Source organism: Streptomyces sp. NPDC058751, from assembly GCF_042746485.1.
Classification (GTDB): domain Bacteria; phylum Actinomycetota; class Actinomycetes; order Streptomycetales; family Streptomycetaceae; genus Streptomyces.
The window spans coordinates 54552-112222 of record NZ_JBHYPZ010000014.1 but is presented as its reverse complement, the minus strand read 5'-3'; the positions used below and the strand labels follow the sequence as shown (position 1 = coordinate 112222).

The following is a 57671-nucleotide window of genomic DNA, read 5'->3' as shown; positions in this document are numbered from 1 at the left end:
TGAGTTCGCGCAGCTGCAGCACGTAGGTCTGCAGGGTGGTGCGCGCGCTGCGCGGCGGCCGGCCCGACCACAGTTCCTCGACGAGCGAGCCGACCGGCACCACCCGGTCGGCGTGCAGCGCCAGCAGCGCCAGCAGCTGGCGGGGCTTGGGCGCCGTGGGGGTGATGGACACCCCGTTCTCCCTCACGTCCAGTGCACCCAGTACGTCGATGTCCACGCCGTCTCCTCAGTCCACGTGTGCTCCTGGCACTTCACGAGTTAAAAACAGCGCGCGCGGTATGTCAATATGAAACCGAGCGTCCTGCTTTTCTCATCCTCGAGCGGGAGCGCGACAGGCCTCGAAGGTGACCGTCCGCCTGCCGGTTTCCTTGCCCTGTGGCCGCCCTGACGGCCCGTCCGCCCTCCGTGGAGGGCGGAACGCCGCTTTGGCGCGGGGAGCGGGCACCCGCGAGGGAACCGACCGCCGCCCCTTGATGACCCCTTCAAACAGACCTCTCGGTCTTGTTTTTGGGTTGCCGAGGGGGCGGGAGGGCGGTGTTCGCCGCTCACCGCCGGCCGTGTGGTCCCTGGGGCTCCCCCGGCCGCTGCCACCAGCGCGGTACGGCCGTACGCCGTGGCCGTACGACGCCGGCCGCGCTCCGGCCCCGGCGGGCCAGCAGCACGAGGACGAGCGCGGCCAGTTCTTCCTGGCTCGCCGTGCCGCGCTCGACCCGCAGAACCGGTTCCGCGCGGTGGGTGCCGCCCATGGCGCCTCCTTCGTTCCGATCACGCTCGGCCATGGCGCTCAAGGGGTGCTCTCGGCCCGCTGGAGGAGAGGCGGCCGGGCACCGGCGCAGGGCGCGGTGGCCGGTCAGACGCCGGGTGCCCGCACCGCTCGCAGGGCACGGGACAACGCCCTCGCGCTCTGGGCGTCACCGCCGGTCCCGGTCATGACCACGGCCGGGGCGGCGCCCGTGCGTGCCGCCGCACGACGGGCGATCTCATGGGCGGCCGGGGCGGCCGGGCCGGCCCCGCACAGGATCAGCCGCCGCCCGCCGTCGAGCAGTTCACGCCTGAAGCCGGGCGGCACCTGCCGGTCCGTCGTCCTGAGCAGCACCATGCGTTCGGGTCCCTCGTGCCCGTGCGCGAACATGTCGTACGCCCCGGGGGTGACGCCGGGGACCTGGACCAGGCACACCAGGTCCGCCCCGTCCCGCCCGGGGCGCAGGACGGTGAGCGCCGGGGCGGGTCCGGGGGGCGGGGGCGGTGCCACGGCGGGCACCTCGAAGGAGTCCAGCAGGCCCAGGGCGTCGCCGACGCTGAGGGCCTGCCCCGGGTGCCCGGGCAGGGTGCGCAGCAGGTGCAGGCACTGGGCGAGGAGGCCGAAGACGGCGGTGCCGGTGAACCTGGCCCGGTCGTGGAGGGCGCTGAGCGCGAGGGCGCCGCCGTCGTCGCAGTGCGCGCTCAGGGTGAGGGGCGGACTCGTGTCACCTCCGGCACCGTGCGGCTCACCCGCCCCGATGCCCTGCGCCGCCAGTTCGGCCCGCAGGCTCTCGGGCAGCCGGGGGTGGCGGTCGAAGCGGACGGCGGTCTCGGTGGGGGCCGGCGGGCCGGCCCCTGCGCTCCCTTCGCGGATCCGCCCGCCGCAGGCCCAGGCGTGGGGGGTCAGGTCCAGGACGGCGTCGCGTGCCTGCAGCAGCAGCCGGTCCAGCGGTGCGGCGGGGTCCACGGTGAGCGTCACCGGCAGCGGGCCGCCCAGCAGTCCGGGCAGGTCGGCCGCGGCCCGCAGCGCCATGTCCCGCCCCGACACGTGCACGCCGAAGGCCACCGGCAGCCGTCCGCCCGTCCCGGCCGCCCGGTACAGCAGCAGGGCCCACACCGCGTGCAGGACGCTGCTCTCCCCCACCCCCCGGGCCGCGGCCCAGCAGCGCAGCCGGGAGGTGCGGGCGGGGCCCAGACGGGCCCGGACCCTGCCCGCTCCCCTGGCGGTGCGCGCCGCCCCGCCGGGGCGGCCCGGGCTGAGGGCGGCGCCGGCGGGCGGTGCGGCGAGAGCCCAGTACGCCCGGGCCGCGGCGGCGTCCTGGCGCTCCAGCCAGTGGGCGTAGTCCCGGATGTCGGGCCGCCGGTCCCCGCCCGGCAGCACACCGCCGGCCAGGTAGGCGCGGTAGAACTGCCGTGCCAGCAGACGCGCCCCGCGCTCGTCGAGCAGCGCCCGGTGGTAGGTCATCAGCACCCGGGCGGGCGGACGGCGAACGCCGCCCCGCCCCGGTGTCCCCTCGACCAGGCAGACGCGCAGCAGGCCGGGCCGGTAGGGCTCGAAGCCGCGGGCCCGCTCCCGGCGGAGCAGCCCGCTCCAGTCCGCGCCGGCGGGAGTGCGGCGTACGACCTCCACCACCGCGTGGTCGTGGAGCACCAGGCGGGCGGCGCCGGAGGGGTCGAGGCACGCGCGCAGCACCGCCTCCCGCTCGGCCAGGGACTGCCAGGCGGCGGCGAAGCGGCCGAAGTCCACCGGGCCCGTCCAGTCCCAGAAGATCTGCTCCACATACCGGCCGGGTCCCTCGCGCCCGCTCACCGCCGCCCCGAGCAGCGCCCGCTGGTGCCCGCTCACCGCGATCGCGGCCGTCGCGGGCGGCGCCAGCAGATCGGCCAGCAGGTCCTCGCCGGGCAGGGCGCCCTCGCCGGCCGGGGTGCGGGGGGTGAGGCGCAGCAGATGCCGGCCAGGACGCCCGGCACCCGCGGCACCGGCGTCCGCCGTGGCACCGGTGCCCGCGGCGCCGGCGGTGTCGGCGTCCACGGCGCCTGCGTCTGCGTCTGCGGCCAGTTCGACGTCGTAGGCGCGGTGGTGCTGGGCGATGCGGGCGGCGACCGCCTCGGCGTGCGTGCGGGAGAGTCCGCACAGCTCGAAGACGAGCGGTGAGCGGGCCCGTGTGCCGGGCGGTTCGTGCACCACGGCGAATACGGCGCCGTCGGGCCGGTGCTGACTGCTCATGCGCTGCCCAAGGTGCCCGGCACCTGTGCCCCCGCAGCCGTGTCCAACACCCGGCCTCCTTTTCGAATCGTTTCTGCACGGTTCTTCCGGCCGCGCCCGCAGTGCCGGCGAACGCGTTCGCTCACCGCGGTCCGGGATCCCGGCGCCTGCCGGGGAATTCGATGACCCGGGCGGTGTGCGGCGGCTGCACCGGCCCGTCCGCGGGGGGCGGGAGCGGTGACGGGACCGGTGACGGGGCCGGTGACGGGGCCGGTGTGCCCTGCGGCACGGCCGGCGCGGCGTCCTGCCGGTGCGCCTGGCTCACCAGGAAGCGTCCCTGGACGAGATGGGTGACGAAGGACCACTGCCCGCGGGGGTGCCCGGCGAGCCGGACACCTCCCGCCTCGTCCCGCTCGAAGCCGACCGCCGAGAACCTGCGCCGCATCCCGTGGCCGAGCGCCTTGGTGTAGGCCTCCTTCAGCGTCCACAGCCGCAGGAGCCCTTCGGTGCGCTCCCGCTCGGGCAGGGCCGCGAGCTGTTCGGCCTCCCGGGCGGTGCACACGTGCTCGCGCATCGCCTCGAAGGAGATCCGGCGCCCGGCGGGCTCGGCGTCCACCCCGATGGGCCCGGTGCGGCTGACCCCGGCCACGATCAGCTCGTCGGTGTGGCTGAGGCTGATCCGCAGGTCCGCGCCGAGCCCGCGCAGCACGGGCCGCCCGCCGGGCAGGGCGGCCAGGTCCAGCCGCTGGGCGGGGACGCCGAGGGCCGCCGCGGCCGTGTGCTTGAGCACCGCCCGGGACACGGCGATGCCCAGCCGGCCCTCGGGGGAGGGGTGCTGCCGGTAGCGGGGCCAGTCGCGGCCCAGCAGGGTGCGCAGCGCGGGATCGAGCAGGACCGGGGTCAGCCACTGGCCCCAGGTGGTGTGCACCACCGCCCGGCCCGTGCTCTCGATCCGCTCCTGGACCTGCTCCCAGGGGCCGTCCGGGCCGGGGACGTGGCACGGCGGCAGGAACGGGTCCGCCGGCACGCGGCCGTGTGCCGTGCCCGTCCCGCTCACCACGACAGCCCCGTCGCGTACAGGTCGCAGTCCACCGCGTCCGCCGCGCGCCGGGCCAGTTCGTCCCACACGCCCGGCTGCGCGTCGGGCATGTGGTCGGGCAGCGCCGCCCCGAGCCGCCCGGTGATCCTGGCGAGCGCCAGCAGCGCCCAGCCGGCCTCGCCGAGGAAGGGCAGGCGCGATGCGGCCGCCGCTTCTTGCACGCCCGTCGTCGCGGCGGCCAGCAGCAGCAGGGCCCGGCGGTCCGCCAGCGCACGCGCCGCGGGGTCGGCGGGCTCGTGCGCGGCGGCGGCCGCGCAGGCCACGCGCAGCGCCCGCTGCTCGGCGGCCAGTCTGCGCCCGAGCCGGGCGAGCGCCGCGGTGCCGTCTTCGCCGTCCCCGGCCCGCGGTGCCACGGCGGGACCGGCGAAGGCCGCGGGGCCGGCGGGGCCGGCGGTGGTCCAGAACAGTGCCGTGCACCGGGTGACGTCGTCCGGCCACGAGCCGCCCGCCGTGTCCAGTGCCCGCACGAGGCGGGTCTGGGCGGCACCGGCGGCCCTCTGGTCGCCCCCGACCAGGGACCGGTCCCGCAGGATCCTGGCCAGGGTGTGCCGTTCGGGGGTGTCGCCGCCGAAACCGCATTCCTCCAGTACCAGTTCGAGATCGTTCAGCAGGTCGCCGGCCAGCTGGGGCACGAGGTAGCCCGCCGCGGCGGCAAGCAGTTCCCCGGGCTGCGGGGGCGGGCCCCCGGCGTGTGTGCCGGGGCCGTCCGCCGACGTCCTCGGGTCCTTGGGGCAGGAGCTCAGGGCCACCGCCGTCAGGCTCTCGCAGGCCAGCAGGTCCGCGAAGACCGAGGCCAGGACCGGCCGCCACTGCCCGGCGGCGGGTTCGTGACGGCTCAGGCCGTCCACCACGCGGGTCACGGCGCGCAGGAGAGCGCCCACCCCCGCCAGCAGCGCCGCCGGGCCGAGCAGGGCGGCCGCCGGGTGCGGCACCGGTGCGCTCGGCAGCGGGCGCAGGATCCAGGCGTGGGCGAGGGCGAGATCCCGGCGAAAGAGCGGGCGCAGGGCGCGGGCGAGCCGGCCGGCGTCCGCCAGGTCCCCGGCGCCGGGCAGGCCGGCGGGCGGGGCGGGCAGGGCGCCTGGCGCCGCGGCCCACACCGCCGGGCGGCCGTAGGGGTTGGCGGGCTCGCGGGGGTCACCGAGCAGCGCTTCGAGGTGCGCCGCGTGCTGTGCCGCGTCCCGGGGCGGCGGGGTGCGGTGGCGGGGTGCGGTGCGGGTCGCCGGGGGCCGCCCGGCGGCCCGGTGCGGCCAGGTGGGGGCCATCGCGGGTCTCCTCGTCGTCGTGGTGCCGGCCGCCGCGGAGCTCTTGCCGGGCGTTCTCATCGCAGCCGGCGCACGGCGCTTTCGGCGTGCCACCGCGCCAGGTCCAGGATCTCGGTGCTTGAGCGGCCCAGCTGCTCGCGCACGTGCCGGCGGGCGTCCACGAGACGGGCGCCCGCGCCCAGGACGGCCTCCACCGCGCTCTCCTCGATCATCACCTGGTGGGCGCGGACCACCAGCACCCCGTTCTCGTCGGGCTCCAGGTACCACTCCCCGCAGTGCGCGGCCAGGGGCTGCGGCACCGCGGTCTGCTTGTGGACGATCCGTCCGGCGGCCGGGAAGCACAGCCGCACCGCCCGGGACACGGACGTGCGCCCCGTGTCCGGGGCGCAGGTGTGCACGATCGCCTCCTGCACGCCCGGCTGGTGCTCGGTGGCCTCGGCGTGTTCGACGTGGGGGACCAGGCCGGCCCAGTCCTCGATGCGGTAGAGGAAGTCGTAGGCGAGTTCGGGGGGGCCGGCGACGTAGGCGCTGTCCTCGAAGGACAGCAGCAGTTCGTCCAGCCGGTCCCAGCGTTCGGCCGCCTCGCGCAGCGCGGCCAGTTCGGCCCGCACCTCCTCGTGCAGGGTCTCGGGCCCCTGGCCGGAAACGGGCGGGCGGTCTTGCCGCAGGGTCAGCAGGCACCGGCCCGCGCCGTCGGGCTCCACGCTCCAGGTGCCGCACGCCGGGCCCAAAAAAGCCGGGGCATCGCCTCGGGTGCCGGACGCCGGTGCCCCGGGCGGCGGGGCGTCCTGCCGCCAAAACTCGATGCGGCGCTCGCCCGCCCGCAGCACCCGGCGGACGAGGCGGGAGCGCACCCGGCCATGCCCGAGGTCCCACAGGCGCAGGTTCTCCTCGGTGCCGTCAAAGTCGATGCGTTCGACGTGGACGCAGGAGGGCAGCAGGAGCGGCCAGCGGGGGGCGTCGGCGAGCAGGCCGTAGACGACACCGGCGGGTGCGGCGACCTCGACGGTGTGCCGGGCGCGGTGCGCTGGCTGCGACGACATGCTGGGCCCCTCCTCCCGGTGTGATCAACGCTGCACGGCGGAACCTGGACGGTGCTCGATTCCCGCTGGAGGGCGGCGGGAGAGGGGGTCAGGCCACCGGGAGGGCGGGGATTGCCGGGCGCACGGGCGGGGCGCCGGGGTTCGAGGCCAGGATGGAGCGCTGCAGCTTGCCCAGCGCCGGGGAGGGTTCAAGACCCATGGTGCGCACCAGGGTGGAGCGCAGCCGCCGGTAGGCCTCCAGCGCCTCGCCGCGGCGCCCGGAGCGGTAGAGCGCCAGCATGAACTGGCCGCACAGGCTCTCGTGCGTGGGGTACTGGTTGACCAGCACGGTCAGTTCGGCCAGCAGCTCACGGTGCCGGCCCAGCCGCAGGTCCGCCTCCACCCGCTGGTCCAGGGCGCACAGCCGGCTCTCCTCCAGCCGCCTCACCTCGGTTTGCAGGTGGAAGCCGGTGTGGACGTCGGCGAGCGCGGGGCCGGTCCACAGGTCGAGCGCCTGGCGCAGCAGGCGGGCGGCCTGGGGGTGGTCCTCGGCGTCCATGGCCCGGTACCCGACGCCGGCGAGCCTCTCGAACTCCCTGACGTCGCTGGTGCCGCCGTCGGCCTTGAGCAGATAGCCGCCGGGGACGGTCAGCAGCAGGTCCTTGGCCGTGCGGCGGGGCCCGGGAGCGGTCCGCGTGCCGCCGGGGCCGCCGTCCAGGGCGGCGGTGATCAGTTCACGCAGCTGCAGGATGTAGGTCTGCAAGGTGGCGCGGGCGCTGCGCGGGGGCGTGGCCCCCCATAACTCCTCGGTCAGGACGCCCACCGGGACCACCTGGCCCGCGCGCAGCGCCAGCAGGGCGAGCACCTGGCGCGGCTTGGGCGCCGTCGGCGTGATGGACCCGCCGTCGTGCCGTACGGCGAGTGCGCCCAGTACATCGATGTCCACGCCGTCTCCCCCTGCTCCCGGTGCGGTGTCCGGCTTTGACCAGTAAAAAACAGCACGCACAGTCTGTCAATATCAAACCGCTTGAGCTGTTTTATTTTCCTCCGCCGGTCCGGCGCCCGGAGCGAACCCGGCTCCGGCCGGCCGTCCGGGCGGGAGAGGCGGCCGGACTTTTGCCCCCCCGGCCGGGGAGAACGGCCCGGCTTCCGCCCGGGGCGCCGCGGCGAAAGGGCCGCCCCGGGCGGCAGAACCCCGGGGGGGCTTCCGCCGGGAGCCACCCGGTCGGGGCCCGCCGGCAGACCGCTTGTGCTGTTTATGTGCGGCCGGGCGCGGCGGCCGGTGTGCCGGCGGACACCAGCCGGCCGAAACCGTCGGCCGCCGCCAGCCGGGGCAGCAGCAGGTCCCAGAACTGCACGATGGTGTCCGGGGACGTCCACGTCCGGTCGTCCGCGCCGAGCAGTTCGAAGCCCACCGTCGCCGCCACCACGGTGACCGACACGTCGGCCGCGGACACGCCCTCGGCGAGCTCCCCCTCGCGCTCCGCGTCCCTGAGCACCTCCTCGACCCAGCCCTGCCACTGTCCGCGCAGGTCCACGGCGCCGTCCCGGCGCGGCAGGCCGCCCGCCAGCTCGAAGCCGGCCCGGACCACGACGTCCCGGTCCAGCCGCCCCATCAGGGCGTGGGTGGCGTCGATGAGCCGCTGCAGCGGATTGGGCGCGCCGCCCGCGGCCGGGGCGGCGATGGCGCGCACCACGGCGGCCGCCTCGTCCTCCACGGCGCGGGCCAGGGCCTGCTTGCTCTCGAAGTGGAAGTGCAGCGCGCCGTTGCTCACCCCGGCCCTCCTGCTGATGGAGTTGAGCGACGCCAGAACGAAACCGTCCTGGGCGAACACCTCGGCGGCCGCTTGCACCAAAGCCTGCCGCGTGCGCGCGGCACGCTCCTGCTTCACCATGACGGTTCTCCTGACTGGGGCGGGCCGATGACGCCACCGGCCCGCCCCCGGGCTCGTTCCCTATACGGCGGCTTGCTGTGTGCGGGCACCGGGCCCTTGGCCGGGCGGCGAAACGGCACGCCCGGCGCGGGGCACCGCGGAAAACGGCCGGCCCCCGGGCACCCGCCGGCGTTTGGCGCCGGACGCCGGCGGCGGGGCCCCTCGGGCCGCGCCCGCGAAAACGGGGAGCGGACGACACCGGCGCCGCCCGAAGCGCCCGCGGCGCCCTGCCTCCCGGCCCGCGCCCCCGCGCCGCCCGGGCCGGCGGCACCCGCCGCGGCACCCGCACCCGGCCGCCCGGCCCCGCGGGCACACCGGCCGGCCCCGGGCGAAGGCCCCCGGACCCCGCCCGGCGCGGCCCCGCGCCCGCACCGGCCGGCACCGGCCCGGCCGGTGCCGGGGCAGCCGCCGTCGCCATCGCCACGCCCCTTCCCGGGACAGGGCCCAGAACACCCGGCCCAGCCCACGACGAACATCGTAACAAACCGCTTAGGCGGTTTATGTAAAGATCCATGAAGGTCCCGGCACCGGACCGGCGGCGCGGGCGGTGCGGGCATCCGCCCTCCCGGCTCCGGGCCGGGGACGGGAGGGCGGCCGGGCCACCCCGGAACGGCGGCAAAACGCCCGGGAATACGGGGCGAACCGGGCACCGGGCACCCCGCCGGAGGGCCCGGGGGTGCGGGGCCGGGGCGGCCGCGCCGCGCCCCGGAAGGAGGGACTCCCCTTGCCGTCCGGGCCGGTTGCCGCATTCCTTCTAGAAATTAAACCGGGTGGTATGTATCTTTGCGGTGCCGGGGAGCTCCCCCCGGCACCAGGCCAACATGGCTCAGGGGGAGACCATGTCTGTGAGCACACTGCACGCCGGTCACGCGATACCCGGCGCGACGAGCGCGACGAGCACGCCCGCCGGGGCGGGGGCCCTGCTCCCGCGGCCTCTGACCACCACCGTTCCGAAGGAACTGGTCCACCGCGCGAGCCTGGCCGAGGTGATGCTCACCGGCTGGGAGCCGGCGGGCGGGCACCGCTTCGCCGTGAGCGCCCAGTGGCCCCGCGGGCACCGTCTCTTCGCCGCGGACGGCCGCTACCACCCGCTCATCGCCGCCGAGACGATCCGTCAGGCCGGGATCCTGCTGGCCCACACCGAGTACGGCGTCCCGCTCGACCGGCAGCTGCTGGTGAGGGATCTTCGCGTGCACGTCCGCCCGGAGCACCTGGGCATCGGCTGGACGCCCGCCACGCTCGAACTGCGCGTCGACGCCACGCCGGTGGCGCGGCACGGCAGCACCCCGGCGGGGCTCCGCGTCGAGGTGGAGATCCACCGCGAGGGCCGCCCGGCGGCGACCGGCGGGGCCACGCTCGCCTGGGCCGCCCCGCCGGCGCACCCGCCCCTGCCGCCCGGGCGGGGCCGGCCCCGGGTCATCGCGCTGACCGCCCCCGTCCCCCCGCACAGCGCCGGACGCCTCTCGCCCGCGGACGTCGTCCTGTCCGCCACCGGGCAGGAGGACCGGTGGCGGCTGCGCGTGGACATCGAACACCCCGCCTTCTTCGACCGCCCCGTCGGCCACGTGCCGGCCATGATGCTGCTCGAGGCCGTCTGCCAGAGCACGGCCGCGCTGCTGGGGCGCCCCTGCGTGCCGCTGGGCATCACGACCGAGTTCCTCCGGGAGACCGCACTGAGCAGCCACTGCGTGATCGAGGCGTGCCGCGTCCCCGGCACCGGCGCCGCGGAGTCGGTGCTCGTCAGCGGCCACCAGGACGCAAAGCCGGTCTTCCGCTCCACGGTGAGCGTGGCCGCCCGGTGAACGCGCGGCGCGGCCGCCGGGCGGGCGGCCCGGCCCGGCGGCCCGCTCAGCCCGCCGCCGCCGGCTCCCCGGCCACCGGCTCGCCGTCCGGCCCGTCCGCGGGCCCCTCGGCCAGGGCCTGCCGTTCCCGTTCCCGGCTCCTGGCGCCCAGTTCCGCCGCCCGCTCGGTGGTGTTCTCCAGGCTCGCCAGGACACCCGGGACCGCGATGCCGGGCAGCAGGTGCCCGAAGAGCGACACCACCCGCGCCTCGAGGTCCTCCCGCTGCGACAGGATGTGCGAATAGACCTGCACGCCGGTCCAGGCCGCCGCGAACAGCCAGGCGGTCTCCGAGGGCACCACGTGCGGGAGGAGCTCGCCCTGCTTCTTGGCCTCGGTCAGCAGATAGTTGGTGGCATCGATCCACTGGGTGAGGGCCGCGGTGCCGAACTGGGCCCGCACGTCCTGCTCCAGGCTCAGCCTCGCCACCGCGCTCACCAGCGGGTCCCTGCGCATGTGATAGGCCACCGTGAGACCGGTGTCCACCAGTTCCTGCAGCTTGGAGGCGCTCGGCTCCACCGAGACCAGGCTGAACTGCTGACTGAGCACACCCTCGGCCAGGGCGGCCTTGGACGGGAAATGGAAGTAGAGCGCCCCCTTGGTCACCCCGGCCCTGGAGAGGATCTCGCCGATGGTGGCGCGCTCGTATCCGTACTCGTCGAAGACCGAGGCGGCCGCCGTCACGATCGCCACCCTCGTCCGGATCGCGCGCTCCTGCCGCGCCATGAAGGCCTCCCTGGTTGTCGCTGGGTACGGCACCAGGTGCCCGCTCACTACCAGAACAAAACCAGGTAGTCCGTATTTTCACAAGCCGATGACGACGCACTCCCGTTTTTCCGGCGCCCCGCGCCCGGCATCCCAAGGAGCCGCACATGTTGAAAAACGTACTGGTCACCGGGGCAAGAGGCTTCATCGGACGCCATGTGGTCCGCGCCCTGCTGACAAAACCGCCCGCGCGGGTTCGGCTGATGCACCGCGGCCCCTACGCTCCCCCCGCGCGAAAGGGCACCGAGACCGTGCGCGCGGACCTCACCGACCCCGCCTCGCTGAAGGACCTGTGCAAGGACATCGACGCCCTCGTGCACTGCGCCTGCCTCGTGGAGGGCGACGAACAGGATCTGCACCGGGTCAACGACCTGGGCACCCGGGCCCTGGTCGAGGAGGCGCTGCGCCACCGGGTGCGCCGCATCGTGTACGTCAGCACCGCCGCCGTCTACGGACGCGGCCCCTTCCGCGACGCCGCACCCGCCCGCCTGGCACAGGCCCCCGCCTCCGCCGCCAGCCGCACCCGCGCACGAGCCGAGCACCACGTCCTGGCCGCCGGCGGCACGGTACTGCGCCCGCACCTCGTCTACGGCACCGGCGACCGGTGGATGCTTCCCGGACTGGCCTCGCTCCTGCGCTTCCTGGGCGCGGGCGTGGCGTGCCCCTCGGTGCACTCCGCCGTCGACGTGGGCGCACTGGCCCAGGCCGCCGCCGCGGCCGCCCTCGAAGAACACCGCCTGCCACCGGTCCTCCACGTCAACCACCCCCGCCCGGTACCCGCCTCGGCCCTGATCGGCCTCGTGACACGGCACCTGGACCTGCCCCCGGGCGAACTGCTGCCACTGGAGCGGGCCCGGCAACTGGCCGACCGCTCCCCCACCGCCCGGCACCACCTCGAGATGCTCGCCACCGACCACTGGTTCAGCAGCGCCCGCACCTGGCGGGAACTGGACCGCGACCCCGGCCCGGCCCCCGCCCAGGGCCTCACCGCCCACCTGCACTGGTACCGCCCGCTGCTGCGCAGCACCACCACAACCCGCCCCCGGCCCACCACACAGCCGGCACCCACCACCCCACGGACATGACGACACCCCCGGCCCCCGACAGCACACCCGCCCGAGAACAACGGCACACCCCCCGCACACCACCCCACCGGACAGACACGGCCCAAAACAGCAAAAAACCCCCGGCCCCGGCCCCGACACCCACCCACCCACCCGCCGCAAAACGGCGCCCGGCACCCCCTCGGAACACCCCCGCCCGAAGAGCCCAGGACCCGGGAACCGGACCCAGAAACCGAAGGCGCCGGGACCGGGGACCGGACGCCGGGACCGGACGCCGGGGCCGGACGCCGGGCGGGGACCGGACCGGATGCCAGGGACCGGATACCGGGTGCCGGGACCGGATGCCAGGAACCGGACCGGATGCCAGGAACCGGACCGGATGCCGGGGCGGGTGCCGGGGGCCGGGGCGGGGCGGGTGCCGGGGGCCGGGGCGGGTGCCGGGGGCCGGGGGCCGGGAGCCCCCCTCCCGGGCGCACCCGGGTTCTGGACCGCTACGGCGAGAAAACGTGCCGGGCACCGCGACGGACAGACACCACCCGGTGCGGCACCCGGCAAAAACCGCCCCGCCCTCCCCGCAGGACACGCAACAACAACCACCCCGGCCCCCCGGCCCCTTGGGCAGAAGACACACACCGCGCTGCCGGCCCGCCCGGGCACACCCGGGACAAGGACGGCCCCCGCCGCCCCCCTGCCGCCCCCGCCGCCCCCGCCGCCCCGCGTCCGGCACCGCGCGGCCCCGCGTCCAGCACCGTGCGCCGCCTCTTGTGACACCACGGGGCCCAGAGCCCCTCAGGAATGCGCCAGGACCACAGCCAACGGCCGCTGCCCCGCCACGGCAAAAGGCCCGAGCAGCACGGGCAGTCCACGGTGCCCCCCGGAGACGAACGACTCCAGCGGACACAGGCTCTGCACCGGCACGGCAAGGGCCACCACGGGAAACCCCGCGAACAGAGCACTCGGCGCGAACACCGCCCCCAGCCGCGCCGGCGGGGCACCGAGACAAAAATGCGGTCCGCCACCGAAGAAAAGACCCTCCCGGCAGCCCGCACCGATGCCCCCGAACAGGCCGGCCCGCACACCACACACCACACACCACGCACCACGCACCACACACCACGCACCACACACCACGCACCACGCACCACGCACCACGCACCACGCACCACGCACCAAAGGATCACGCACCAAAGGATCACGCCCCGCGGCGATGCAGGAGATGACCGCCGGATCCCCTCCCCCTCCCCGGGGGCCACCGCCCCGCCGGCCCCCACCGCACAACGCAAGATCCCGTTCGCGCCAAGGGCCTGCACCCGCCAGGTCTCCCCCACCCCGCCCCGCCCCGCCCGCGGGAGCGCGAGCCGCCCGGGACGGGCCGGCAGCAGGGCGACCGCGTCGTCCAGCGGGTCCACCGTGCTCTCGCCGCCCGCCGTGCACAGCAGGACGAGACCCTCCAGCAGCCCCTTCTCCCCCAGCCGGGCACCGCCCCCGTCCCGCAGCGCGATCAGCACGCCGGCCGGCTCCCCGGCAAGAACCCCACACCCAGGGGCGAGCAGCCCGTTCATCATCGGGCACAGACCCGCACCGCCCCGCCGGGCCTCCTCCGGCAAGGCGGAGGAGGCCCGAAAGAAACCCGCGACGGCCCGGCCCGGCCGGCCCCGGCACCCCCCGGGGACACCGAACCGGCCCGGACCGGCCCGGACCGGCCCGGACCGGCCCGGCGGGCACCCGCGCGGGCAGCGAAGCGGCGAACTCCCGCCGCACCCCCACCAAACGACCCCACACCATCCAACCGGCCCGGCAGACCCCGCGCGATCCGCCCGGCACCGGCCCGGCCGGACAACACCGCCAGCGGTGAACACGGCCGCGACCAGCCCGCCCAGACGCCCGCGGCCCTCCCCGCAGACAATGACCACCCTCCGCACCGGCACCCGGACCGCCCGCGGCCACTCCCGCACGACCACCCCGCCACCACACCGGCCGGCACCGCCAGACCTCCCCGCAGACCCGCAAACCGGCCGCCAGCCCCCGATCCCGCAGACCCGCAAACCGGCCGCCAGCCCCGATCCCGCACCGACCCGTCACCGCCCGCACCCGCCCCCCGGCAGGACCACCCGGGCCGCCGGCCCGTGCTCCCCGACCCGGACGGCCCCACCGCGCAGACCCCCTCCCGGGAAAACGAACCTGCACGGGCACCGCCGCCGGCCGGGCACCAGCCCCCGGCGGGAAGACCGGCCCGCCCCCGGACCCCCACGATCAGCAAAACCGTACGCGCGGTATGCCCAGACGAAAATCCTGCGGACCCGCACCGAGGGAATCACCCCGTAACGGAAGACTTGCCACCGCTTACCCCCGGCCCCGGCACCCGGACCGCGGCCCCGGCATACGGAATCAGGCTTGAAAACAAAACCGGTTAGTCCGTATCTTATGAGGCCTGTCAGTTCTTCCCATCTGCCCGACCAGCATGGAGAGAGGCGGAGAGCGCGTGACCGCTCTGACGACCCGCACGACAGCACCCGCCACCGCATCCCCCCCACCCGCGGCACCCCCCGCACCCGGCCCGGACCACCCCGACCACCCGCACGGCCCGGCCGGACAGACCGGCCTGCAGGCGATGCCCCGGCTGACCACCACCGTCCCGCGCCAGTACGTGCACCGCGCCTGCCACGCGGAGGTCTTCCTGACCGGATGCGAGAAAACCGGCGACGACCGCTACACCCTCACCGGCGAATGGCCGCGCATGCACTCCTTCTTCACCAGCACCGACGGCCGCCGCCACGAGATCCTGCAGGCCGCCGAGACCATCCGCCAGACCGGGCTCTTCCTCGCCCACGCCGAGTACGACGTCCCCCTGGACCACCACTTCCTGCTCTCACACCTGCACGTGAACACCCACACCGAGAACATGCTCATCCAGCACGGCCCCAGCGAACTCACCCTGACCGCCACCTGCACCGACACCGTCCGCAAAGGCCGACGGCTCGCCCAGTTCACCATGCACATCACCATCGAACGCAACGGCCGCCCCTGCGCCACCGGCGGCGGCCGCTTCACCTGCATCTCCCCCGCCGCCTACCACCGCATACGCGGCACCACCCCCACCCCCACCCCCCACACCCGCACCCACCCCCACCACACCCTGCCCCCCACAACCGTCGGCAAGAACACCCCCACCGACGTCGTCCTCGCCACCGACCCCACCACCCACCACCCCGGCCACTGGCTCCTGGACCCCGACCCCCGCCACCCCACCCTCTTCGACCACACCGGCGACCACTACCCCGGCATGGTCCTCCTCGAAGCAGCCCACCAGGCCACCACCGCCCTCACCACCCCCACCCACCCCACCCACACATCCATCAACGCACACTTCCACCACTACGCAGAACTCACCACCCCCCTCCACATCCACGCCACCCCCCACCCCCACGCCACCCCCCACACCACCACCCACACCACCACCCACACCACCACCCACATCACCGGCCACCAACAGAACAACACCATCTTCACCGCCACCATCACCACCACACCCCAATAACCCCCCACCCCTTGAATTCCCTGCACGGTCCCGGCCTGTTCCGGAACCGGGACTTCTCGCTGCTGCTGAGCGGCCAACTGGTCTCCGCCATCGGCGACCAGGCTCATTTCATGGCCCTGCCGCTGATCGTGCTGGCCCTCACCGGGTCGGCCGCCCAAGCCGGGTTCGTACTCGGCCTCGGCACCCTTTCCTTCCTGGTGTTCGGCCTGATCGCCGGCGCCCTGGCCGACCGGTGGGACCGCAAGGCCACCATGATCTGGTGTGAACTCGGCCGGGCCGTACTCACCGCCGGCGTCGCCGTCGCACTGTGGCTGGACAGGCTCACCATGCCCCAGCTGTACACGACAGCGGTACTTGCCGGGATCCTGACCACGCTCTTCCAGGCGGCGAACACAGCCGCGCTGCCCAACGTGGTCGATCCGCGACAACTGTCCACCGCGCTCGGCTACTCACAGTCCGCCGCCGGCGCGGTGGGCGTCTTCGGGGCCCCACTCGCCGGCGCCCTCTACGCCGTCGGCCGGACCGTGCCGTTCGCCGTCAACGCGCTCTCCTTCGCGGTGTCCGCGGCGTCACTGCGTCTGATGCGTGCCCGCTTCCAAGCAGACCGGCAGGACGTTCGGACGACACCCCGCCTCACCACCGAGATCCGCGAGGGGCTCGGCTGGCTCTGGCGCCAGCCGGTCATCCGCTTCCTCACCTTGGTCTCGGCCGCGGACAAGGTGCGTTACGGCGCCGGCTACCTGCTGATCATCACCCTCGCCCAGCAGGTGGGCGCCTCTCCGCTGTGGATCGGCGTCATCTTCAGCGGCGCGGCGGTCGGCGCCATGGCGGGGGCGCTGGTCTCGGGCAGGGCCACGCGCCGCTTTCCGCTGGGTCGGATCGCCGTGGTGATGCTGTGGCTGGAGGCACTGATGTTCCCGCTGTACGCTCTCGCGCCCAACCCGCTGGTGCTGGCAGTGGTCGCGGCCGCGGAGTCGTTGGTGGCTCCGGTCTACACGGTGGCCATGACCACGCACCAACTGGCCATCACCCCCGACGGGCTCCGGGGCCGGGCGACGAGCGCGGTCTCCACGCTCACCACGGGATCCCTGTCGATCGGCACGCTCGCAGGCGGCGCGCTGATCACCATGCTGGGCGCCGAACCGCTGGTCTGGCTCTGCGGAGCATGGCTCCTCACCCTGGCCCTGCTCACCACGGCCAACCGGGCCGTGCGGCAGGCCCCGCCAGCAGGCACGCTTCCACGGCAACACACCACCAGCACGGCCGAAACCGCCGACACACCCGGCTGACACCCAAGGCCGCGACCACCGCTGACCGTCAATGAGCAAAAGGACACCAACGACTCAGCGGCGGCCGCCGGCCACATCACCGGCCCACTCTTCCACCGACACCGGCGACACCCCGGGGTCCGTCTTCAAACGGATCCCGCCCGCAGCGGATCGGAGTGTCGACACCGTCCCTGGCATCCCGGCTGCCGCCGGGTGCCGCCCTTCGTGCGGCACGACCGCAGCGATGACATCGAGCGTCCCCCGGAGACCGACGGTCCGCCTCTGCCTCTGCCTCTGCCTCTGCCAAGCGAACTCACCAGCCGCGACGGCATTGTCATCGCGCTTGTTCGGTCTTGTGGCAAGATCGCGGGATGCTACGACTAACCGACTTCATCATCGACTGCCCGGACACGATGAAGCTGGCAGCCTTCTACTCCGAGGTGACGGGACTCCCGGTCAAGGAGAGCAGCAACGAGAACTGGGCCGGCATCCAGTTCGGCGAGATCGAACTGGCCTTCATCCAGGTGGAGGACTACCGCGCCCCACGGTGGCCCGACAGCGAGCACCCCAAGCAGTTCCACCTCGACTTCGAAGTCGACGACATCGAGGCCGAACAGCACCGTGTCCTGGCCCTCGGCGCGACCCTGCAACGGGACTGCACCGGCCCCGACGGCTACGGTTTCCGCGTCTACACCGACCCCATCGGCCACCCCTTCTGCCTCTGCCGCAACAAGGGTGTCATCTGGACCGATCACGGCCCCACCTGGCCCGAGCGCGACCAGTAGACCGTGTTTCGAGGCAGGCGGAGCAATTCGTCGACGGCGGTGATGTGGACGGTGGCCGGGTAGCGGACGGCGGGCCTGTCGAACCGGGGGCTGCCGCCCGGTTGCGTCCGAGGCGGCTGATGCCGCACTCCACGGCATGCCGGCCACGGCAGTCGACGATCGTCCCCTCGGCGGTGTCCGGCCCTCTCACCGGTGTGCCGACAGGACGTCATGGAGAGCAAGAGGAGAGCGGCCGGTCAGCCGGGTGTAGTCGTCCCTGACCCGATCCCAGCGCTGTTCGCGCACAGAGGCGAACATCGACGAAAAGGCGTAGAGCCACCAGGGATCCAGGCCGGTCGCCGCCGTCTCGGCACAGTACGTGTCGACCGGGACGTCCACGTAGGCGACGGGCGTCTCCCACGCCTTCGCGGTGATCGAGGCGATGCCCGCCAGGTCCACCGACTCGGGCCCCGTGATGTCATGGTGACGGCCCGTCGGCCCACCCACCGCGAGTGCGGCGAGGGCGCGGGCCACGTCGTCGCGCGCCACCAGGGAGACCCGGCCATCCGCTGCCGGAAGCCTCAGCAGCCCGGTCGCACGCGCCTTCGTGAGCCAGCCCTGGAAGAACTCGATGTACAGCGAAGCCCTGGCGAACGAGCACGGGACGCCGGAAGCCAGAAACAGATCCTCGGTGAGCCGGTTGACCACGGCGTAGCAGAACGGGGATGCCGTGTCGGCGTCGACGCTGCTCAGCGCCGCGACGTGGCCGACGCGCTCAGCGGCCACGGCGGCGGCGACGTTGCGATGGTGCAGCAGCACCTGTGCGTCGGGCCCGTCGCTGGAGACGAAGACCAGGGTGTCCACGCCCTTCAACGCCGCGCGCAGAGCGGGCTGATCGGCGTAGTCGGCAACGGCGACCTCCACCTGCGGCGGAAACGTCCCGGCAGGCAGCCTCCGCCTGGTCATCGCTACGACGTCCACGTCAGCCCGGTCCGCGAGCAACCGCACCACTCGTCCGCCCAGACCGCCCGCCGCTCCCGTCACCGCGATGCGCATCGTCGCCCCCTGTCGCCTTGTCACCAGCCGTACAACCGTGGACAGTCAAGTGTGACAGCGGCTCAGAAAAGGCGAGACAGGCGGGTCTGTCGAACGAGTGGTGGACTGCGGTGGTCGAGGGTTACTACACCCGCTCTCGGTACACCCTGATCCCGGTCGGCTCGAGTCCGTGGATCGCTGTCCAGGCCGCCCGCTCGGTCAGCTCTTGGGCCCACGCTTCGAGATCGTCTCCGGCGTCGTGGAAGAACCACGAGTCAAAGCTTCCCAGCGCCTCAAGAGCGGGCGTGAGTCCGTATCGAAGCTCGCAGTGGACCTGCACGTAGTGGTCGTGATCACCATCGCTGTCGGAGACCTCGAACTGCCGGACGAGGTCGAGTGTGAACATCGGAGGACCGTCGAACGCGTGGATGCCGTACTGGAACAGAAGACCGTCGGCATCCGGTGTGTCCGGGACGTGGAACCGTCGTCGGCCGAAACGGAGGAAGGCGAGCCAGAGGTCTTCCGTGACCGGAGCAGCAGGTGGCCGGGGCCCGAGCTCGCCCTCGAGCAGTCCAACGGCCTCGTCCATCGACGGTCTCGGCGTCATGCCCGCCCTCCTCGTCCGACACGCTCAGGCCGAGCGTGCTCAACCCGGTGAACCTTAACTGCACGACTTCGGGCTCGTCCTGCACGGCCGGCGAGCATTCACCAAGCCCGGCCCCGCGACCTCACCGCGAACCTACAGGCGTACTCCTGCCCCCAGGAGGTGTCCGGCGGACCAGCCGGATCCGAGGCCGGACACCGGCCGTGACCGGTCCTCGTCCGCGTAGCCCGTCCGTTGCCGGCAGTCGCCGTCGGTGGCGGCGGTCAGAGGAAGAGCAGTGGTACGTCCTTCTCGACGCAGAGACGCAGAACGGTAGCCAGCCGGCGGCCTTTCTCGGTGTGCTCGTGAAGGAGCGTGCCGTCACCGTCCTTCGCCCATTGATCGATGACGGTCTCCAGGCGGGGCAGGATCGCGGCGCAATCGGCGGGCGAGAGGTCGTCACCGCCGACGTCCGGGTGGTCGAGCAGGGGCTCCAGCACGGTGGACACCTCGCTCCACGGCAGCTCGCCGCCGAAGCCCCGCATCCCGGAGAGGGTCAACCCCTCGGCCCGAGCCAGGCGCCGCCGGAAGGCGGCAAAGCCGCCGTAGGACCAGGAGACATCAGGACTGGTCGTATCTCCGTCGCCCGGGAAAAGAATCAGCCCCATACGCCCTCCCCGCTCTGTGTGTTGAGCACACAGGATCGACGGGGTGGGGCGGGACCGGCAACTGAAATGGTCTTCGTGTGGCTGCTGTGATCACTGCGTCGGAGCCGTCTTGGACAGCCCCGCCCACCGGGCCGAGCCCGCAGCGGTTCGGCAGGCTGGCCACCGTAATGCGGCGCGAGGGAACGGTCCCCAGCTGACGCAGTCAGCCGAGGAGGAAGCTCCTGAGCTTCCGGTCAGCTCCCGCCGACGAACCCGTTCGAGACGAAACCGAGGTCGACGGGCGTCGCCGGTGCACCGTCTTTCCCCACGTCGGCGAGCAGTTCGGGCAGCTGCGGCGGCCACAACGGCTCACGACCACCGACCAGATCAGCCGGTGACCACCATCGCCACCGCAGGATCTTGTCCGCGACATGCGCAGCAACAAGGTCGCCGACCGGATCCCGGCGGGGGCCATGCGCGAGGAAGATGTGCTCGTGCTGGCGAACCGGCACTCCAGCCCTGGTGAAGTCGTGTTCCCAAAGGCACAGCAAGGTGCCGTCGATCTCGATGTCAGCCCATCCGGTCTCCTCGCGCAGCTCGCGCTCAGCGGCCTGCAGCGGCGATTCATCCGGATCCAGCCCACCACCGGGCATCGCCCAGTGGACGCCGACTTCCTCGTTGTCATACCGGAACAGGAAGACCGATCCCGCCGGGTCCAAAACCGCGACTCTGGCTGCTTGTCTGGGTATCCGCATCGGGCCAGCCTGCCAGCGCCGAACACCACTGTCGATCACGCCTATGGTCGATCAACCAGAGAGTTCCCCAGCCCTGGCCCGCCATCCCCCCATCCGCCCAGCCGAGACCATCGAGGCCCACCGCACCTTCCTCGCCCACCGCAGGGTCACCCGGCTCAGCATGACCGAAGGAAATGTGATGCTCTAGAAGGCCCTAACAGAAGCTGTTGGTCATGTGACCTTCGGCTGGGGTGGCCGCTGGTCCGGCCGTGGGAACACGTCAGTCGCGGCCGTGGATCGTGTCGGATGAACCGTGGTCGCTGATCGAGCCGTTGCTGCCCGAACCGGCACCGAAGCTGGCCGAGGGCAGGCCGCGGGTCCCGGACCGGCAGGCTCTGTGCGGGATCCTGTTCGTGCTGCACACCGGCATCCAGCGGGAGTACCTGCCCCAGGAACTGGGCTTCGGCTCGGGCATGACCTGCCGGCGACGTCTGGCCGCGTGGAACGAGACCGGCGTCTGGGACGAACCCCACCTGGTGCTGCTGAGGAAGCTGCGGGCCGCGAAGAAGCTGGACCAGTCACGGGCTGTGACCGACTCCTCACCACGTGCGGGCCGCCCGGCGCGGCCCGGAAGCGGACCCAGCCCGGTCGACTTTTGGTGGTGTACGGATGCTGATCCCTGCGGTGATGGGCTGGGGCCGGGTCTTGTCGGACCCGGGTGGCCCGTGTCCGGCATCCGGGGTCGAAGCCCTCTCCGTCAGCCCCCTCCCATCAACCTGCGATCGCCCGCAGGATCGGCTGGCCGAGTGCGCCGAGCCAGCCCGCGAGCGCTCCGAGCGGCCCGATCAGCCCGGTGCCGGCCGTGGCCAGCGCACCCGCCGAGGACAGCAGCCGGGTGATCCGGCCGAGCCGGCCCGCCACTGTCTCCCGGTCCGGTTCCGGCCGGGCGACCTCCTCGTCCAGCGAGTCCAGCTCGGCCCGTACCTCGGGCTCGATCGCCGGCGGCAGCGCCGTCCGCTCGATCGACTCCCTCAGTTCCCGGACCAGGCCGCGCACCTCCTGCCCGCCCGCCGTGAAGGCGGCCGACTGGCCACCGTGAACGGTCTGGTTCCCGGCGACGTTGTTGACCACGCCGCCCTGCTGGTTGCCGATGTTGAAGGCCATGGCTCCCCGTCTCCTCAGCGCTGCCGCCAGGACGCCTGCCGCTCGGCGTCCTCGAAGCGGCGGCGCCGGGACGTCGTCACGATGTGCAGAACGATCCCGATGACCGTCAGAACCGTCCCGACAGCCGCCATCGCGAACCCGACCGCCCCTGCCGGCACCCCGGCCACCTTCGGTCCGAGCAGTTCCGGGGAGGAGCCGAAGTCCGAAGTCCCCGACGAAATATCGTCGTTAGTCCTGATAATGAATCGAATGATCACCCAGCCGAAGATGCCGCCCCCGACCAGATAAAACAGAAAACCGAGCATGATCAGGTGTCGCGCCCTGGTGCGGGTCGCGGCGATCTCCTTGAAAAAGCTCTCGCGCTGCGCCTGCTGAACGTAGTTGTACTGGTCCCCGGCGACATTGCTCAGCCGGTCGGCCTGCTGCTCCCCGATGTCGAACCGCCGCTCGCCGCCGGGCGGCGTACGGCCGGCCCCGCGCGGTGGCGGGCGACCCGGAGGGCCGGAGGGCGGCGGCCCTGCGGCGGGAGCGCCGTGAGGCGTGGGCCCGTGCCCGGGGGCGGGGCCCCAGCCCGGCATGGTGTCCGAGGTACCGCCCGGGGGGCCGCCGGCTCCGGGTTTGGGGGTCTGAACGGTCCGGGCGGCGGAGCGCAGCTCTTCGTAATGCACCTCTAAGGGCCCGAAATCCAGCACGTCGCCCGAGTGCAGCACCTGCTGCCCGTGCACCAGGTGGCCGTTCAGCATGGTGCCGTTGGTAGAGGCGAGATCCTCGACGGTGGTCCGGCCCGAGGCCCGCCACACCACCGCGTGCCGTCGGCTGACGCCCGGATCACCCACCTGGATCTGGCAGTCGGAGTCCCGACCGACCAGCATCGGCTGGTCGTCGAGGACGAAGACCCGGCCGCGCAGCCGGTCCGGGCGGTCGACCACGAGGTGCGGTAGGTCGCGCTCTCGCAGAGGCTGGTCCATGGCACGACCTCCTGCCTTGGCGAAGCGTCCAGCGTCGGGCGACACGATTCGGTCGCCCGTTCCGGTGATCCTCACCTTCCAGTAAAGGCCGATCGGCCCCGTCCTGCCACAGCGTCCCGGCCGACCGGCACTCGGCAGTGCGTTCGGCCGCCGTCCCCTCGCTCCGCGGCCCTCCGATCCCGACGGGCCGGTCTCCAGCTCACGGATCCGCCGCCGTGCTGTAGGCAGTTCCGCGGACTCCTCCGAGACCCTGCCAGGACGCCGGCCGTTGTCGATGTCGTCCTGGCGCAACCACTTCGACAACGTGACCGGATGGATGCCGAGGTCAACGGCGGTCTGCTTCTGCTCTTTTCCTGCCTGCACCAACGCGACGGCGCGGGCGCGGAACTCAGCGGGGTAAGCGCGGGGCATGTCCGGCAGCCTTTCGTGAAGGCCGTCAATTAGCCAGCAGAACTGGAACCTGAGAGGTGGGGCAGGTCAAGATGTCACCCGATCGTGCGGCAGATCCCCGCCGGGGTGCCACTCCATGCCGAGACTTTTCTCGCCAGCCCAAAGGCACCACGATCCTCCGGCTTGGCTTGAGGTGCGAGATGGCCGCTATGTGAACATAATAAGGAAAGGCGTCTGGAATCCGGAGATGCCAGCCCGGGCCGAGGCGTCCAATCCCGTCCGGAGCGATGACGGGCGACCCGCGGGTCTACAAGCGACTCGGCCGCCTCACCACATAGGGCGCCGCCAAAAGCACCCTCCGCGGATGGCCTGCCGCCCTGGGCCTGGGGTACGGAAACAGGCAATCCCCGGACCTTTATTCTTGGCCGCCCTCGTGAACGGCCATACATTGCGGAGCGCTCCCTGCACGATGCTGAAAGAGCAGCGTCTCGCTGACATCATTCACGCCGCAAACCTCCCCCAGCGAGCGGCGCCAGTCGCAAGAGGGGAACCTGATGACGAACGTCAAATTCTCAGATGTATTCGCCCAGTTCCTCGAACAGGCGGAGGAGCCGATCGTACTCCGAGTCGACGGTGAGAAGATCTTCGAGGACAGGGTCGAAAGCAACGAGACCGCCGCGATAGAGCCGAAGGTGCCGATTCAGACGACTCTGACGATCGAGCTGGGCACCGAGGACCCGTTCCAGCCCTTCCTTTATCAGAAGCTGGACCCCGGTGGGAACTTCGTGGTCGAGGAACTCGAAGCCTTGGAAATTGGCATCACCCACGATAGCCCTAACTTCCAAGACGCACTCTTCCGCAGCAAGATCCCACACCACCACGGAAAATTCACACTCAGCTACAGGTTGCCGAGCTGAACCCAGCATGCCCGTCGCGGGCCTGCCGACCAGCTTCAACGCCCCCCACACAGCCGGCGATCATGAGTATGAGACGGGGTGACCTGACGGATGCCGTATGACAGGCCGCGGACTCCGCAAAACCCGGCGGGGCTCGCTTCGCATCACTGTGCACCTATGCGCTGGTCCATGCTCCCGTGCCTCTGAACGGACCGCCGCAGTCATTGCGCCGTGTGTGAAATGTGCCTTTCAATGGCCGAGAGGGGCGCAGGGGGACGTGGTGAACGACGCGGGAACCATGAAGATCAGAGACGCGGTCCTGGTCGTACCAGGAATCATGGGCAGTGAACTGATCGACGACGAAAGCGGCGCGATGCTGTGGGGGCTGAGGGATCCGCGCTGGTACGTATCCACCTGGACGACCGGACGCGGGCTTCGTCGGCTCGCTTTGACCGATGATGAACTGTCCGGCAGGACCGGCCGCGTCCGGCCCGGCAAATTGTTGAGCGCACCTGCGTACGCACCAGTGCTGCGCGGGGCCGAACCGTACACGGCCCTGGTGCGAAAGCTTCAGGCAGCCTGCGTTCATCCGTGCGCGGTCGCGGAATTCCCGTACGACTGGAGGCTTCCGGTACGCCACACCGCACAACTCCTCGCAGATGCGGCCGAACGCCATCTTCGCTCCTGGCGCAAGTTCGGCGAGGGACACAGTGACGCAAAGCTGATCATCGTCGCGCACTCGATGGGCGGCCTGCTCGCCCGGCACTTCGTCGAAGACCTCGGCGGGGCAGCCGAAGTCCGGAAGCTGACCACTTTCGGCACTCCGTACTTCGGCGCGGTCAAGGCGGCCGTCATCCTCAACCTCGGCCGGGGCGCACCGGTTCCGCTGCCGAGGAAGCACCTGCGTACGCTGGCGGCGACACTCCCCGGAGTGTACGACCTGCTGCCCCGCTATCGCTGTGTCGATGAGGACGGCGGGCCCCGTCTCTTCACCGAAGCCGACACCGTGGCGATCGGCGGGAATGCGGACCTGGCGGCTTTGAGTCTGGGACACCGCTGGTCGGACACGCCACCCCCGCAGCTCCGGACCGTCGTCGGGCTCAACCAGCCGACGGCTCAGAGCATGACGATCGAAGCGGGCAAGGTGAATCCGAAGAACTTCCTGCGCAAGGCCGACGGCGGCTGCGAGGACCACAGTGGTGACGGCACCGTCTTCCGCCTCTCCGCGACCGGGTTCGCCGATCGCCCCGGTTACCTCTCCCAGCAGCACGCGGCCCTCGCCAAGGCACCGGAGAGCCTGGACCTGGCCCACGCCATCCTCACCGAGCAAGCCCTCGGTCCAGCACTGGGGGCGCAGGGCATCGGCGTCGACGCCCCGGACCTCGTTGCGGTGGGGCAGTCGTTCACCGTGCGTGTGGTCGGAAGCGGGGATGCCGCCGGCCTCGGTTGCCGCATCCTTTCGGCTGAGAGTCACGAGCAGGTCGCACGTCCGGTCTTCCGACGGCAGGGTGCAGAGATCACGGCCCGGGCTCTCATATCGACCCCGGGCGTCTACCGGATCGATGTGAAACAGACCGGCGCCTCTCCTGTGAGCTGCCTTCTGATGGCCGCACCCGGCGATGAGCTGAGCCTCTGGGAGGAATGACGTCCGAACAACCCGTCTTCGACGTAGTCACCATGCCCATCGGCGTGTACGACCACTTCGACGATGTCCAGGGGGCGGCCACGTGTGCCGAGCGTGCCGCAGAGCTTCTCGCAGAGCTCGGTGGTCGGCACGTGCCCTGGTTCGGACGGCCTGAGCGGGTGACCCGGACCGAGGCCACGGCGCGTCTGGGTGCTTGGGCATCACCGCCCGCTCCACGCAGTTCGGCCCTGCTGTGGATGGGCCACGGTCACTCCGACGGTGATGCCGCCGCCCTTGCCTACGCCGAGACACCCGGCGCCTGGACCGATGCGGAAACACCCCTGGACCTGGCACGGCGGATCAGAGCCGAATGGACCCACCGTGCGCAGGCGCCTGGGAACTGGGCGATGGTCGTCATCGAGTCATGTGACGCGCCCGCCTTCGTGAACGGCCTCATGTCCGCGGTGCACGGCTTCCCTTCTGACGCCGTCCCCGGTGAACTGGTTCTGGTCGCCGCGGGGAGTGAGGGCACCACACACCTGGGCGCCTTCAACGAAGCCCTCACCGCGACGGTGGCCTCCCTGCGGATGGACGGGCCGGAATTCGAAGTCAGCGAACTGGTCCGCCGTCTCGACAACCGGCTGAGGCACAGCACTACGGGCGGCTTCGCCGTCCCCTACAAGGTGACTGCACGCCTACGCTTGCGCGATGCCCCCGCCACCGGCATCACAGCGACCGCCGACGACATAAAGCGGCTGCGGGAATTCCTCGCCGCCCGCCCTCAGGCACTGCGCCACTTCGACGACAAGGCACGCGGCGGTGACCTCAGCGAGCAGGCCTGGTTCTTCACCGGTCGCCACAGCGAGACCCGCGAGATCGCCGGGTGGCTGCGCGCGACGGACGCCGGGATGCTCGTGGTGACCGGACCGGCGGGCACGGGAAAGTCCGCACTGCTCGGCCACCTGGTCGTCCTGGCTGACGAGGAGTTCCGCGAACTTCTCGTGGAGGCAGGCCAGTTGGAGCAGCCGGACGACCTCGAACTCCCGCCCCCCGACTGCTTCGACGCGGTCGTTCACCTGGCGGGCCTGTCCGTGACCCACGTGATCGACCGACTGTGCGACGCGGCCGGCGTGCCCCACGGGGGCCGAGACGGGTTCACCATGGACACCCTGCGCGCCCATCTCGGTTCCCGTGGGGCACCTTTCACCGTTCTCGCCGACGCCCTGGACGAAGCCCGTGAACCCTCTGCCATCGCCTCCTCCGTACTGCGCCGTATCACGGACCTGCCCGGTTGCCGCGTCGTCGTCGGCACCAGGACTGCGGAACTCGGCCCCGGCAGCGGGACGCAACGCGACCTGCTCACCGCTCTGGGACCTACCGGCGACACGAAGGTGCTCACGGTCAAGCATGTTCCGAACGACCTCGGCCTGTACGTACGCCGCAGGCTGATCGCAGCGCGCACGACCGGAACGCCGGGCCTTTCCGACGCACTGATCGACGAGGTCGCCGCCCTCGCTCGCAGTGGCGGACAGAACTTCCTGTCCGCGCGCATCGCGGTCGCCGAAATCGTCGCCCGCCCCGAGTTGCTGCGCCCGGAGAAGGCTGACGAACTGCGCCGGCTCGCCGCCCAGCACCACGAGTCCACGTTCGCAGCGATCAGAACCCGGCTCGCGCACCGCCCGCTGGCACTGCTGCACGCGCTCGCCCTCGGACAAGGCCGGGGAATGCCCCGCTCGGGCGGGGTGTGGGCGACGGCGGCGACCGCACTCGCCGACCACGGCCCCGTCATCGAAAGCGCCGTGACGGAGCGCGACATCGACGACGTCCTGCACCAGGCAGGCGCGCTGATCATGCTGGACGCGGAGGACGGACAGACTGTCTACCGCCTCGCGCACCGCACCTTTCAAGAGCATTTCATCGGTGCGCACGCCAGTGCCCCTGCCGGAAACAGCCCGGATGCCCTGGTCACGGGTGCCTTGCTGGAACTGGCCGCGGAACAGGTCGCGCATCCCGAGCAGTTCGGAGAACTGACCCCTTACTTGGCAAGGCACTTGGCCGCCCATGTCTCCGTCGCGGGTGCTTGGTCCGAACTCGCGGGCACAGAGGCTCTGCTGGACCGTCTCGACCCCGCCGCGGTGCGGGATCAGGCACTGCGTGATGCGTTCGGCCGCCGGGAACTGCCGCCTCCGGTCGTCGGAGTCCTTTCTGCCTGGCGTGAATTGGCCGCCCTCCCGCCTGCCGACCGCTCCATCCCTCGCGCTCTGGCCACCACGCGGGCCACAGGCCGTCCCACGACAGGACAGAGCGAGGACGGACTCTGGAAACTGACGTGGGCGCGGATGCCGAAGGTGGCGCTGAGTGTCAGCCTCGGCAGCGACGTCAGAGGCGTCACCTCGGTCGATCTCCCCGATCATGGCTCCGCGCTGGCGAGCCTCGGCAATGACGGTGCGGTCCAATTCTGGAGCAGCGTTTCCAGCGCTGAGCCGATCGCCGCCCCGCTGAGCGGCCAAAGACCTGAGTACGGCACTACCTCGCTGACCTCATTCACCTTGCCAGGCGGCCGCCCCGTGCTCGTCCGCTTGGACGGACAGGCGGGGGTGCAGGTGTGGGACATGCGGAACTGGCAGCCGTTCGGCCGCACCGGTACAGGACTGACCATCACGTTGCCAGGCGGCGAGCAGGCCGCGGTGTGCCACACCGGTCTCGGGACCATCTACTTCGCCTTCCCCCACACCAGAGTCCTCCCTGACCTGTCGGACCACTTGGCCGACCCCGGTCTCGCCCGGATGTTGTACGCCTTGGCGGTGCTTCCGGGCCCCGACGGTGAGTTGCTGCTCGTCCAGGACAGCAGTGGAAGTCTGTGGCTGTGGCGCCACGACAACACACGTGTGGCAGGACCATATCCGACGACGACTTTCGGCCGTGAGGTCTCACTGCGTTTGAATGACGGACGGAATCTCCTCGCCGAGGTACAGCGGGGAGAGATCAGAATCTCCGCCCTCGTGAACGGTCGCAGCGCTCGGCCTCATTTCGAAGGAACAACTGGGACAGTGACCGCTCCGCAGTGGTGTCACGAAATCCCCGAGTGCGTGGCCGCGAAGCACGGGAACAAGCATGTTCTGCTACGCATGACAGACGGAAGGGCAATAGGGCGCCCGCTGCCCCCCGACAAAGTGAGGGGCGTCCTGCCGTACGGTGCCAAATATCTCGTCGTTCTTCGCGAGGACGCCCCCGAGACGTACACCGCCCGTCTGTGGAATCCTGTCACAGGCGATTTTGCCGGCGGTGGCACCCCGCTGGGACAGGACGTGACAAACTTCGACGACACCGTGGTTCTCGGTGTCAGCCCGGACTCACTGATCCTCGCCGTACGTCGCAAAGACGATCTTTGGCTGCACCGCCTGGACGCTGCGGCCGACGAAGCCGATCCCCCACGGCGGGTGGGCACCTGGCGATCGCGAAAGGTAACCGCGCACGCGCCGGTACGGCTGTCCGACGGCACGACCGCACTGGCCATATCGCACGAGCGCGCCTACGGCGCCGATGAGCACGACCGTATCGTCGAAGTGTGGGACACCGAAACCAACCAGCCGCTTAAAGCGCCATGGCGGAAACTGCGGTTCCGAGACGATATGAGCGTTGAAACCCTGATACCAGTAACGGACCGGACGGACCGCACCCTGCTGCTCGCCTGTCGCAAAAATTTCGACAAAGCGTCAGCAGAGGTATGGAATCTGAAGTCGGGGCGTCGACTGGGCCCGGACATCAAGGTTGGCGTCGACAACTACTACAGGGCCCACCCGATCTCGACCTACACCCTGAGCGGGCCAGAGGCCGAGACGGTCGCCTACCGCGTCGCCCCGGACGACACCTTGACCTCGCCGTGGACGGGTACGCCATGGAAAGTCCCAAGAGACGTCAACGGTTTCATTCGTGGACCCGATAAAACACTATACGCAGTGGCGATCAGTGGAGAATCCCTCGTCCTGCTCGACGCCCGCACCGGCGAGGAACGAAGTCGACTGGTACTGGGTCAAGAACTCCATAAGGTGACAGTCCTGGGTGCACGCCTCATGGTCGGCACGAGCGATGGACTCGTAGCATTGGACTTGACTCCGCCCGACACCGGATCCGGTCCGGTCCTGGAGGAGGTACCGGAGGAAGAATCCCCACGGATTTCGATCCGCTGGGGCCGGTGGTTCGCAAGACTCGGTTGGACAGTCATGGTGATATGCATGATGCTCCCGTTCATCACCTCACGCGGAGACAGCAGCAAGGCAGTCAGTAGGGACGCGATATCAGGCGCCAACCCCGTTTGTACCGGCTTGTACGAATGCCGGGCAGGGAAGGGTTCCGGTTTGCACAGTTTCCCGTACTTGGTGGAAAGGGAAGCACGTACAACCATCTACCGGGTGGCGCGCGATCGGCCCTACTTCAACACCGACTTGTCGGTGGAGAGTTCAAGCCCGTGTAGGTCCGGCACGGGGGTCCGCTACGTGATTGAATCTGCCGGCCGCCGTGTCACTGGTCGACTCGCGGTGGGCGCCAAACACACCATCGGCCCCTGGCCCCACGGCGACGGCGACCGCGTCTCCATCACATTCACCCTGGTCGGCCACGCCTGTGACGTGGTCTTTGTGGTCACCGATCCGCGCGTCCACCGCTGGCGCATTCCAAACCTGCTCAGCTGAGGAATCGAATCCGCAGGTGTTCTCGAACTGATCGAGGAGGCGGCGGCCTCCGTTTCCGCCGCTGTCGGCCGCTGCGGCCGGTCTCCAAGGGGGCGACCTCGAAAACCTCGACCCTGGTGCATGGGGTGCCTCGGCGATCCGTACGTGCAGCGTCTGTGACCGGCGCGTCCAGGGTGTGGAACTCCGCCAGGTCTGGATCTCACTGTGGACGTCGGGCGCTGATGTCCTGCCCTTGCTGGTCAACGCCTGTTCGACGGCCTGCGTCGAGGCGCTGCCCACACCGGCCGAAGGCTACGTCCAGACACCTCACACCGGCGGGCCGGCTGTCTGCCGGCCGCCGGCCGGCAGACAGCCTCGCTGACGCGGGGCGGCTGCCGAGGCGTTCGACGTTCACGGCGATGGCCGTGAGTACACGTGTTGCGGGTGGGTTCTCGGCTGTCCTCGGCAGCGGCGCACGAGGTGTGCTCGGTGGTCAACGCAGGGCGCTCTCCATGTCGACCCGGTGATCGGAGACCCACTGATACGCCTCCTGCACCTCCGTCACCGCCCCGGCATCGCGGAGACGGACCATCGCGGGGTCTCCGGAGTCCGCAGCGGCTTCGATGCCGCGCCAGCACCTGTCCTGCCACCACAGGATCACGGAAACGAGACCACTGCGTTCGGTCAGCCCGTAGCCGTCAGCGATCAGCCTCAACCGTCGCGCGGTTCGGGACGTGTCCCCGACGCCCGGCCCGAGTCCGAGATACTGCCAGCACACGTGGGCGACGTCATGAACGCGCTCGCCCGGCGCGGCCAGGTCCCAGTCGATGAAGGCCACCGGGCGCAAGACGCCGCCCACGGGCCGGTAGACGGTGTTCTTGGGCGAGAGGTCGTTGTGACACACGACCTCGTGCGATCCGGCCAGTTCGGTTCCTGACGTCACGTCGTGGAACTCCCGCACGAGCCGGGCGACCCGCACCAGACTTTCGTCGGAGCACACGGCCGCGGGTTGCCGCGGTTCCCAGGCCACGTGCCCTTCGAGGTAGGTGAGCACTTCACGCCCCTCCTCGTCGATGCCGCGGTAGCGCGGCGCGCCGGTCCATCCGCCGGCCTCGAACGTCTTCAGCAGGTGGCCGACGAACGCGGTCCTGGCCGACGCGGGACGGCGCACGGTGGACCCGACGCGCACAACGTGGTTGACCATCCCGCCGGGCAAGGACGACTCAGTCATTCCTCCATCGTGCGCGACCTTCACGTCGAACTCACCACCACCGGCAGATGAGCCGCCGGCCCACCGTGCGGGGTCCCGTCACGAGCCGGTCCGCGACGACACTTCCAGCGCTTGACCTTGACGCAACGGCAGGGTTTCTACTGGCGGCATGCGAATCGGAGAGATCGCCGCGCTCGTGGGACTCACCACCCGGGCGATCCGGCACTACCACCACGTCGGTCTGCTTCCGGAACCGGAGCGGCGCCCCAACGGCTACCGGACCTACAGCGTCCGCGACGCCGTCCTGCTCGCCCGGGTGCGCCGGCTCACCGAACTCGGCCTCGGCCTCGATGAAGTGCGCGACGTCCTCGCCGACGACGCCGGGCGCGAACTGGCCGACGTACTGGAGGAACTCGACGCCGACCTGGCCCGCCAGGAGGCCGCCATCCGGGAGCGCCGCCGCCGGCTCGGCGCCCTTCTCGCCGAGCCGCCCGGCACGACCGGACCCGTCTCACCCGCCCTCGCCGCGCTGCTGGCACAAGCCCCGCGGACGGATTCGCCGAGCGCGGCCAAGGATCGCGAGTACCTCACGCTGCTGGACGCCGCGAGCACCGGTAACCAGGAGGTTTTCGCGCTGTTCGGGAGGCTGATCGCCGATCCCGCGGTTGCGGAACTGTACGAGCGGCTCGACGCGCTCGCCGAGGCTCCTGTCGACGATCCGCGGATCGCGCCCCTGGCAGCCGACCTGGCGGCGGCCGTCCCCGAGGAGCTGTTCGCCGCGATCCCCGAGGACGGGGCGGTCGTGACCGGGTTCAAGGAGGCGTTGCTCGCCGAGTACGCCCCCGCGCAGGCGGAAGTCGTGGGCCGGCTCATGGACGCGTTCGTGGAGAGGAGCCGGGGATGAGCGGCCGGCCGGGGGGCGTACGGGTGGCGCGGGTCGCGGCAGCCGTCGTACTGGCGGGGGAACTGGCTCTGGCGGCCTGCCTGGCGGCCGGGGTCCGGCCGCCGGGGTGGGTGCCGGCGGGCGCCGAGGCGCTGGTGCTCGCGGTGCTGCTGCTGGAGGCGTGGGTGCTGCGCTCGCTGTACGCCGCCGCGCGCGCCCGCGGTGCGGGCCGCCGGGCGGCGCTGCGGGCCGCCGTGCAGGAGGCGGTGCCGGTGGCGGTCCGCCGCCTGGTCCTCCACGAATTGCGTGCCCTCGTCTCGCTGGGGCGGTGGGTCCGGCGCGGCACGCACGGGGTGCGCCCTGGTGACCTCGCCGCCGCGTACACCGGGCCTCAGACCGCGATGATGTACGGGCTGCTCTTCGTGATGGTGGTCGAGACGGTCGGCCTGGCCTTCCTCGTCCCTTGGCCTGTGGTTCACCGAGCGGTCCTGGTGCTCGACCTGTACGGCGTCGTCCTCGTACTGGCCCTGCACGCCGCCTGCGTCACCCGGCCGCACGTCGTGCACCCCGACGGCTCCCTGCGGATCCGCTACGGGGCCCTGTTCGACCTCGTCGTACCGCAGGACGCGGTCGCCTCGGTCCGGGTCGACCGACGCTACCCCGAAGGCCGCCTGGTCACCCTCTCCGAGGACGGGGTCCTCGACCTGATCGTGGGCAGCCAGACCTCGGTGACCCTGGAGCTGAACCGCCCGCTCCCCTTCACCCGCCCGCTCGGCGCGACGGGAAAGGCCCGCACCGTCCGCTTCCACGCCGACGACCCGCGCGCACTGGTCGGCGCACTCCGTCAGACCCGGGGCGCAGCGGAGTCTCCACCGGACCCGGAACGGTCCGGTGTCCGCATCGTCGCGAAACGCGAGGACGTCCGGAAGCGATCGAGTACCTCCTGACGCCGCCACCGGGGCAGAATGAGCGCCATGACGACTTGAAGAGCACCGACCGGACGGAAGTCCTGGCGCAGGGGAAGGTCCGGTTGGTCCGTCCGCGACGGTGACCGTCGGGTCTGCGTGGTGTGCCGGGAACCGGTCCGCTCCTACCAGTACCGCCTCCATCCCCCGGAGTCCTCCGGCTTCGAGCGGTGTATCGGCTTCGCCTGGTGCTCGGGGTGCCGGATCTACTCGGGTGACATGGTCCACGTTCCTCGCGAACGGGTCCTGGCCGACGCCCTCGCATCGCTGCCGGCGGATGACCGCGAACGGTTGCTGCGCGGCGAGGCCGCACTGATCGACCACCTCGACAGCCGAGACGTCGGTCGGCGATGAGCCGAGCACCACGCTGAGCCGCGCCGGGACCAGGGTCCGGCCGATGTCCTGAGCACCGTCGTGGTGCGGGTCCGCCACCTCCGCCACCAGGTCCGCCTGCAAGCCCACCGCGAGCGACCGCGGACGCGACATCGCCGTCGAGGTCACCGCCGAGAAGACCGGCCGCACCGTCGGCACCGTCGGCGGACCGGACCGCAAAGAGTTCTTCGCGGAGAATTCTTTGCGAAGAACTCTTTGCGGTCTACTGTGTGTCTCATGTCTGATGCAGTGGAGGGGCCGGACGGCCCGAACGTCGAAGAGGACTCGGTCGTCCTGGACGCCAAGGGGCTGCGTGCCCTGGCGCATCCGGTGCGCGTGCAGTTGGTCGGACTGCTGCGGAAGCACGGCCCGTCGACGGCCACCCGGCTCGCGGAGCGGCTGGGCGTGAATTCCGGTACGGCCAGCTACCACCTCCGGCAGCTCGGCGCGGCCGGCTTCGTCGAGGAGGACACCGGACGCGGCAACGCGCGCGAGCGCTGGTGGCGTTCGGTGCACCGGACCACCTGGTTCAACGACCCGGAGCTGGCCGAGCGGGAGCCCGAGGCCGCACTGGCCTACCAGCAGTCCATCGCCGCCATCCACACCATGCGCACGCAGCAGACCCTGAACGGGCTTCAGACGATGCCCCGCGCATGGCGGAACACCTTCGACCTGAGCGACTGGGCCCTGCGGCTCACGCCCGAGGAGACCGCCACTCTGTACCAGGAGTTGGCGGAAGTCGTCTCGCGCTACCGGCGAGACGCGCCGGAGACGGCGGCGAGCGCCCCCGAGGGAGCCGAGCGGGTCGCCGTGATCACACAGATCCTGCCCGAACCGGACGTACGCACCGCGTCATCGCTCCCGTCCGGCCCCCCGGAAGAGGAAGGAAACCCGACGTCATGACCGACGATGCCTCAGAGACCGGCGGCATGTCCGGCAAGAGGTCCTTACGGCCGCTGGGCGGAGTACTGGCGGCCATGGTCGTGTCACTGACCGGCACGCGGATCTCCGTCGTGGCACTGCCCTGGTTCGTCCTCGTCACGACCGGCAGCGCCACCCGGACCGGACTGGCCGCCTTCTGCGAGATGGCGCCCTACGTGCTGGTCAAGGCGTTCACCGGCCCGCTGGTCGACCGGATCGGCCCGCGGGCCGTTTCCTGGACCACCGACCTGGCCAGTGCGACCGCCGCCGCCGCGGTCCCCCTGTTCCACGCCCTGGACCTGCTCTCCTTCCCGCTCCTGCTGGTCCTGGTCGCGCTGATCGGCGCGGCCCGGGGCCCCGGCGACCTGGCCAAGGAAGTGATGGTCCCGGAGGCGGCCGAGCGCGGCCGAGTGCCCCTGGAGCGGGCCACAGGTCTGTCCGGCGTGATCGAGCGGCTCGCCGCCACCGTCGGCCTGGCGGTCGGCGGATCGCTGGTGGCGCTGCTCGGCCCTCTGACCGGACTCGCCGTCAACGCGGGCTGCTTCGCCCTCGGATCGGTGATCATCAAGCTCGCGCTGCCCCGCGGCATGGGACACGCGGCCGGGGAAGCCCCCTCTCCGGCCGGGGGAACGGAACCCGGTTACTGGCGGCGGTTCGGCGAGGGCTTCACCTTCCTGCGCGGCGAGCCTCTGCTGCTCACCGTCATCGTCATGTGCGGCATCACCAACCTGCTGGACGCGGCGATCAGCTCGGTGCTCGTACCCGTCTGGGCCAGGGAGTCCGGCAACGGGCCGGCCACGATCGGCCTGATGGGCAGCGTGATGGGGGGCGCGGCGGTCTGCGGGAGCCTGATCGCCGCGGTGGTCGCGCACCGGCTGCGGCGGCGGGTGGTGGTTTTCGGCGGGTTCCTGCTGGCCGGGGCGCCGAGGTTCCTGGTCCTCGCCTCCGACGCCCCGTTGGGGGCGGTACTGGCCGTCTTCGCGGTCAGCGGGTTCGGCGCCGGCTTCCTCAACCCCGTGCTGGGGGCCGTTCTCGTCGAGCGGGTGCCGCGCCGGATGCTGGGACGGGTCGGCGCGCTCGGTGACTCGCTGTCCTGGGCCGGTATCCCCTTCGGTGGGCTGATCGCGGGGACGGCGGTGACCGCCGTCGGACTCGTGCCGGTGCTGCTCACCTGTGGCGCGGCGTACTTCCTCACCACGAACCTGGCCGGACTGCGGCCGGAATGGCGCGAGATGGACCGTACGCGTGGGCGGGGCGCCGTGAAGACGCGTTCCGGGGAAGACGCCTCACGAGACAGTGCCGGTGTGACGAGCCACGCCGGTTCGGGGGAATCTCCCCGGCTCCGGTGAGACACCGGCCGGTCGGTGCCGGCTTCGACGGCGGGGCCGGGGTTCCGCGAGAGGGGGAAGCGGTCGGCCGCCCGGACCGTGTCCGGGCACCGGTCCGGGTGCCATCGGCGGTGGCGGTCAGTCGCCCCGGACCCCGGATCCGGATCCGCCTGTCGGGCTCTGCCCCCTGTGGGTTCGCTCCGCGATCCAGCCGGCCATCGCCCGTACGCCGATGCCGATGGCCCGCTCGTCCGGGGAGAAGTCGGGGAAGTGCGGGTAGCTCGCCGTGATGGATCCTCCGGGAGGCCGGACGCCGAGGAACGTGTAGGTGCCGGGAACGCGGTCCAGGTAGAGGGCGAAGTCCTCGCCGCTGAAGGGCGGGAAGGCGGCACGAAGCTCGGTGACCGTGTCCCGGCCGAGGGTGCGGCGCAGGTGGCGGGCGAGCAGGCGGGCGTCGTACTCCGGGCAGATCATGGCCGGGAACGGCTCGGCGGGGAAACGCACCCCCGCCCCCGCGTACGGCACGGCCACCCGGCGGATGTCTTCTCGCACCTGTGCGTACCGCTCGGGTGGCCAGCAGCGACAGGACACCTTCACCGTGGCCTCCTGTGCTGTCGCCCCTTGTGCTGTGACTTCCTGTGCCGTGGCCCGGACGGCGACGAACCGGGCCAGCGGCCCGTCGGGCGTCTGGGCGTCCGCGACGAGACGCTCCAGGTCCTCCGGGGTCCGCGGTGCGGCCACCGTGGCGAGCGCACCGATCTCGGCGGCCAGACGCCGTACGGCATCCCGCGCGTCCGGACCGGAGAGGGTCACCTCCGCCTTGTCCTGGCCCGGCATACCGTAGCCCGCGGTTCCGACGAACCGGCCGACCGGGAACGGCCCGCAGTGCAGCGCGTGGATCTCCTCGATCCCCAGACGCTCCAGCACGCCCGCGTCGATCAGTGCTCGGGCGCCGGACAGGGCCTCCTCGGCGGGCTGGAAGACGAAGACCGCCGTTCCGCTCAAGCTCCGCCGCAGCCGCGCCAGGACCCGGGCGACGCCGATGCCCACCGCGGTGTGGACGTCGTGACCGCAGACGTGGGCAGGCGCGGGGCCCGTCCCGACGATGTCCGTCGGCGGAACCGCGTCCATGTCCGCCCGGTAGGCGACGGTCCGGCCCGGCCACGAGCCCCGCAGCACACCGACGACGCCGTGGCCACCCACCCCGGTGGTCACGGCCAGCCCCGCCGCCCGCAGCTCCCGGGCCACCACAGCGGCCGTACGCCGCTCCTGCCCCGGGGCCTCGGGGTGCCGGTGGAGGTCCCGCCGCAGCTCGATCAGCGCCCGCTCGACACGCGCCGTCTCGGCGGCCACCGCCGTCCGCTCCACCGCCCCTCTCCCCCCGTCGGCGACGGCGTTACCCGCACCCGCCCATACGGTTCCCGCACCTGCCGCTGCCGCGCCGGCCAGTAACGTGCGACGCGCGAGAGCCCGCTCCATGGGACGACTCATCCTTTTCCCCTCCGGCTCGAATGCTTCTGCGAGACACACGATCGCCGCACACGGGTAGCGCTGCCCATCCGGCCAGCCACCAGTCGGGGGGTGGGGTTACCCGCACGACGAGTCACCGCCGGAGCACTAGTGATGCCAAGCCCGCCCGCCCGTGTTGTGGATGAACCGCTGCAGCACCTTGAGGGTGGTCAGGTACTCCTCGTCGGGGACGCCCGCGTGCCGTTCCGTCCAGAGCTCGTCCTGGAGGGCCGCCGCCTTCTCGTAGAACGCCCTGCCCTCAGCCGTGACGCCCAGACGTCCCCCGGCGTCCTCGGTGATCCAGCCCTGGGCGATGACCGTGTCGATCTCCGACTCCATCGCTTCCGGGCCGGCGTCGAGGTAGCCCCGGAGGAGGCGGGACACCTCGTCACGGGTCTTGACGGTCCCGGCGGCCGCCACCTGCGCGAGGACCCACCACTGCGGCTGGGTGGTTCCGATCCCGGCGAGGGCGGCCCGAATGCGGGTGACGACGGCCTTGTGGGCCGCCCAGCTCCAGTAGCCGATGGGCTGCTTGATCAGGTCGGTGTCGCTGTGCGAGTACTCCATGGCAGTATCCCGTCGTTGTCCGAGTCGGTTCGACCAGATCGACCGTAGAAACTCAACTGCCCTTGAGGTCAAGGGCGTTCCGGGTGACGTGCTCGGCGTTCAGTTCCATGTGCCCGCCGGTGAAGCGGTCGCGCATGCGCCGGTCATGGGTGACGACGACCGCGCCCCGGTAGCCGGCCAGCGCTCCTTCCAGCTCCTCGACCAGGGCCGGAGAGAGGTGGTTGGTGGGCTCGTCCAGCAGGAGCAGCTCCGGCCGGGACGCCAGGGTCGCGGCCGGCGCGAGCCGCGACCGCTCACCGCCCGACAGGGTGCTCAGGGTCCTGTCCCGGGCGAGACCCGGCAGACCGAGTCCGTGCAGGGCGATGTCCACCCGGGCATCGGCCCGTGCCACCGCGTCCTGGACGGTGGACGCGGGAGGCAGGGCCAGCGCATGGGCGAGACAGCCCGAGCCACCCGGTGCGATCACGGTCAACTCGCCGTCGCCGGGCCGGTCCTGCCCCGCGATCAGCCGGAGCAGGGTGGACTTCCCGGCTCCGTTGTCGCCGACGATGCCGACGCTGTCGCCCGGCCTGACGCTGCAGGACACGCCGTCCAGCACCACGCGCTCGCCGTAGCGGCGGGTGACGTTCCGAAGAGACAGCTGTGCGGCAGGCATGGGGGTCCCCTCGTGTCGATCGGGTTGCCTGGCCCCGTCCCGGACGCCGTCAAAGGCCGTTTCCCTCGGTTGTCGCTACGCGCCCGCCGCGGGGTCCCCGTCGCCGAGGCCTATCCACCAGTGCCCCTCGTCCTTCACCAGCAGCAGCTCCTGCCGCTGACCGGTCTGCTCGTACGTCACCGTCACCGCGTTGAAGTAGGGGACGACTCCCTCCAGCACGGTGACTTCGACGGGGCCGCCCGCCGCGCGGCCGTACTCGCGCACGTACTCGGCCGCGGTGGGCCCGGGCCGCTCGTAAGCGGGCCCGGCCAGCGCGGCGACTCCCTTCACGTCTCCGTCCTTGAGCCGCTGGACGTAGACCCGTACGACGGTGTCGACGTCCTCGGCCGTCTCCCGCACGTCGGGGTACGTGGACTTCTCCGCACGCACCGTCACGTCGACCTCGGGCGCGTCGGCCAGCGCGTAGGGCGCGCGGAACCAGTTCCACCACACCCCCGTGGTGATCCCGACGACCAGCAGACCGCCGCCGAGCAAGATGGTCAGTTTTGTCATCCGCGCCTTCCTCCAGTACCCGCTGGACCTGACGCGGCGAACGAGTGGCCGGTTCCCGTACACGAAGACAGCCGGGCGGCCGGGCCACCCGGCACCGGAAGGGTTCGTCCGGCTGCGTGGCATCGGTCCCGAGGGTGCGCACCGACGGGCGCCGGACATCGGCGCCGCGACGAGTTGCCCCAACTCGCCTCCTGACATGCCGATTTGACGGACAGGACACCTCCGTCACGGCATCCTCGGCACATCCGGCGATTCGGGACTCCGTGTCGCCCTCCGCCCTGTCGCCGGGAAGCGAAAGTGCCGCACGAGGTCTGGACAGCCTCTCCGAGGGCGTGTTGTCATACCGCTGCCAAAGAATTTCCAACGTTGAAAAGGTCGCCTTGCCGAACGCGCCCCAACCGGTGTGCAGCTTCTCCGCACGGCCTTCCCCGGGAGCCCGTACCCCTGCCCCGGCGCTCGGACGCGGTCCCGGCCTCCGCACGAGGAAAGATTCGATGACACGACACGACAACCGCCCCAGAGCCCGAGTGCTGGCGCTGCTCGCCACGGCCGCCCTGGTGCTGCCCCCGAGCGGGTTGCTGCCCGCCGCGGCGGCCGCAGCGACGACGGGCAGTGCCTCGGCACTCGCCGCCGGACAGGCCGCCGTCGAGACGCACGGCCTCAAGGGCGAGTACTTCAGCATGTCGGCCCCCGGCGCCCGGGACTTCGCCCAGCTCGGCGGGACGACACTCGACCCGCAGGTCAACTTCTCCGGTCTGACCGACACCTTCAAGGAGCTGACCGGGAAGACGGAGCACACCACCGCCCGTTGGACGGGCCAGATCGAGGCACCGGCGACGGACGACTACACCTTCTACGCGATCGGCGACAACGGCTTCCGGCTCTTCATCGACGACAAGCCCGTCATCGACCACTGGGTGGGCGACTGGGACCGGGAACAGACCGGTCAGCCCGTCCGGCTGACCGCGGGCGAGAAGCACACGTTCCGTCTGGAGCTGTTCCAGGACACCGGCGGCGCCAACATGTACCTGCGCTGGTCGACGCCGACGCTGGCCAAGCAGATCGTGCCGATGTCCGCGTTCACCCCGCCGGCCGACTTCGAGGTCTTCCCGGTGGAACTCACCGTCGCCGAGAACGGGCGGCGGCTGCGCGCCCGGTTCGAGGGACGGGCGGGAGGCATCCAGGCGGTCAAGGACCACCTGAAGGTCGAGGCCGACACGACCGCCATGCCCATCGGCTCGGTCACCTCCGTCCCCGGGGACCCCTCCTCCGTCTACGTCGACCTCTCGGAGCCCGTCCAGAAGAACCAGTTGGTCCGGGTCTCCTACGACGGCGAGGGCGGTCTGACCGCCGGCGGCAAGGCCGTGCCGAAGGTCGTCCGCTACGCGGAGAACGGCTCCACCCACCGCCTCACGACCAAGTGGGGCGACCAGGTCGACAAGAAGCACCCGCTGCCCGAGTACCCGCGCCCGCAGCAGAAGCGGTCCAAGTGGGCCAATCTCAACGGGCCTTGGCAGTTCAGCGGCGCCAAGGCCGGTGAGCAGCCGGTCTTCGGCGAGAACCTCGACGAGAAGATCATCGTGCCGTTCGCGGTCGAGTCGCAGCTCTCCGGGCTCGAACGGCACGAGGACCACATGTTCTACCGCCGGCTCGTCGACGTGCCCAAGGACTGGAAGGTGGGCAAGAGCGACCGGTCCAACCGGCTCAAGCTCAACTTCGGCGCCGTCGACTACCAGGCCCGCGTCTACGTCAACGGCACGAAGGTCGCCGACCACACCGGCGGCTACAACGCGTTCAGCGCCGACATCACCGACGCGCTGAAGGGCAGCGGCAAGCAGGAGATCGTGGTCGCCGTCACCGACACCGGCGGCGCGGACCAGCCCACGGGCAAGCAGTCCACGAACCCGGGCGGCATCTTCTACACCCAGACCTCCGGTATCTGGCAGACCGTGTGGATGGAGCCCGTGGCTCCCGCCTCCATCGAGAACGTCGTCACCACGCCCGACATCGACACCGGGACCCTGGCGGTGACGGTCGACGCCCAGGGCGCCTCCTCCTCCGCCCGTGTGCAGGCCGTCGCCCGTGACGCCCACGGCAAGGTCGTCGGCAGGGTCAGCGGGGCGGCGGACGAGAAGCTCAGCCTGCCCGTGGCGAAGCAGCACCTGTGGAGCCCGGACGACCCGTACCTGTACGACCTCGACGTCACCCTGACCGACGGCAGGTCGAGCGACAGGGTCCGCAGCTACTTCGGCATGCGGGAGATCGGCATCGAGAAGGTCGGCGGCTTCGACAAGCTCGTCCTCAACGGCAAGCCGGTCTTCTCCCTCGCCACCCTCGACCAGGGCTTCTGGCCCGACGGTCTCTACACCGCGCCCAGCGACGACGCCCTCGCCTTCGACCTCGAGGCGCACAAGAAGCTCGGCTTCAACGCGGTGCGCAAGCACATCAAGGTGGAGCCGGCCCGGTGGTTCTACCACGCCGACAAGCTCGGACTGCTCGTCTGGCAGGACTTCGTCTCCGGCAACCTGACCGACGAGACGGGCAGGAAGGCCTTCGTCGACCAGGGCCGGGAGATGATGCGCCAGCACCACGACTCCCCCTCCGTGATCGGCTGGATCGTCTTCAACGAGGGCTGGGGCGAGTGGAACCGTGAGGAGACCGGCCGTATCACCGAGGCCGTGAAGGCCGCCGACCCCTCGCGTGTCGTCAACGCCCACAGCGGTGTCAACTGCTGCAACTCCAAGGGGGACTCGGGCAAGGGCGACATCATCGACCACCACGACTACAACAACGACGACCCGTCCTTCCCGGACGGCCGGCGGGCCGCCATGGACGGCGAGCACGGCGGCTTCACCCTGCGCTCCCCCGGTCACATGTGGCCCGGAGCCCCCACGGTGATCTACAGCGGTGTCACGACCAAGGCGGACCTGACCCGCAGGTACGTGGAGAACACGGAGAAGTTCTACGTCGAGCAGGCCGGCGCCGAGCTGTCGGGCTCGGTGTACACGCAGATCACCGACCTGGAGAACGAACTCAACGGCCTCTACACGTACGACCGGCGTGACATCAAGGTGGACGCCGCCGAGGTCCGGAAGGTCAACCTCAAGGTCATCGCCGCGGGTGCCGCGGCGGGACAGAAGGAGCTGAAGGGCGGCCGCTGGACCCTCGACGAGGGCACCGGCACCACCGCCGGGGCCAGCGGACCCGACGGCACCCCCCTCACCCTGCGCGAGGGCGCTTCCTGGACCGACGGCGTCAGCGGCAGCGCCCTGAAGTTCGACGGCCAGAAGCAGTACGCGCAGACCTCGGGTCCGGTGCTCGACACCAGCGGCAGCTACTCGGTGTCCGCCTGGGTCCGGCTCGACGGCCTCCCCGGCAACTACGCCACCGCGGTCAGCCAGGACACCCGTGCCCTGGCCAACTCGTTCTACCTGCAGTACGGACACGGCAACTTCGCCTTCAGCACCCCGGACGAGCGCCGCGCCCAGGTGTCCGTCCCCGCGGAGACGGGCCGCTGGTACCACCTCGTCGGCGTCCGTGACGCCGGAACCGGCCAGATCCGGCTGTACCTCGACGGAAAGCTCGCGGCGACGGCCACCGGCGGTACCGCCCTCCCGAGCACCGGCCCGCTGACCGTCGGCCGCGCCCACTGGGACGGTTCGAACGTCGACTTCTGGAACGGCGCGGTGGACGAGGTCCACGCCGTCGACCGGGCTCTGAGCGCCGAGGAGGTCAGCAGCCTCTACAGCGAGGAGAAGCCGTAGTCGGCAGCACCCACGAGAGCGGTCCCGGTGGCGGCGGGGAGACCTCCCGCCACCGGGACCGCCGCTGTTCGCCACCGGGTGGGGCGGCGCGAGCGGGTCGACATCGTCACTGACGGAGTGTCATACCTGCTCGCAGCGCCGCCCACTTGTATGTTCCGACTACCAACTCCCCGTGAGCAAAAGGCTTTTGGGTGGCGAGAGGCGGCACCCCGGTCGAGTGATACGTACCGCCGCCTCGTATAAAGAGTCAGTACTGAGGGAGATCGTTTCCGTCCGCCCCTGCGACCCGCCCGGCATGCGACCCCCGGGCGGAGGGGGGCGGCGGGTCCCCCTCTTCATGCGCCACTTGAAAGGACCCTTTGTGCGCAAGAAGCTCCTCTTGAACCGTCGTACCGTCCTCATGGCGGCCGGTGCCACGGTCGGCGTCGCGGCCGGCCTGACGGCCGTACCGGCGATCGGTGCGCCGGCCCCCGTCACGACCGCTTCGGGCGTGCGCACGGTCAGCGTGCCTCGTACACGTGCGAAGTCCGTCACCGGTGCCGCCGCCCGGGTCGTACAGGCCGACTTCCCCGTGGAGCACGTCGCCGTCAGCTGGACCGGGCCCAGGCGGGGCGGAAGCATCCGGCTGATAGGCCAGGACGGCAGCCGTGGCGCGTGGACGGCGCTGAAGCCGGTCTGCGGGGCCGGTGCCGACGGGGACGGCGGGGACCCGGCGAAGAGCGTGAGCGTGCTGGTGCCGGCCGGCGGGGCCGCCGGGTACGAGCTGCGGCTGCCGGACGGCGCGACCGACGTGCGTTCCACCGCCCTCGACACGGTCAACGGGCCGTCCAAGAAGGTCGCCGCGACCGCGACCGCGCGGGCGGGGCGGATCGCGGACGTCGAGTACATCACCCGGGCCGAGTGGGGCGCCGACGAGTCCCTGCGCTTCAAGGCGGACGGCACCGAGAACTCGCCGCCGGCCTACTACCCGGCCCAGGTGATGACCGTGCACCACACGGCGGGCGTCAACGGCGACCCCGACCCGGCGGCCACCATCCGGTCGTACTACTACCTCCACGCGGTCACGAACGACTGGGGCGACATCGGCTACCACTTCCTGATCGACGAGGCGGGCCTCATCTACGAGGGCCGTTACTCGGGCACGGACGGCATCCCCGCCCATGACGCGAGCGGGAAGATGGTGACCGCCTTCCACACCTCCGGCAACAACTCGGGCAACCTCGGCATCGCCCTGCTCTGCAACTCCAACGAGCAGCCCCCGACGGCCGCGGCCCGCCAGTCGCTCGTCCGGCTGCTGGGTGCGCTGTCCTCGTACCACGGTTTCGACCCCGAGGCCGCCGTCACCTTCGTCAACCCGGTCAACGGCGCCAGCAAGAACGTCCAGACGGTCAACGGCCACCGTGACTGGCTCGCCACCGAGTGCCCCGGCACCACGCTGTACGACGACATTCCCGCCCTGCGCAAGGACGTCGCGGCGGCGCTGTCGAAGCCCCAGGCCTGACGGCGGACCCGGACTGCCGGGCTGCCGGCCTGGCGGGACGGCAGGTGACATCGGACTGACGCCGTCGGCGGTCTCCTCGACCGCCGACGGCGTCACGCGCCCGTCATGGACCGCACCCCGTTCACGGGCCGCGACAGGTCCTGGGCGGGGGTCACGGCGCCCAGGCCGCCTCCACCGCCCAGGTGGTGTCCTCGGTGAACAGGGCGGGGTTGTCCCAGGTGTGTGTGCCTCCCGGGGTGGCCAGCCACAACTCCGCGTTGATGTGGCGCAGGTACTGCTCGGGGAAGTTGTACGCCGACAGCCTCACGCCGCCGTTCGCGCCGCGGACGGGGCAGAAGGTGGCGTCGGCGCGGAACAGGTCGGTGTTCCCCGACTCCTTGTAGACGCGGAAGTCCCGGTGGCGCAGGTACTCGCCGGGGTAGTTGCGCGACTCGAAGCTGTAGCAGGTGTTGTCGGCGAGACCGGGGACGATCCTCCAGGTGGCGTCGTTCTTCAGCAGGGTGTCGCTGCCGCTGCCCACGACCTCCGTGAAGAGCGCGCCGGCCCTGTGGCGTGCGTAGCGGTCGGTGTAGCCGGGTGTCGTCACCCGCAGGGACCTGTAGCCGGTGGGCAGGGTGACCGGTGCCGTGGAGCCCTGCGAGGCGTCGATGAGCGCGCGGTTGGCGGCCCTGACCCGTGCCTCGTCGACCTTGACCACCTGGCGGTCGTAGGTGAGCAGGCCGTTGACCTCGTTCTCCACGTCGGTGATCTCGGTGTAGACCGAGGCCGACAGGCCCCGGGGCATGCGCACCTCGCGGATCGCGTCCAGCAGACCCACGAACCGGTTGTTCAGGTGGGCGAGGTCCGGCTGGTCCTCGTAGCTGAAGCCGCCGCCGGGATACCACTCGTGACCGGTCACCTTGAAGCCGAGTCCGCCGAACTCGCCGAGCACCGCGGCACGGGTGGCGCTGGGCACCGTGGTGCCCGGGCCGACGTAGACGTGGTGGTCGAGGAGGTCGCCGTTGCCGCCGTCGACGGCCCCGCAGCAGTTGATGCCGCTCATGTTGTCGACGAGCCGCGAGGGGTCGTAGGCCTTGACCCTGTCGGCGATGCGGGCCTGGTCGTACTGGCCCCAGCCCTCGTTCTGGTCGACCCACACGACCAGGGAGGGTGAGCTGCGGTGCTGGTCGATGATGCGGTCGTACTCGGCCTCCCACTGGGTGCGGGCCGCGGCGTCGGGGGTGCGCTCCATGGACGGCATGTCCTGCCAGACCAGCAGCCCGAGCCGGTCGGCCCAGTAGAACCAGCGCTGGGGTTCGACCTTGATGTGCTTGCGGACCATGTTGAAGCCCAGGTCCTTGTGCTTCTGCAGGTCGTGGCGGAGGGCGGCGTCGGTGGGCGCCGTGTAGATGCCGTCCGGCCAGTAGCCCTGGTCGAGGGTACCGGTCTGGAAGACGAACTTCCCGTTGAGGACGGGCCGTTGGTAGCCGCCGACACTGGCGAGGGCGATGGTGCGCATGCCGGTGTAGCTGCCGACGGAGTCGACGGCGGTGGTGCCCAAGAGCAGGTCGGCCCTGACGTCGTAGAGGAAGGGGTCGTCCGGGGTCCACAGGTGCGGGTTCGGGACGGGCACGGTAAACTCGGTGCCCACCGGGCCGGTGGCCGTGCCCACGACGGTGCCTCCGCTGGAGACCGTGACACGGGCGGTGTGACCGCTGGTCCCGGTGCCGCGGACGGTCACCTTGAGACGGCTGTTCACCGGGTCGGGGACCATGTCCAGCCGGCCGACGCGCGCGGACGCGGTCGGCTCCAGCCACACCGTCTGCCAGATGCCGGACGCGGCGGTGTAGAGGATGCCGCCGCCGGAGTGCGGGGCGACGTCACGGATGCGCTGCTTGCCGATGGCCTGGGTGCCGGTCTCCGTGGGGTCCCAGACGGAGACGACGACCGTGTTGGTGCCGCCGTTCAGCAGGTCGGTGATGTCGTACGAGAAGGCGTCGTAGCCGCCGCTGTGGACGGCCCCGGCCTGCTGCCCGTTGACCCACACGGTCGTACGCCAGTCGGCGGCGCCGAAGTTGAGCTGGACGCGGCGGCCGTTCCAGCCGGAGGGGACGGTGAAGGTGCGCTTGTACCAGAGCTTGTCGTTCTGGGTGATCTTGCGCTGGATGCCGGAGAGCGCGGACTCGGCGGCGAACGGGACCCGGATCTGTTCGGAGAACGAGGCGGGCTGCCCGGCGCTCGCCGAGGTGACCGCGAAGTCCCAGATGCCGTTGAGGTTGGCCCAGTCGGGGCGGGTCAGCTGGGGGCGGGGGTATTCGGGGAGGGGGGTGTCGACGGGGACCTGGTTGGTCCAGGGGGTGGTCATCGGTGACGGCTTGGGGGTCCACGCCTGGGGTGCGGCGGTCGCGGGACCGGTGGCCGTCAGTGCCGTGCCGCCCGCCAGGGTGAGCACGGCGAGCGCGGTGGTCGCCCGGCGCGCTCTCCGTCTCAGCCAGGCGAACGCCCTTCGGCCTGCGGGTGCTTGACGCATCGTGCCTCCTTGACTCGTGGGGTGGGGAGACGTACGCGTGCGAGAGGAAGGCGGCCGGGACGGGTCCGGCCGCCTGGAACCGGTACCGACGGCCGGTTTGGGGCTCGGCCGTCGGCACCGGGGCTTGTCACATCAGTTGCCGGCGGCGTCCGAGCCAGGTCTGCGCGATGACGACCACGGCGAGGAAGGCGCCGCTGACGACCTGCTGGTAGGAGGAGTCGAGCGAACCGATCTGGTTGATGACGTTCTGGATCACCTTCAGCAGCAGCACGCCGACGAGCGAGCCGCTGACGTAGCCGAGTCCGCCGGTCAGCAGGGTGCCTCCGATGACGACGGCGGAGATGGCGTCCAGCTCCATGCCGCTGCCGAGGATGGTGACGCCGGAGGCGAGCCAGGCGGCGTTGAGGGCACCGGCGAGGCCGGCGAGCAGACCCGACAGCGCGTAGACGAGGATCTTGGTACGGGCCACGGGGGCGCCCATCAGCGCGGCGGCGTCCTCGTTGCCGCCGACCGCGTAGACGTGCTGTCCGAAGCGGGTCCGGCGCAGCACGACCGCTCCCGCGACGAACAGCGCGAGCGCGATCCACACCGGATTGCCGAGGCCGAGGAGGCTGCCCTGGCCGAGTTCGGCGAGGAAGGAGCCCTTGCCGATCAGGTAGGTCTCGGCGCCCTCGTCGGTGAGCGCCAGCATCAGTCCGCGGGCGCCGAGCATGGCGGCGAGCGTGACGATGAAGGGCGCGAGGCGGGATCGGGCGATCAGCAGGCCGTTGACGACGCCGATCAGTCCGCACACGGCGAGCGGCAGCAGCAGGGCCACCAGGGTGCCGTGCCGGGATCCCCAGGCGGCCAGGACTCCGCCGAGGGCGAACTGGGAGCCGACGGACAGGTCGATCCCGCCGGTGATGATCACGAAGGTCATGCCGAGGGCGACGATCGACAGGAAGGCGGAACTGGTCGCCATGTTGCTGACGTTGTCGCCGGTGGCGAAGGAGTCGAAGGACAGCGACGCGACCAGGGAGACGACGAGCAGGACGGCCAGGGCGCCGTGCTGCTGGACGAGTGCGCCCAGCCGCTCGGAGCGGGCGGAGCCCACCGGGTGGGCGTCCTGGGACGGTTCGATGCTCACGGTGGTCACGGGCGCGTCCGTTTTCGTGGTGGTCAACTCTTCCCCCGTCCCCGTGCCGCGTAGACGGCGACGACGATCACGACGGCTTGGGCGATCTGGGTCCAGGAGGGCGGCAGATCGTGCTTGATGAGGGTGGCGGTGAGGAGCTGGATGAGGACCGCTCCGGCGACGGTGCCGGCGATGTTGACGCGGCCGCCGGTCAGGGGGGTGCCGCCGACCACGACCGCGGTGATCGCGGAGAGTTCCATCAGGTTGCCCAGGGAGGTGGGGTCGCTGGCCTGGAGACGGGCGGTGGCGAGGACGCCCGCGACCGCGGCGAGGAGCGCGCTGATGACGTAGACGATGATGAGCACGCGGCGGACGGGCAGACCGGCGAGCTGTGCGGCGGGGCGGCTGTCGCCGATCGCCAGGAGCTGGCGTCCGAAGGTGGTGCGGCGCATCACGAAGGCCAGCAGCACGGCCAGGGCGGCGGCGACGATGATCAGGTAGGGGAAGCCGAGGAGGTCGCCGGAGCCCAGGGAGCCCAGCGTGGGATTGCGCAGGTCCTTGAGCTGGGGCAGCAGCACCAGGGCGAGTCCTCGGCCGCCGACCATGAGGGCCAGGGTGGCGACGATCGGCTGCACCCCGACGAAGGCGACCAGGGCTCCGTTGGCCAGCCCGACCGCGGCGGCGAACAGGGCGATCACCAGCAGTGCGGGCAGCAGTCCGTAGCCGAGGTAGAGGGCGGTCACCGAGGCGGCCAGCGCCATCACCGCGCCGACCGACAGGTCCACGCCCTCGGTGCCGATGACCAGGGCCATGCCCAGGGCGACGATGATGACGGGGGCGACCTGGACGGCCTGGGTGCGGAAGTTCTCGACGGTCAGGAAGTAGGGGGTGATGACGGTGTTGACGACGAGCAGCGCGGCGACGCCGGCGTAGACGCCGTACCGCTGGAGCCAGTTGAGGATGCGGGTCCTGTCCAGCGGGAGGGTGCGGAGGGTGGCTTCAGCCATCGACTTTCGCCTCCTTCGCCGTGTCCCGCGCGGGGCCGTTGCCGGCGATGGCGCGCATCAGCTTCTCTTCCGTGACGTCGTCGCCGGCCAGCTCGCCGACGACGGAGCCGTCCTTCAGTACGACCACGCGGTCGGACCCTTCGATGAGTTCCTCCAGGTCGGAGGAGATGAGCAGGACGCCCAGGCCGTCGGCGGCCAGCTCGTCGACGAGTTTCTGCACCTCGGCCTTGGCTCCGACGTCGATGCCGCGGGTGGGCTCGTCGAGCAGCAGCACCTTCGGGTTCATCGCGAGCCACCGGGCGAGCAGCACCTTCTGCTGGTTGCCGCCGGAGAGTTCACCGACCTTCTGGTGGGGCGAGGACGCCTTGATGCGCAGCCGTTCGACGAAGGTGTCCACGACGCTGTCGACTCGGGACTCGGAGACCAGGCCGAAGCGGGAGAGGCGGGGCAGCACGGCCAGCGCGATGTTCTCGCGCACGGACAGGCCGGGCACGATTCCCTCGCTCTTGCGGTCCTCGGGCAGCAGGCTGATGCCCGCGCGCAGGGCGGCCGGTGTCGATCCCGTCCGCAGCGGTACCCCGGCGACCGTGACGCTGCCGGAGCGCAGGGCCAGGGCTCCGGCGACGGCCTTGGCGGTCTCGGTGCGTCCGGAGCCGAGCAGTCCTCCCAGACCGACGACCTCTCCGGGACGTACGTCCAGGGAGACGCCGTGCAGCTTGTGGGGAACGGTCAGGCCGGTTGCGGCGAGGACGGGTTCGGCCCCGGCCGCCGCGTGGTCGCCGGTGAACTTGGTCAGGCCCTCCTCGCGGACCTCCCCCAGGTCCCGGCCGAGCATGGTCGACACCAGGGAGAGCCGGTCGAGGTCGGCCAGCCGGCCGTGGTGGACGCGGCGGCCGTCGCGCAGCACGGTGACCGTGCTGCACACGGCGTACAGCTCGTCGAGGCGGTGGCTCACGTAGACGACGGCGATTCCCGCGTCGCGCAGCCGCCGGATGACCGAGAACAGGGTCTCGACCTCGCGGGGTTCGAGGGAGGAGGTCGGCTCGTCCATGATGACGATCCGCGCGTCCGTGGCGACGGCACGGGCCAGGGCGACCATCTGCTGGGCGCCGACGCCGAGGGTGCGCAGCGGCCGGCGGACGTCCACGCGTACGCCGTAGGTGCTCAGGACCTCCTCGGCCTCCCGGTTCATCCGGGCCATGTCCAGCAGGCCGAACCGGTTGCGCGGCTCGCGGCCCAGGAAGAGGTTGCGGGCCACGCTGAGCAGCGGGATGAGGTTGACCTCTTGGTAGATGGTCGAGATGCCGGCCTTCTGGGCCTCCAGCGGGGTTCCGAAGGAGACCGTACGGCCCTGGAACACGACCTCACCTGCATCGGGCCGGTACACGCCGGTGAGGAGTTTGATGAGGGTCGACTTTCCGGCGCCGTTCTCGCCGATCAGGGCGTGGACCTCACCTGCGTGCAGGGTCAGGTCCACGTCGTCCAGGGCCCGGACGCCGGGGAAGGTCTTGCTCAGCCCGCGGACGGCGAGCACTTCGGCGGGGGGTGCCACCTGTTCCTCCAGGGTGCGGTGCGAGGGGTGGGAAGGACGGAGGGGGCCCGCGGGCGGGCCCCCTGAGGGAGGGTCAGTAGGCCTTGCCGATGTCGGACTTCGCGTTGTCCGGGGTGTAGGCGCCGTCCTGGATGATGACGTCCTGCGCCACCTCGTCGCCCTTGGTGAAGCCGTCCAGCGTCTGGAAGGCCAGCGGTCCGAAGCGTGGGTTGGACTCGACGACGCCGCTGATCCAGCCGTCCACGATGCCCTGGACGGCGTTGCGGGTGCCGTCGACCGTGACGATCTTGACGGCACCGGCCTTCTTGCCCGCGCCCTTCAGGGCGGCGACCGCGCCCAGGCCCATCTCGTCGTTCTCGGCGTAGATCCCCTTGATGCCGGGCTTCGACTGGATGAGCTGCTCGGTGACCTGCTGGCCCTTCTCGCGGGCGAAGTCGCCGGTCTGTTCGAAGACCACCTTCAGACCGGGCGCCTTCGCGGCGATCTGGTCCTTGAACCCCTTGGTGCGCTCGGTGGTGACGTTGTTGCCGGCCGAGCCGAGCAGGATCGCGACCTCGCCCTTGCCGCCGGTCGCCTCGATCATCTGGTCCGCGGCGCGCTTGCCCTGCTCGACGAAGTCGGAGGCGATGAAGGACACGTAGTCCTTGCAGGCCGCGGCGTTGATCTTGCGGTCGATCGTGACGATGGGAACCTTCTTGGCGGCGGCGGCCTTGAACACCGGCTCCCAGCCGTCGGAGTTGAGCGGGGCTATGACCAGCAGGTCGGCGCCCTTGGCCAGGAGGTCCTGGACGTCGCTGATCTGCTTGGAGAACTGCGACTGGGCGTTGGCCGTCAGCAGCTTGACGCCCCGCTTCTTCGCCTCGTCCTTGATGGACTGCGTCTCGGCGATGCGGAAGGGGTTGGCCTCCTTCTCCGACTGGGAGAAGCCGACGGTGGCGTTCTCGAGGTCCAGCTTCTTTCCGCCGAACGCGTCGATGGTGCAGGTCTTGCTGCCCGGCTTGGGCTCGGCGACCTTCTGCTCGGAGCCGGCGGCGGCCGATGACGTGGTGTCGCTCGCCCCGTCGTCCTCCGACTTGGCGCAGGAGGTGGCGGTCAACGCCACGAGCGCGGCCAGGGAGACGACCACGGGACGGGCGAGGAGACGACGGTGTGTAGTGCGCTGCATGGTGACCCCGATCCGGGTGACGCTGAAAGGGCACTGGGGAGACGGTGCGGGCAGAGGTTGGGCACGGTCCGGCCGAGTGGTGCTTCTCCCCCGGCGGGAAAGAACGTCCAACCCGCCGCACAGAGTTTTTACATCGTTGGAAGGACGCTGTAAACCCCCTGTGCACACCGCGTGCACGGCATGCCGTGAACAACCTGTTTCCCCACCGCAACCGATGCGACGGTGACGGGCGCGGCCCGGACGGAGCGAGGCGCACTCGCAAACGCGGTCAGGAGCCGGGCAGCCGTCCGGGCCCGTCGAACCGGGCCCAGGGGGCCGGGTACGCGGGCGCACCGAACCGCGACACGCGCCGCACAGCTGCCTTTCGACGACGCGTCAGACCGCGCCGGACCGCGCGCGCATCGCACGCGGGCACACCCGCGCCGGGAGGCGCGTGGACAGGAAGGCCGGAACACCCCGGCGTGCCGGGCCACCCGGGGAAGGGCTCGACGGCCTTCGGATTTGCACTCGCAGAGCCCGCGGGATCACACGGGGCCGCGTCCGCCCGCCACCCGCCCCAGGGTGCTCTCGCGTTCCACCAGGCGGTACTCCGCCCAGACGCGGTGCGGTTCGGTCACCTCGTTGCCGCCGAGCCGCGCCAGCACGGACTCGACCGCCAGCCGGCCGATGGCTTCCTTGTCCGGCGAGACGGAGGTGAGCGTCACCGCGCCGAAACGCCCCTCGACCACGTCGTCGAAGCCGACGACCGCGATGTCCTCGGGAATGCGCAGCCCCCAGTCGAAGATCACGCGCATGGCGCCGATGGCCATGAGGTCGTTGTAGGCGAAGACGGCGTCGGGGCGCCGTCCGGACTCCAGGATGCGGCGCATGGCGGCCGCGCCGTCCGCGTGGCCCCATCCGTCGGTGGCCGCGACGAGTCCCTCGTCGGCCGACAGACCGGCGGCCGTCAGCTCCTCGCGCCAGCCGCGGACGCGCAGTTGGGCGGGCTCGCTGCGGCCGCGCCGCGCGCCGATGAAGGCCACCTCCCGGCGTCCGAGCCCGATCAGATACCGGACGGCCGCACGGGCGGCTGCGACGTTGTCGATGCCGATGTGGTCGTACGGCGCGTCGTAGTCGCGCTCTCCGAGCAGCACCAGCGGAACGTTCTCCGCGCGGTCGCGCAGGTCTTCGTCCTCCAGCTCGATGGGACTGAGGATGAGACCGTCGATGACCCTGGCCCTGAAGCCCTGGCTGACCAGGACCTCCTGCTCGCGACTCCCGCCGGTGTGGTCCAGCAGCACGATGTACTCGTGCGCGGCGGCGGCGTCGATGACCGCGGCCGCGAGCTCGGCGAAGTAGGGGTTGCCGAGTTCGGGCAGTGCGAGCGCGATGATGCCCGTACGGCCCTTGCGCAGATGCCGGGCGGCCAGGTTGGGCCGGTAGCCGAGCGCGTCGATGGACCGCTGGACCCGCTCGCGCATGGCGGGCGTGACATGCTGGAAGTTGTTCACCACGTTGGAGACGGTCTTGATGGAGACACCCGCGTGCGCGGCAACGTCCTTGAGGCTGACCCGCACGGCATTCCCCTTTTCAGCGTCCCGGCCGGACCGGTCGGAGCGGGTACGGAGTCGTCGGCGTCACCGGCGCGCGGCGTGCTCCGACTCCCTCGTACGTGATTTTTACAACGTTATACATGCGTCCTTGCCGCACTGACAAGGCATCGGGCGTCGCCGTGCGTCACTCGGCGGCGGTCGAGAGCGAGTCCACGATCCGGTGCGCGTACTCGTCGTCCGGGCCGAGGTCCTGAACCGCCCGACGTGCCTCCCGGGTCCGGCCCGTCTCGCACAGCAGCTGGACGAAGACGTACAGGGCACCTCGATCACCGTCCTTGGCGCGGTCGCGCAGGGCCGCCTCCATCCCCCTGTCGCGAAGCGCCCTGTTGAGTCTCCGGCGTGCGTGGACGTCCGTGAGAGCTCGCTCCGTGAGTTCCGGGAGCCGTTCCGCACGGGCGAGCAGATCCATGTGCCGCAGATGGCTGTCGTGCCTGGAGTGATCGGTGGAGTAGCACTCGGCGTGGGCGCTCACCAACGCGATGGCGGCGTCCCAGTCCCCACGCCGTTCCGCTGCCCGTGCCTGCTCGAACCACTTCACGAGGTGAGTATCGCGTGACACCGCCCCGTACGGCATCGCGGGGGCGCGACGAACGTCCGCCGCACGGTGGCTCCCCCGGGGCCGCTCACCCGGCGCCGCCCGGCATCGGTTCAGCGCCGCCGCTCACGGACACCCGGCGAGGACCGCAGGACCTCGCCCGGCCGCTCCTTCAGCACCCGCCCGAGCAGCGTCCGCTGCCCGTGTCACCATCCGTGAACCTGACCCGTCCCGTCGTGCGCCCTCTGCTCTGCCCGCCTTCTCCCCGCAAGGGGTCATCGTGCTGAACCAGGGATTCGTCCACAGCCGGATCGTCCCGGCCTCACTCCGCCAGGAGTTCCAACAGGGGTTCCGGGAGGGGTGGCTCCGCCGGCCGATCCCGTACGACGTCGCCGAGGGCGGGGCTGCCGGGAGAGCCGCTGCCCTTACGGCGTCGGCCGGTCGGCGGTGTCCGCGTGCGGTCCGAGGCACAACCGGTCCAGGTGAGAATGACGCGGTGTTGATCGTGAATGCCGTCCTGGAGACCCCGGACACCGCCGACTTCTCTTTCTGGCCGGTGGCCGACCTGCCCCCGTACCGGTTCATGCCCCTGTCGGGCGGTATGTCCCTGCTCGAAGTCGGAAGCGCGCTGGCCATGCTGGCTCAGTACAACTCGCGGGCAGGTGACGACGACCGCCCCTCGACGGACGCCGACGAGGCGGTTCGCCGCCTGCTGGAGAGTGACAAGGTCATCGCGCCAGGAGGTCTGCACATCCACGACACCCGAACCGACGTCACCGTCCGGCCGGGATGTTGTTGCGGCCTGGAGGACTGGCGCGAGTGGCTCGCCGTCACGGACGGAGAGACCCCGTGGCTCGGCCATGACCCTTCACCAAGGCTCGAGCACGCCGACGGCGTCGTGCGGCTGTGGAACGATCAAGAGGATTCCGGGCCGCCCGTCGAGATCGTGGTGGGCGACCTACCGGGGATCCTGCATACCGTGCAGGAAGGACTGCGAGGCTTTCTCTCCCTCACCGAGCGGTGGGCCGCTCACCGTGTTCCGGCTCTCGCCGAGGACCTGACGGCAAGACTCGACGAAGACCTGGCCGTCAGCGCACCACTGCCGGGCACCAGTGGCCGACGCACACCGTGACCGAGCACGAGATCCGTGCCGGAGCCCGCATGGCTCCGGCACGACTTCCGTGAGGTCGAATCGGTCCTCGGCGCAGCTGGAACCCACCACCGGCCGGCGGGCCCCGGGCAGGATGGCACACTGCCCGCATGACACCGCACGACACGCTCCGCGCCCATTGGAGGAAGACCGCACTTCGGTCTCTCGCGGCCGGGGCTCTGGGCTTCCTTGTGGGCGCTGCCGTGGACGGATGGCTCTACGGGTCGCTCATCGCCGCGGCGGCCGGGGGCGGATGCGTGATCGGCGGGTACTCGGTCCGCCGCCGCGTCGCCGCGGAGATGACCGCGGCCGTGGAGTGTGCCGCTGCGCTCGGCTACGCCACCGGCCTCTCCCATGGCGTGCTCGCCGCCGTGTGCAACTACCAGGCCGCGGTGTTCCCCGCGAGCCCCGGCGGAGTCACCGACGAGGAGCGCGCCGCACGCCGTCTGGCCGCCTATCAGTTCGCGGCCAGGAACGCCGTGCCCCGTCGGGTCCGCGAGGCCGCGGCGGGTGCCCTGGCCGCTCTGGACGAGGGCGGCCGCCTCGCCTCGCAACGCGCGGTCGAGGAGCTGTTCACCGCCGTGCACCGGCAGACCTCGCGACGCTGACCGCCCCGAACGCATACGTTCGCGTCCTGCTCCCCCCGCTCCACCGTGGCCGTGGCCTGCGGACCGGCACGCCGGAGCGGGACCGGAGAGCCCTGCCGTGGCCTCTCGACGCCGTACGGGCCCGCCCGAGGCCGCGGAGGACCACCCGCGCGGGTCCCGCAACCACGACTGAGCGGAATTGCACCGGATTCGGCATCCGACGAGGTCGAACCCGAAGCGTGATCTCCGCTGACGGCGGCTTGTGGGAGTGGCCCTGCCGTGGCATGCTCCGGGCCATGATCGAGAGAATCGAGTCCTCCGTCCGCCGATGAGCGAGACGACCGGGACAGGACTGCCCGGGTCACCGACGACACTGTTCGACCACGCGCTCCGGCTGCATCGGTCGACTCCCGAAGAGCCGCTTCACCGCGACGGGGAGCCGTACCCCGACGACGGGTCGCACCGTCATCGGGAAGGCCCGCAAGCACCCGGGGACCGGCGTTCGGCCGGCAAGGACGCGGCGCTCGTCCTGGACGTGCACTTCGCGCGTGCCTCCGCCCGTCCCGGCGAACTGGCCGACGCCTTCCACGACGTCCACATCCCGATTCACCCCAACGAGCACATCGCCGCCGCGGCCGAGCGGGCTGACGGAGAACGCGTTCGCCGGACGGGCCGCTGGCTCGTCCGGCATGGCACCGACCGATGCTCGGTCACCGTCGGACTGGCCCTGGTCGCCGCCGTGGGCCGTGAACGCACCTCACCTCGTCACCCTCGTCCGTGCCGGAGCCCGCTTCGAACGCGGCCACCTCGTCGAGCGCCCCGAGGTGCACGCGACCTGAGGACCGCAGTGGCACCACCAGCCTGACGTGCCCCGGTCCGCGTAGCGCTGTGACCTGTCGGGAACGGGTCTGCATCAGGGCTGGTTCAGGAGCGGTCGGGCGTCCGGCGCAGGATCAGGGAGACGAAGCCCCAGGTGTCACGGTAGACGCGCAGCCATTCGGAGCGGCGGGTGGTGGCTGTCGTGAGCACTTGCGCGCTGTCCGGATCGGCAGTGTGGTCCAGGGCCCATGAGGCCAGTGACCCCCAGCAGGCCCATTCGTAGTCGTCCAGCTCACGGCGCGTGCTGACGTGCCCATCGACAGGAGTCCACCCGTCGGCGACGACGCGGTCCACGGTGGTCGCCAGGTCGGTGAGGTCCCCGAGCATCTCGATGGCCTCCTGGGAAGGGGCGCGGTCCCAGAACCCCTCACCTATAAGGACGCGGCCGCCGGGAGCCAGATGCTTGCGTGCCGCCGCGAGTGTGGGGAGCAGACCACCAAAGGCATGCGTGGCCCCGACGCTGAGCACCAGGTCGAACGACTGCGAGGAGGTGAAGTCTTCGGCCTTCTGGTGGTGGAGGACGAGGCGCTCTTGGACGCCGAGGTCGCTCGCTGCCTGGCGGGCCTGCGCCAGGGCGTCCTCGGAGATGTCCACGCCCTCGGCTTGCAGGTGCGGGCGCGTGGCCAGGGCGCGCAGGAGCCATTCCCCGCCGCCGCAACCAAGGTCGAGCACACGCTCGTTGCCACGCGGGGCGCCCCGTTCCAGAAGCCGGCGCACCGAGTCGTCGTCGAGCGGAGACTTTATCGGGTGATCGGCATGGGCGATCCTGGAGAGCTGTTCACGGTTCACCGGCGCAGCCTGCCAACTGCAGAGGCCGCGCGCACCTTGTTTTCGTCCGCGGTCCGGAGCCCTCCGCGGCAACCGCCGATCCACAGGTCTCGACAATTGCTCCGGCAAGGCAGCCAAACGCGCCGAGTCGATCAAGGAACACCAGACCCTACGACGCTAAGGGCTGTCCCGTAATCTCCGGTGGATCAGCGCGCGACGTCAGATGCCGGGGGTGCCTCCCACGCCTTTCAGACTGTCGTCGCGCGTCCTCCGGCGATGTCCCCTCCCCGCGCGACCGCGGTCACCCCGGTCCCCTCCGCCGCCCGGCCCCGCTCGTCGCGCCGGTTCGTGGCCGCCACCCTACGCTCGGGGC

47 protein-coding genes and 4 pseudogenes (1 of these 51 only partly in view) are annotated in these 57671 nt (G+C 71.3%); 20 read left to right on the top strand and 31 right to left on the bottom strand.

The annotated features are described in order from the left end of the window. The 8 genes from ACFW6B_RS15830 to ACFW6B_RS15795 form a co-directional block, all read right to left on the bottom strand. Nucleotides 1–217 carry the start of a BTAD domain-containing putative transcriptional regulator gene (locus ACFW6B_RS15830; RefSeq protein WP_386596172.1) on the bottom strand. 644 nt of this gene lie to the left of the window's left edge, so the window shows 217 of its 861 coding nt (coding positions 1–217); its start codon is at nt 215–217; its stop codon lies off the left edge, out of view. A gap of 328 nt (nt 218–545) precedes the next feature. Beyond that, complete coding sequence (locus ACFW6B_RS15825) at nt 546–746, bottom strand: acyl-CoA carboxylase epsilon subunit (RefSeq protein WP_386596170.1); 201 nt, start codon at nt 744–746, stop codon at nt 546–548. 104 nt (nt 747–850) lie between these two features. Further along, nucleotides 851–2968 (bottom strand): condensation domain-containing protein, encoded by a 2118-nt coding sequence (locus ACFW6B_RS15820; RefSeq protein WP_386596168.1) that lies wholly within the window; start codon nt 2966–2968, stop codon nt 851–853. A gap of 121 nt (nt 2969–3089) precedes the next feature. Next, nucleotides 3090–4007: a 4'-phosphopantetheinyl transferase family protein gene (locus ACFW6B_RS15815; RefSeq protein ID WP_386596167.1), complete on the bottom strand. Its 918-nt coding sequence runs from the start codon at nt 4005–4007 to the stop codon at nt 3090–3092. Next, nucleotides 4001–5308 carry a hypothetical protein gene (locus ACFW6B_RS15810; protein WP_386596165.1) on the bottom strand — a complete coding sequence of 436 codons (1308 nt, stop codon included), beginning with the start codon at nt 5306–5308 and terminating at the stop codon, nt 4001–4003. The genes ACFW6B_RS15815 and ACFW6B_RS15810 overlap by 7 nt, the downstream gene beginning before the upstream one ends. A gap of 56 nt (nt 5309–5364) precedes the next feature. Next, nucleotides 5365–6351 (bottom strand): SRPBCC family protein, encoded by a 987-nt coding sequence (locus tag ACFW6B_RS15805; protein WP_386596163.1) that lies wholly within the window; start codon nt 6349–6351, stop codon nt 5365–5367. A gap of 88 nt (nt 6352–6439) precedes the next feature. Then, on the bottom strand, nt 6440–7276 hold the full coding sequence (locus ACFW6B_RS15800) for a BTAD domain-containing putative transcriptional regulator (protein WP_386596161.1): 837 nt from the start codon (nt 7274–7276) through the stop codon (nt 6440–6442). A gap of 310 nt (nt 7277–7586) precedes the next feature. Further along, entirely contained in the window at nt 7587–8225 is a 639-nt protein-coding gene (locus ACFW6B_RS15795) for a ScbR family autoregulator-binding transcription factor (RefSeq protein WP_386596159.1), read from the bottom strand. An 878-nt stretch (nt 8226–9103) separates the two neighbouring features. On the opposite strand from ACFW6B_RS15795, the gene ACFW6B_RS15790 reads away from it, so the two are divergent. Then, entirely contained in the window at nt 9104–10066 is a 963-nt protein-coding gene (locus ACFW6B_RS15790) for a ScbA/BarX family gamma-butyrolactone biosynthesis protein (protein WP_386596156.1), read from the top strand. A 46-nt stretch (nt 10067–10112) separates the two neighbouring features. Here the strand turns inward: ACFW6B_RS15790 and ACFW6B_RS15785 are convergent, their stop codons facing one another. Continuing rightward, nucleotides 10113–10829, bottom strand: a complete 717-nt coding sequence (locus ACFW6B_RS15785) for a ScbR family autoregulator-binding transcription factor (RefSeq protein WP_386596153.1) — start codon at nt 10827–10829, stop codon at nt 10113–10115. 146 nt (nt 10830–10975) lie between these two features. Between ACFW6B_RS15785 and ACFW6B_RS15780 the strand changes: the two genes are divergently transcribed. The 4 genes from ACFW6B_RS15780 to ACFW6B_RS15765 all read left to right on the top strand — a co-directional run bounded on the left by ACFW6B_RS15780 (nt 10976) and on the right by ACFW6B_RS15765 (nt 17523). Continuing rightward, the gene (locus ACFW6B_RS15780; RefSeq protein ID WP_386596151.1) at nt 10976–11953 is read left to right on the top strand and encodes an NAD-dependent epimerase/dehydratase family protein; all 978 of its coding nucleotides are present in this window, start codon (nt 10976–10978) and stop codon (nt 11951–11953) included. A gap of 2461 nt (nt 11954–14414) precedes the next feature. Continuing rightward, entirely contained in the window at nt 14415–15470 is a 1056-nt protein-coding gene (locus tag ACFW6B_RS15775) for a ScbA/BarX family gamma-butyrolactone biosynthesis protein (protein ID WP_386596149.1), read from the top strand. A gap of 11 nt (nt 15471–15481) precedes the next feature. Next, the gene (locus ACFW6B_RS15770) at nt 15482–16759 is read left to right on the top strand and encodes an MFS transporter (protein ID WP_386596147.1); all 1278 of its coding nucleotides are present in this window, start codon (nt 15482–15484) and stop codon (nt 16757–16759) included. A 350-nt stretch (nt 16760–17109) separates the two neighbouring features. Continuing rightward, nucleotides 17110–17523 (top strand): VOC family protein, encoded by a 414-nt coding sequence (locus ACFW6B_RS15765; RefSeq protein WP_386596145.1) that lies wholly within the window; start codon nt 17110–17112, stop codon nt 17521–17523. A 186-nt stretch (nt 17524–17709) separates the two neighbouring features. On the opposite strand, the gene ACFW6B_RS15760 is transcribed toward ACFW6B_RS15765, so the two are convergent. The 3 genes from ACFW6B_RS15760 to ACFW6B_RS15750 form a co-directional block, all read right to left on the bottom strand. Continuing rightward, nucleotides 17710–18582, bottom strand: coding sequence for an NAD(P)H-binding protein (locus tag ACFW6B_RS15760; RefSeq protein ID WP_386596143.1), 873 nt, complete (start codon nt 18580–18582; stop codon nt 17710–17712). A gap of 100 nt (nt 18583–18682) precedes the next feature. Beyond that, nucleotides 18683–19144, bottom strand: a complete 462-nt coding sequence (locus ACFW6B_RS15755) for a hypothetical protein (RefSeq protein WP_386596141.1) — start codon at nt 19142–19144, stop codon at nt 18683–18685. Nucleotides 19145–19404: 260 nt separating this feature from the next. Then, nucleotides 19405–19788, bottom strand: a complete 384-nt coding sequence (locus tag ACFW6B_RS15750) for a hypothetical protein (protein ID WP_386596139.1) — start codon at nt 19786–19788, stop codon at nt 19405–19407. Between the two features lie 77 nt (nt 19789–19865). Here ACFW6B_RS15750 and ACFW6B_RS15745 point away from each other — a divergent pair. Beyond that, a pseudogene (locus tag ACFW6B_RS15745) lies at nt 19866–19970 on the top strand (IS5/IS1182 family transposase); the annotation flags it as partial. Between the two features lie 51 nt (nt 19971–20021). Here ACFW6B_RS15745 and ACFW6B_RS15740 read toward each other — a convergent pair. Next, nucleotides 20022–20561, bottom strand: a complete 540-nt coding sequence (locus ACFW6B_RS15740; RefSeq protein ID WP_386596136.1) for an NUDIX hydrolase — start codon at nt 20559–20561, stop codon at nt 20022–20024. A gap of 4 nt (nt 20562–20565) precedes the next feature. On the opposite strand from ACFW6B_RS15740, the gene ACFW6B_RS15735 reads away from it, so the two are divergent. Together ACFW6B_RS15735 and ACFW6B_RS15730 are read left to right on the top strand one after the other, a co-directional pair. Next, nucleotides 20566–20709, top strand: a complete 144-nt coding sequence (locus ACFW6B_RS15735; protein ID WP_386596134.1) for a hypothetical protein — start codon at nt 20566–20568, stop codon at nt 20707–20709. Nucleotides 20710–20752: 43 nt separating this feature from the next. Further along, nucleotides 20753–20968, top strand: a pseudogene (locus ACFW6B_RS15730) (transposase); the annotation flags it as partial. A 304-nt stretch (nt 20969–21272) separates the two neighbouring features. Here the strand turns inward: ACFW6B_RS15730 and ACFW6B_RS15725 are convergent. The 3 genes and pseudogenes from ACFW6B_RS15725 to ACFW6B_RS15715 all read right to left on the bottom strand — a co-directional run. Next, nucleotides 21273–21665, bottom strand: coding sequence for a hypothetical protein (locus tag ACFW6B_RS15725; RefSeq protein WP_386596132.1), 393 nt, complete (start codon nt 21663–21665; stop codon nt 21273–21275). A gap of 14 nt (nt 21666–21679) precedes the next feature. Further along, nucleotides 21680–22831 carry an FHA domain-containing protein gene (locus ACFW6B_RS15720; RefSeq protein WP_386596257.1) on the bottom strand — a complete coding sequence of 384 codons (1152 nt, stop codon included), beginning with the start codon at nt 22829–22831 and terminating at the stop codon, nt 21680–21682. Beyond that, nucleotides 22826–23044: pseudogene (locus tag ACFW6B_RS15715) on the bottom strand (transposase); the annotation flags it as partial. The pseudogene ACFW6B_RS15715 and the gene ACFW6B_RS15720, both read right to left, overlap by 6 nt. A gap of 533 nt (nt 23045–23577) precedes the next feature. On the opposite strand from ACFW6B_RS15715, the gene ACFW6B_RS15710 reads away from it, so the two are divergent. From ACFW6B_RS15710 to ACFW6B_RS15700, 3 genes are all read left to right on the top strand, one after another. Next, entirely contained in the window at nt 23578–23940 is a 363-nt protein-coding gene (locus tag ACFW6B_RS15710) for a hypothetical protein (RefSeq protein ID WP_386596130.1), read from the top strand. A gap of 256 nt (nt 23941–24196) precedes the next feature. After that, nucleotides 24197–25564, top strand: a complete 1368-nt coding sequence (locus tag ACFW6B_RS15705; RefSeq protein ID WP_386596128.1) for an esterase/lipase family protein — start codon at nt 24197–24199, stop codon at nt 25562–25564. Then, nucleotides 25561–30234, top strand: a complete 4674-nt coding sequence (locus ACFW6B_RS15700; RefSeq protein WP_386596126.1) for a hypothetical protein — start codon at nt 25561–25563, stop codon at nt 30232–30234. The genes ACFW6B_RS15705 and ACFW6B_RS15700 overlap by 4 nt, the downstream gene beginning before the upstream one ends. Nucleotides 30235–30706: 472 nt before the next feature. Here the strand turns inward: ACFW6B_RS15700 and ACFW6B_RS15695 are convergent, their stop codons facing one another. Continuing rightward, nucleotides 30707–31444, bottom strand: a complete 738-nt coding sequence (locus ACFW6B_RS15695) for a phosphotransferase (RefSeq protein WP_386596124.1) — start codon at nt 31442–31444, stop codon at nt 30707–30709. 148 nt (nt 31445–31592) lie between these two features. Between ACFW6B_RS15695 and ACFW6B_RS15690 the strand changes: the two genes are divergently transcribed. The 5 genes from ACFW6B_RS15690 to ACFW6B_RS15670 all read left to right on the top strand — a co-directional run bounded on the left by ACFW6B_RS15690 (nt 31593) and on the right by ACFW6B_RS15670 (nt 35913). Further along, nucleotides 31593–32327 (top strand): MerR family transcriptional regulator, encoded by a 735-nt coding sequence (locus tag ACFW6B_RS15690; RefSeq protein ID WP_386596121.1) that lies wholly within the window; start codon nt 31593–31595, stop codon nt 32325–32327. After that, the gene (locus ACFW6B_RS15685) at nt 32324–33253 is read left to right on the top strand and encodes a hypothetical protein (protein WP_386596119.1); all 930 of its coding nucleotides are present in this window, start codon (nt 32324–32326) and stop codon (nt 33251–33253) included. The genes ACFW6B_RS15690 and ACFW6B_RS15685 overlap by 4 nt, the downstream gene beginning before the upstream one ends. A 237-nt stretch (nt 33254–33490) precedes the next feature. Then, nucleotides 33491–33625, top strand: a complete 135-nt coding sequence (locus ACFW6B_RS15680; protein ID WP_386596117.1) for a hypothetical protein — start codon at nt 33491–33493, stop codon at nt 33623–33625. Between the two features lie 255 nt (nt 33626–33880). Further along, nucleotides 33881–34546: an ArsR/SmtB family transcription factor gene (locus tag ACFW6B_RS15675; protein ID WP_386596115.1), complete on the top strand. Its 666-nt coding sequence runs from the start codon at nt 33881–33883 to the stop codon at nt 34544–34546. After that, complete coding sequence (locus ACFW6B_RS15670; protein WP_386596113.1) at nt 34543–35913, top strand: MFS transporter; 1371 nt, start codon at nt 34543–34545, stop codon at nt 35911–35913. Before ACFW6B_RS15675 ends, ACFW6B_RS15670 begins: the two co-directional genes overlap by 4 nt. 117 nt (nt 35914–36030) lie before the next feature. On the opposite strand, the gene ACFW6B_RS15665 is transcribed toward ACFW6B_RS15670, so the two are convergent. The 4 genes and pseudogenes from ACFW6B_RS15665 to ACFW6B_RS15650 all read right to left on the bottom strand — a co-directional run bounded on the left by ACFW6B_RS15665 (nt 36031) and on the right by ACFW6B_RS15650 (nt 39175). Further along, on the bottom strand, nt 36031–37371 hold the full coding sequence (locus ACFW6B_RS15665; RefSeq protein WP_386596254.1) for a M20 family metallopeptidase: 1341 nt from the start codon (nt 37369–37371) through the stop codon (nt 36031–36033). 138 nt (nt 37372–37509) lie between these two features. Then, on the bottom strand, nt 37510–37968 hold the full coding sequence (locus tag ACFW6B_RS15660) for a MarR family winged helix-turn-helix transcriptional regulator (protein ID WP_386596111.1): 459 nt from the start codon (nt 37966–37968) through the stop codon (nt 37510–37512). A 79-nt stretch (nt 37969–38047) separates the two neighbouring features. After that, nucleotides 38048–38623 (bottom strand): annotated as a pseudogene (locus tag ACFW6B_RS15655) (ATP-binding cassette domain-containing protein); the annotation flags it as partial. A 75-nt stretch (nt 38624–38698) separates the two neighbouring features. Further along, complete coding sequence (locus ACFW6B_RS15650) at nt 38699–39175, bottom strand: hypothetical protein (protein WP_386596108.1); 477 nt, start codon at nt 39173–39175, stop codon at nt 38699–38701. 494 nt (nt 39176–39669) lie between these two features. On the opposite strand from ACFW6B_RS15650, the gene ACFW6B_RS15645 reads away from it, so the two are divergent. Continuing rightward, complete coding sequence (locus tag ACFW6B_RS15645) at nt 39670–42939, top strand: LamG-like jellyroll fold domain-containing protein (RefSeq protein ID WP_386596106.1); 3270 nt, start codon at nt 39670–39672, stop codon at nt 42937–42939. Here the strand turns inward: ACFW6B_RS15645 and ACFW6B_RS15640 are convergent. Then, nucleotides 42918–43049, bottom strand: a complete 132-nt coding sequence (locus ACFW6B_RS15640) for a hypothetical protein (protein WP_386596104.1) — start codon at nt 43047–43049, stop codon at nt 42918–42920. The genes ACFW6B_RS15645 and ACFW6B_RS15640 overlap by 22 nt on opposite strands. 269 nt (nt 43050–43318) lie before the next feature. Between ACFW6B_RS15640 and ACFW6B_RS15635 the strand changes: the two genes are divergently transcribed. Continuing rightward, the gene (locus tag ACFW6B_RS15635; RefSeq protein WP_386596101.1) at nt 43319–44440 is read left to right on the top strand and encodes a peptidoglycan recognition family protein; all 1122 of its coding nucleotides are present in this window, start codon (nt 43319–43321) and stop codon (nt 44438–44440) included. Nucleotides 44441–44591: 151 nt separating this feature from the next. On the opposite strand, the gene ACFW6B_RS15630 is transcribed toward ACFW6B_RS15635, so the two are convergent. The 7 genes from ACFW6B_RS15630 to ACFW6B_RS15600 form a co-directional block, all read right to left on the bottom strand. After that, nucleotides 44592–46949: an AbfB domain-containing protein gene (locus ACFW6B_RS15630; RefSeq protein ID WP_386596099.1), complete on the bottom strand. Its 2358-nt coding sequence runs from the start codon at nt 46947–46949 to the stop codon at nt 44592–44594. 127 nt (nt 46950–47076) lie between these two features. Continuing rightward, nucleotides 47077–48111: an ABC transporter permease gene (locus ACFW6B_RS15625; RefSeq protein ID WP_386596097.1), complete on the bottom strand. Its 1035-nt coding sequence runs from the start codon at nt 48109–48111 to the stop codon at nt 47077–47079. Then, nucleotides 48108–49070, bottom strand: a complete 963-nt coding sequence (locus tag ACFW6B_RS15620; RefSeq protein WP_386596095.1) for an ABC transporter permease — start codon at nt 49068–49070, stop codon at nt 48108–48110. Before ACFW6B_RS15620 ends, ACFW6B_RS15625 begins: the two co-directional genes overlap by 4 nt. Then, entirely contained in the window at nt 49063–50622 is a 1560-nt protein-coding gene (locus ACFW6B_RS15615; protein ID WP_386596092.1) for a sugar ABC transporter ATP-binding protein, read from the bottom strand. The genes ACFW6B_RS15620 and ACFW6B_RS15615 overlap by 8 nt, the downstream gene beginning before the upstream one ends. A 73-nt stretch (nt 50623–50695) precedes the next feature. After that, a complete protein-coding gene (locus ACFW6B_RS15610; protein ID WP_386596090.1) occupies nt 50696–51787 on the bottom strand; it encodes an ABC transporter substrate-binding protein in 1092 nt (363 codons plus the stop codon). 524 nt (nt 51788–52311) lie between these two features. Further along, nucleotides 52312–53343 carry a LacI family DNA-binding transcriptional regulator gene (locus ACFW6B_RS15605; RefSeq protein ID WP_386596088.1) on the bottom strand — a complete coding sequence of 344 codons (1032 nt, stop codon included), beginning with the start codon at nt 53341–53343 and terminating at the stop codon, nt 52312–52314. Nucleotides 53344–53503: 160 nt separating this feature from the next. Continuing rightward, a complete protein-coding gene (locus ACFW6B_RS15600; protein WP_386596086.1) occupies nt 53504–53917 on the bottom strand; it encodes a hypothetical protein in 414 nt (137 codons plus the stop codon). Between the two features lie 493 nt (nt 53918–54410). Between ACFW6B_RS15600 and ACFW6B_RS15595 the strand changes: the two genes are divergently transcribed. Both ACFW6B_RS15595 and ACFW6B_RS15590 read left to right on the top strand, forming a co-directional pair. Further along, nucleotides 54411–55046: a hypothetical protein gene (locus tag ACFW6B_RS15595; RefSeq protein WP_386596084.1), complete on the top strand. Its 636-nt coding sequence runs from the start codon at nt 54411–54413 to the stop codon at nt 55044–55046. 128 nt (nt 55047–55174) lie between these two features. Next, nucleotides 55175–55672 carry a hypothetical protein gene (locus tag ACFW6B_RS15590; RefSeq protein WP_386596082.1) on the top strand — a complete coding sequence of 166 codons (498 nt, stop codon included), beginning with the start codon at nt 55175–55177 and terminating at the stop codon, nt 55670–55672. A 340-nt stretch (nt 55673–56012) separates the two neighbouring features. Here ACFW6B_RS15590 and ACFW6B_RS15585 read toward each other — a convergent pair whose 3' ends face one another. Further along, nucleotides 56013–56342 (bottom strand): hypothetical protein, encoded by a 330-nt coding sequence (locus ACFW6B_RS15585; protein WP_386596080.1) that lies wholly within the window; start codon nt 56340–56342, stop codon nt 56013–56015. Between the two features lie 233 nt (nt 56343–56575). Further along, nucleotides 56576–57319, bottom strand: coding sequence for an SAM-dependent methyltransferase (locus ACFW6B_RS15580; protein WP_386596078.1), 744 nt, complete (start codon nt 57317–57319; stop codon nt 56576–56578). Between the last annotated feature and the right edge of the window lie 352 nt (nt 57320–57671).

Coding starts and splice junctions, on each gene's coding strand:
- ACFW6B_RS15750 (WP_386596139.1), bottom strand. CDS start 19,788: ATGGGGCTGATTCTTTTCCCGGGCGACGGAGATACGACCAGTCCTGAT.
- ACFW6B_RS15785 (WP_386596153.1), bottom strand. CDS start 10,829: ATGGCGCGGCAGGAGCGCGCGATCCGGACGAGGGTGGCGATCGTGACG.
- ACFW6B_RS15650 (WP_386596108.1), bottom strand. CDS start 39,175: ATGACAAAACTGACCATCTTGCTCGGCGGCGGTCTGCTGGTCGTCGGG.
- ACFW6B_RS15765 (WP_386596145.1), top strand. CDS start 17,110: ATGCTACGACTAACCGACTTCATCATCGACTGCCCGGACACGATGAAG.
- ACFW6B_RS15700 (WP_386596126.1), top strand. CDS start 25,561: ATGACGTCCGAACAACCCGTCTTCGACGTAGTCACCATGCCCATCGGC.
- ACFW6B_RS15735 (WP_386596134.1), top strand. CDS start 20,566: ATGGTCGATCAACCAGAGAGTTCCCCAGCCCTGGCCCGCCATCCCCCC.
- ACFW6B_RS15680 (WP_386596117.1), top strand. CDS start 33,491: ATGGTCCACGTTCCTCGCGAACGGGTCCTGGCCGACGCCCTCGCATCG.
- ACFW6B_RS15670 (WP_386596113.1), top strand. CDS start 34,543: ATGACCGACGATGCCTCAGAGACCGGCGGCATGTCCGGCAAGAGGTCC.
- ACFW6B_RS15660 (WP_386596111.1), bottom strand. CDS start 37,968: ATGGAGTACTCGCACAGCGACACCGACCTGATCAAGCAGCCCATCGGC.
- ACFW6B_RS15690 (WP_386596121.1), top strand. CDS start 31,593: ATGCGAATCGGAGAGATCGCCGCGCTCGTGGGACTCACCACCCGGGCG.
- ACFW6B_RS15725 (WP_386596132.1), bottom strand. CDS start 21,665: ATGGCCTTCAACATCGGCAACCAGCAGGGCGGCGTGGTCAACAACGTC.
- ACFW6B_RS15590 (WP_386596082.1), top strand. CDS start 55,175: ATGACACCGCACGACACGCTCCGCGCCCATTGGAGGAAGACCGCACTT.
- ACFW6B_RS15820 (WP_386596168.1), bottom strand. CDS start 2,968: ATGAGCAGTCAGCACCGGCCCGACGGCGCCGTATTCGCCGTGGTGCAC.
- ACFW6B_RS15665 (WP_386596254.1), bottom strand. CDS start 37,371: ATGGAGCGGGCTCTCGCGCGTCGCACGTTACTGGCCGGCGCGGCAGCG.
- ACFW6B_RS15685 (WP_386596119.1), top strand. CDS start 32,324: ATGAGCGGCCGGCCGGGGGGCGTACGGGTGGCGCGGGTCGCGGCAGCC.
- ACFW6B_RS15710 (WP_386596130.1), top strand. CDS start 23,578: ATGACGAACGTCAAATTCTCAGATGTATTCGCCCAGTTCCTCGAACAG.
- ACFW6B_RS15805 (WP_386596163.1), bottom strand. CDS start 6,351: ATGTCGTCGCAGCCAGCGCACCGCGCCCGGCACACCGTCGAGGTCGCC.
- ACFW6B_RS15675 (WP_386596115.1), top strand. CDS start 33,881: ATGTCTGATGCAGTGGAGGGGCCGGACGGCCCGAACGTCGAAGAGGAC.
- ACFW6B_RS15810 (WP_386596165.1), bottom strand. CDS start 5,308: ATGGCCCCCACCTGGCCGCACCGGGCCGCCGGGCGGCCCCCGGCGACC.
- ACFW6B_RS15630 (WP_386596099.1), bottom strand. CDS start 46,949: ATGCGTCAAGCACCCGCAGGCCGAAGGGCGTTCGCCTGGCTGAGACGG.
- ACFW6B_RS15695 (WP_386596124.1), bottom strand. CDS start 31,444: ATGACTGAGTCGTCCTTGCCCGGCGGGATGGTCAACCACGTTGTGCGC.
- ACFW6B_RS15790 (WP_386596156.1), top strand. CDS start 9,104: ATGTCTGTGAGCACACTGCACGCCGGTCACGCGATACCCGGCGCGACG.
- ACFW6B_RS15610 (WP_386596090.1), bottom strand. CDS start 51,787: ATGCAGCGCACTACACACCGTCGTCTCCTCGCCCGTCCCGTGGTCGTC.
- ACFW6B_RS15645 (WP_386596106.1), top strand. CDS start 39,670: ATGACACGACACGACAACCGCCCCAGAGCCCGAGTGCTGGCGCTGCTC.
- ACFW6B_RS15755 (WP_386596141.1), bottom strand. CDS start 19,144: ATGACGCCGAGACCGTCGATGGACGAGGCCGTTGGACTGCTCGAGGGC.
- ACFW6B_RS15585 (WP_386596080.1), bottom strand. CDS start 56,342: ATGCCGGACGAGCCAGCGGCCCGTCCGGCGAACGCGTTCTCCGTCAGC.
- ACFW6B_RS15620 (WP_386596095.1), bottom strand. CDS start 49,070: ATGGCTGAAGCCACCCTCCGCACCCTCCCGCTGGACAGGACCCGCATC.
- ACFW6B_RS15825 (WP_386596170.1), bottom strand. CDS start 746: ATGGGCGGCACCCACCGCGCGGAACCGGTTCTGCGGGTCGAGCGCGGC.
- ACFW6B_RS15795 (WP_386596159.1), bottom strand. CDS start 8,225: ATGGTGAAGCAGGAGCGTGCCGCGCGCACGCGGCAGGCTTTGGTGCAA.
- ACFW6B_RS15780 (WP_386596151.1), top strand. CDS start 10,976: ATGTTGAAAAACGTACTGGTCACCGGGGCAAGAGGCTTCATCGGACGC.